This is a genomic window from Novosphingobium sp. PY1, from assembly GCF_017312445.1.
In the GTDB taxonomy this organism is placed as follows: Bacteria; Pseudomonadota; Alphaproteobacteria; order Sphingomonadales; family Sphingomonadaceae; genus Novosphingobium.
Genome location: NZ_BLTI01000017.1, coordinates 114,415 through 170,876, shown reverse-complemented (window position 1 = coordinate 170,876; position 56,462 = coordinate 114,415). Strand labels below are relative to the sequence as shown.

The following is a 56,462-nucleotide window of genomic DNA, read 5'->3' as shown; positions in this document are numbered from 1 at the left end:
TCTGGACGATGTCGATGTACGCGAAACGGCGCTGGCGATCTTCGGCAACGCCTTCCTCAATTGCGGCCAGGTGTGCCTCGCAATCAAGCGCACCTATGTGCACGAAGCCATCTACGATGCCATGTGCGACGAACTTGCCCGGCTCGCCGAGGAAGCCGTTGTCGATGACGGCCTCAAGCAAGGAACGCGGATCGGCCCGATCCAGAACCGCCAGCAGTTCGAGAAGGTCAAGGATTTCCTGGAGACCGCGCGGAAGGAAGGCCGAATCGTCGCGGGGGGCAAGGTGCTCGAGCGGGAAGGCTACTTCATCGAGCCCACGATCGTACGCGACGTGCGCGATGGGGACCGGATCGTCGACGAGGAACAGTTCGGCCCGATCCTGCCTGTCATAGCCTTCAGCGACATCGACGATGTCGTGGCGCGTGCCAATGCCAGCGAGTACGGCCTCGGCGGATCGGTATGGTCGCAGGACGTTTCCAAGGCGGCCGATATCGCCGGGCGGATCGAGAGCGGTCAGGTCTGGGTCAATCAGCACATTGCCATCGGCCCGCACATTCCCATGGCCGGATTTCGCAGTTCCGGGCTCGGTGTCGAGCAATCGGCCGAAGGTCTTGCCGAATATACCCAGCTCAAGGTTGTGAACATTGCACGATGAACGGGATGAGTTACGCCAGAGGGCCGGTCGACACACCGCTGCTTGAAACGACCATCGGCGAAGCCCTGCGCAATGCCGCCATGCGTTGGGGGGCGGGGCTCGCCCTCGTCTCGTGCCATCAGGGGCTTCGCTATACCTGGCAGGAACTCGACGAGGAAGTCGACCGCATCGCCACCGGGCTGCTGCGCCGCGGCGTGCGCAAGGGCGATCGCGTGGGGATATGGGCACCCAATTGCGCCGAATGGACCGTGATCCAGTTCGCTACGGCGCGGATCGGGGCGATTCTGGTGAACATCAATCCGGCCTATCGTCTTTCCGAAGTCGAATATGCCCTAAACAAGGTCGGCTGCTCCATTCTGGTGACTGCTGCCAGGTTCAAGTCGAGCGACTACATCGCCATGCTGCGCGAGCTTGGCGACGCACGCCTGCCGACATTACGCCACCTCGTTTCGCTGGGCGAGGAACGTTTCGATGGCTTCGAACCATGGCCGGACCTGCGCGAAGATCCCGAGGCGGGGCTCCTTGCGCTGGCCGATGCTGCGCTTGACCGCAACGATGCGATCAATATCCAGTTTACCAGCGGCACCACGGGATTTCCCAAGGGGGCTACCCTCACCCACCGCAACATCCTCAACAACGGCTACTTCGCCGGCCGAACGATCCACCTTTCGCCAGAAGACCGGATCTGCGTTCCGGTGCCGCTCTACCATTGCTTCGGCATGGTGCTCGGCAACCTCGCTGCCCTTACCAGCGGCGCGGCGATGGTCTATCCCGACGAGGCCTTCGATCCCGGCAAGGTTCTGGCAGCAGCCACAAGGGAAGGCTGCACGGCGCTTTACGGCGTGCCGACGATGTTCATCGCCATGCTGAACCATCCCGGGTTCGACGCTTTCGACGTCTCGAGCCTGCGCACAGGGATCATGGCCGGGGCGACCTGCCCTGTCAGTCTCATGCGCAGCGTCATGGGCCGGCTCAACATGCGCGAGGTCACGATCGGCTACGGCATGACGGAGACCAGCCCCCTCACAACGCAGACGGCCACCGACGACCCGGTCGAGGAACGCGTCGCATCGGTCGGGCGAGTCCATCCCCATGCCGAAGCGCGGATAATTGGACTGGACGGCCAGACCCTGCCGATCGGCGAGCAGGGAGAATACTGTTCGCGCGGCTACGCCGTCATGCTCGGCTACTGGGAGGACCCTGAGCGCACGGCCGAGGCGATCGACGCCGAGGGATGGATGCATTCTGGCGACCTCGCAGTGATGGATGCGGACGGCTACGTGCGCATCACCGGGCGGATAAAGGACATGATCATCCGCGGCGGCGAGAACATCTATCCGCGCGAAATCGAGGAATTCCTGCTCACCCACCCCCAGATCCTCGATGCGCAGGTCTTCGGCGTCGACGACGAAAAGTTCGGCGAAGAAGTCTGCGCCTGGATCATCGCCAGACCGGATGCCGATCTGAGCACGCAATGCGTGCTGGACCACTGCAGGGGCCGCATCGCTCACTTCAAGGTTCCTCGCTACATACGATTCGTCGAACGTTTCGAGATGACCGTCACCGGCAAGGCGCAGAAATTCGCCATGCGCAAGATCATGGAAGATGAATTGAAGCGGGAGGCATATCGTCCTGGCAAGGCTCAGAGCGGCTGAACAGGACCTCCTGACGCACCGGAAGCACGGCAGGCGCCCACTCTCGATTGCATACCCGCACGCACCCTGCAAATATCGGCATTAGTCAAATTATCCTGTTAGAATTGCGGGACAAAAAGGGCTTCTCGAACGCAGCGCTCGAGGGCCTCCAACAGCAGCCACTTCGCGATCCTCGCGATAAATGAAGATGCCGATTAACTTATGACAGCTTACGAAATGGCCCACGCAACTTACTGCGCCTCAGGACATGAACGAAGACTCAATTTTTTCCTATATTAATAGTGATGCGCTTTAATTGTTGCATCGCACCGAAAAGAACTCATAATGCCAACGATTGCGGTCTTGCTCGCAAATTGGGGGGAGCAAGTCCGTCTGGCGGGGGCCAGCAGTCACAGTTTTGACGAGGTGACCCTCCTCGGGGCATGTCTGCCGGTGGGCGGGCGTATTTCGAGGAACGTGGAGCGGGTTCGTGAAGGGGTCCCTTCTTCTCGAACCCGCTTCATTTCCGGCAATTGCCGGGTTCCCAAGTCTATCGGACGTTCAAGCCCAGTTCGCCGAGTAACTGGCCTGCCTGTTCGCGCGAGATCGTTGCACCGCGAAACAGGCTGGCATCGACGAGACGCACGCCGCCCAGATCGGCCCCGCGCAGATCGGCTCCCTCGAAGCGCGCGCCCTCCATGCTGGCTTCACGCAGGCTGCACTCGGTAAAGTGTGCTTGCCGAAAATCGCATTTGCGCAGATCCGCCTGGGAGAAATCGGTCCGCGTCAGGTTGGCCCTGCGAAAGGAATGCCCGGCAAGGATGGCATTCACGAGCAACGTTTCCTCGAAAGCGATATCGATACCGCGCAATTCGCTCAGTTCGGCACCGGTCAGCTTGCAACGCTCGAAGCGCGCGGACTGCAGGTTCGCGCGCTTGAAGGTTGCGTTGTTAAAGTCGCAGGCGACGAACCGCGCATCGCCAAGGTCGCTGGCAAGAAAATTGGCAAAGGCGCCGCGGCACGACTGCCAGACGGTACCTTCAAGATTTGCGCGCGTCACGTCGGCGTGGCGCAGGGCGCAGCGCTCGAAAGTCCATCGTGCAAGATCGAGCCCGGAGAGATCGGTTTCCTCGAGCTCGCAGTCGATGAGCACTTGTTTGGTCCCCTGCATCGCCTCGAGATCGGTGCGCGAGAGGGTCTGGTCGCGCACGGCGCGATCGGAAAACAGATCATCCATCAGCTGACGCTAGCGCCTGTGCCCGTCTCGAACCAGCAGGCTCTATCGTCCTTGACCAAATTTTGCGGTTCTCCGTCCTGATCGGGAGGGCCAGCATACTGAGCGAGAGGCGAGCCCTGCTTAAATTTCTGGGCGCAGGGCCCTATCTTGAGGGCATGGGCCGCATTCGCAGATCGATCGCCGGACAAGTCCATGCCCTTATCGGTTCAGGTTCGGGCGCGATCGACATTGAGCGCGCGGCCGGAGACGACGGGCTCTTCGGTCCGTCCTCCGTGACATGGCGGGTCCACAGCGATTTCACGACGATGATGATCGGCGGCCTTTCCGCACTGCTGCTCCAGATGCTCCACCCCAGGGTGCTTGCAGGCGTCTGGGATCATTCCAACTTCCGGGACGATCCATTGGGGCGGCTGCGTCGGACGGCGCAGTTCGTGTCGGGAACGACATACGGCTCGACCACAAGGGCCCTCGCGCTGATCGAACAGATCAATGCCATCCACGATCGCGTCCTCGGACATCTTCCCGACGGCTCACCGTACAGCGCGCGCGATCCCGAATTGCTGACATGGGTCCATGTCTCCTCCGTTACCGGCTTCCTGCGCGCTTATGTGCGTTATCGCGATCCGTTCCTGTCCTTCGCAGATCAGGACAGATACCTTCAGGAGATGTCGGAGATCGCCCGCAGGTTGGGGGCGATCTCCATTCCGGTTAGTCTCACCCAGTGCGAGCTCTACTTCGAGGCGATACGCCCCCAATTGCGTGTCGACATGCGAACGCGCGAAGTGGCCCGGGCACTGCTGTCACCCCGCCCGTCCCGGCTTGGCCCCCGGCTGTTCCGCGCTGTCAGCAGCAAGGCAGCCATCGACCTGCTTCCCGGCTGGGCTGCCCGCATGCACCAGCTGACGCTTCCAGGGCCGGAGCGGCTGCTGGTGCGAACCGGCGCCCAAGGCGCACAAGCCCTGCTGCGCTGGGCCCTGCAGGATCGCACCGTCCGCCGCGCGAGGGAGACATCGACCGCAAGCTAGCATCATGCGCCCATCGAATGCACGACAGGCTTACGCAATTTCTTCATCGGCGAATGCACCGATATCACCGGGCTTGCGCAGCATCTTGTCCACTTCGCTCGCGTGGACCTCCTCGGCGTAGATCATCTTGCGCGCATATTCCTCCAGCGTGACGGACTTGCCGTCCACCGCCTCGAGCAATTGGCGATAGAGCTGCAGCGCTTCGCCTTCCGCCTCGAGGGATTCACGCAGGATCGCGCCGATGTCGTGCTCGTGGCTCTCCAGCAGAGGCCCGATCCGCAGCGAGGGATGGCTTCCCAGAAGAGTCACCATTTCGCCTGCTTCCTGCGCGTGCAGCAGGGACTCGTCGGCCTGACTGCGCAACCACGAAACGATCGGGATGCGACCGAAGCCGAAGACGAGGAACGAGTAATGCGTGTAGCGCACGACGCCTGCCAGTTCCTGCTCGAGAATGTTGTTGAGGAGGCCAATGACGCGCTCCTTGTCGATCTGTGACATGGGAGTCTCCTTTTCGGTCAGATCCCCCGCAGGCCTTTGCCGGACCCAAGCGGCCTCTAAGGCAAAAGCGCGGAGCCGACCGTACCATGAATTCGCTCCCGGCGCAGCACGAAGCGCGCCTGCATATCGGCACGAAAAGTGCCCCCGGCCTCGCCAAACGCCCTCCTCTCTGCCAAGGGCTGATCAAACTGGAGACCAAGACATGTCGGGCGACTCAGAGGACTACATCTACGACGAGGACAGCGGCGAATGGCTTCCTGCCTCGGAACTGGCGGCGAGGCGCGCGGCGGAGGACGTCGTGGAAGTACGCGATGCCGTCGGTAACCTGCTGGCCGATGGCGACGCCGTAACGCTGATCAAGGACCTCGACGTAAAAGGCGCCGGCCAAACGCTCAAGCGCGGTACGCTGATCCCCTCGATCCGGCTCACCGGCGATGCGCAGGAGATCGACTGCAAGTATCCCGGGATCAAGGGCCTGGTGCTGCGGGCGGAGTTCGTGCGCAAGCGCTGATCACACCTCGCCGCTGCACGAGACATCATCTGCTGCAAGTGTCCTTGCCGAACCTCGTCCTCGGGCATGATCGGCAAGGATCCCCAGCGTAGCCAGCGTCCCGCCGGTCAAGCCCGCGACACTGAACGCGATGATGGCAGGCTCGGCGATATTCGCGAGCTGCCTGGCGCACATACCGATCGGTTCGAAGTACTTACTCATGGGGGCATCTCCAGTGGGTGCCAGCATCTATGCCGATGCCCGGACCTCAGGAGAATTCGGATAAATCCAGCTTATTCGTTCAGGTTTTTCGAACGCCCGCCTTGCGACGGGGCCGCGCAAGGCAACCGATCGCAAGCCTAGCCGATGGCCCTGCCTTCAGTTTCCTTCAGCGGGGCCATCGCGACCCGGTTGCGACCGTTTCGTTTGGCCTCGTACAAGGCCGCATCGGCGGCCTGAACCAACGCATCGCGGTTACAGTGAGCCGGCGCGCAGGCAACCCCGGCCGATACGTTGATTTGTCCCAGGATCCTGTCCGCGTGACGCAGGCGCAGTCCGGCGATCGAAGCCCTGATGGATTCGACCCGTCGCCCGGCCTCTTCGGGGCCGAGGCCGGGCATGAGGAGCAGGAACTCCTCACCGCCATAGCGAAAGACATGGTCGTCGGAACGCACAGCGTCCTTCAGGGCCTTCCCGACTGCGCGTAGAACCGCATCGCCCGCATCGTGTCCATGTTCATCGTTGAAGCGCTTGAAGTGATCAATGTCGATCATGGCGCAGCTGATCGAAAGGTCAGGCTGGGCGCCTGCCACATGGCTTTCGAGGGCGACCTCGAGCTTGCGCCGGTTCGAGAGGCTGGTCAGGGGATCCGCCATGGCCATGTCCTGCAAGGCGTCGCGCAGGCGCAAGTTATCGAGGGCCAGTCCGACATTTTCGGCCAGGATATTCAAATAAACATCGGAGACGGTTGCGGAAGCACCGCCGGCAGCGAACTCGAAATAGAGCAGGCCCAGCGTCCCGCGCCGCGCGACCAGCGGAAGACAGATCGTCTCGGTAACGCCCTGTCCGGTAGGCTCAAGGTGATCGCAGGGCACATCGATCACACTGCCTGCCGCCTTGTGCAGGCCGCCGCGCCGCAGGGCCCAGCACGCGCTGACCGGGAATCTCGACCGTGACTGCTTCGGTTCGATCCACGAGCAGAATTCGACCATCTCGTCCCGCTCGGAATCGAGCAGGAACAGGCTCCCCGCAGCCGATGGGACAATGCTGGGAATGAAGCGTTCCACGATGCCGTGAAGGTCGCCGATCGTGTCGCAGTTCTGCATGCGCTGCGTCATGCGCGAGAGCAGGTCACGCACGCTGCGGTCCGCATCGCGCTCCCGTTCGAGCCGTTGCCGTTCGATGCCGTTCTCGCGAAAGATCCGCAGGGCCTGTGCCATGTCGCCGATTTCGTCGATCTGGTCATAGACCGGGGGTTCGACCGCGTAGTCCTGCGCTGCCAGCCTCGTCACGACGTCGCTGAGCTTCACGACCGGATGAAGGACGCGGCGACGGAATATGAAATAGAGAACGCAGAGGAACAGCAAACCGGTTACGCCCAGCATGATCTCCGACGTGGTCCGCCAAAGCCGCGAGGTACGCACGGCTTCCTGCATCACCGCTTCGGTGCGCTGGTCGATCCGGCTCTGGAACTTGACGACCCCGACCTGGATGCGCTCCAGCTCGCGCTCATACTCGGGCGAGAACAGGACGGCGATGGCCTGGTCGCGTTTCCCTTCGCCGCGAACCTTGATGGCAGCATCCTGTTCGTCCAGCAGGGCGTCGGCCTGCCGGAACACCTGCCGCAGGTCGTACAGCTCCGCACTGCTCGCACCTGCATCGCGAATATGACGGGCGCGATCCTTAACTTTCGCGAGTTCCTTGAGCTCATGCCGATAGGCAGTGAGGTCGGCCAGGCTGCCACTGATCGCGTACTGACGCGCGAGGCCGCTCAGAACACCGATATCTTCCGCAACGAGCGATGTCGCATGATCGAGTTCGTAGCGTTGCTGTACGGCATCGCGCTCCTGTTTCTGGGCGGCCGACGCCATGAGCATGGTCGCACCCGATAAGAGCGTGAGCGCAACTGTCGCTCCATATGCCCAGTTGGTGATGGTCGATAAGCGCATGATGCAAGCCTATAGTCCACACCGGATACTCAAAGGTTAAAGGTCCGTTCGGATCTCCGGACCGGCAGGCATGCCCGCCACCGGGTCCGCTTCAGGCCGCGATCAGGACGCCCTTGTAAGTCGGATCTTCCAGCGCCAGCCCTGCACCATTCGCCACGCACAGCAGCGGATTGTCAGCAACGGTTACGGGAAGCCCGGTCCCGCGCGAGAGGATCACGTCGAGGTGATCGAGCAAAGCGCCTCCGCCCGTCATCACGATCCCTTGGTCTACAATGTCCGCGGCCAGCTCCGGCGCGGTGTTCTCCAGCGCGTTCAACACGGTCTCGACGATCTGGTTGACTGATTCAGAGATCGCCTCGGCAATCTCGGCCTGACTGATTTCGATTTCCTTGGGCACACCGTTCACCAGGTCCCGTCCCTTGGTGCGGATCACCTGCCCACAACCATCGTCGGGCATGCGCGCGGTGCCGATGGCCAGCTTGATGCGTTCTGCGGTCACTTCGCCGATCATCAGGTTGTGCTTGCGCCTTACGGCAAGAGCGATCGCCTCGTCGAGCTTGTCGCCGCCGATGCGAACAGAGGTGCTGTAGGCCGATCCGCGCAGGGAGAGGACCGCGACTTCTGTCGTCCCGCCGCCGATATCGACTACCATCGCGCCAACCGGCTCGGTGACAGGCATGCCCGCACCGATAGCCGCAGCCATCGATTCCTCGATGAACCAGACCTTCGATGCGCCGGCCTGGCTTGCCGCATGTTGAATGGCGCGACGCTCCACCGGCGTCGAACCGGAAGGTACGCAGATTGCGATTTCGGGCCGGCGCGGCAGGCGGCTTGGCCCATCGTGCGCCTTGTCGATGAAATGCTTGATCATCAGTTCGGCAACGTCGATGTCGGCGATCACACCCCCGCGAAGAGGCCGGATCGTCGAAACGTTGTCAGGCGTCTTGCCCATCATCAGCTTCGCATCGCTGCCGATCGCCCGCACGCGCGGAATTCCACCCAGCGTTTCTAGCGCCACGACCGAGGGTTCGTTCAGGACGATGCCCCGGCCCCGGACGTACACGAGCGTGTTCACGGTCCCCAGATCGATCGCCATGTCGTGAGATGAAAAATTGAATAAGCGCGATAATCGCATTCTGAAATCCGGACCCTAAAGGTGGCTTATTGCGCGTTGTCGATTCACGCTGCCTTGACCGGACGGCGCGTGTGAGGGCCCGGGCACGGCGTCAACCACCCGTGCGTCCGACTGCCAGTTGCATGCGATGGCTGGCCCGCAGCAGATACAGGCGCAGTGAAAAACGCGGCAGTTCGAGGCTCCCGTCCGCCCGGCCGGGGAATCGCCCGGGCTGCGCAATTGGACGAGGAAAGCCGCGACCTCGTGGATTTTAAAATGGCAGCCCGCGCAATTGCGTCACGCTGGGTTCGACAAACGATCGGGCAGTGACAGAACAGATCGACCTGAGGTGCGATTGAACCAGGCGCCCACTTGGCACCGACCGGTGGCTTTGCCGAGGGGCGAACCAGGCGGGCAATCGACCCTCACTTCTCCTTGGGTCCATAAGCCAGGAAGACATTGCCCGGCATCTTGCCCGCAAAGCCATAGCCCGAGGTAATGAAGAGCATTCCGTCATGCGGCATGGGTGCTGACCCACCGCTCATCGATCCGCCGTGGCCGATGACCCCGTTCAGGGCCTTGTAGTCGACCGTGGTATCGAGGTCCCACAAAACCGGGCCGTCGGCAGTCGCATAGGCGCGCATGTGCCCGTCGTTCGCCCCGGCGAAGACCAGGCCCGGTGTCGCGGTGATGGCTGCCGAATAGCCCGGGTAGCATAGCGCCTTGCCATTGCAGACGTCGGCCGCAGGTGCCTGCCAGACGTATTTGCCTGTCGCAATGTCGAGCGCGTAGAGGCCTGGCCTGGGCGGGATATCATATTCGTTGCCATCGGGGACGTCGGAAACCGGCACGAAGACCACGCCGTTGGCCGCGGCCATGCCGAAGTGGATGCCGCCTACGACGCCGCCGCGACCGACCCGGTTCTTCCACACCAGCTTGCCGCTGTCTGGATCGACGCCATAGGCGATGCCCGATTTCTGGCCGAGCAGGATCATTTCCCTGCCATCATGCGTCGCGGCCAGCACCGGAGGCGCCCCGAAGTCGAAGTCGGGTCCGTCCTCTTCGGGGCAGTTTGCCCGGTCGGACTCTTCACAGGCACCGTTCCAGACGTCGGCGCCCAAGGCCTGATAATGCCAGGCAACCGCGCCGCTATCGATCTCGAGTGCCACCAGCGCATCGCTGAGATCTGTGCCCGGGCCGGTGTAATTGTCGCCCGTCGCCACATAGATCCGGCCACGCCTGGCATCGATCGTCGGTGCCGACCAGACCGGGGCGCCGGAGGGGCCATACAGGGCCTTTCCGGTCACGCCGGGGGAGCCCACTTTCGGCTCCGGCACAAGATAAGTCCGCCACCTGGTCTTGCCGGTTGCCGCATCCACCGCCAGCAGCGAGCCGCGAAAGGTGCAGCACGGATACCCCGCGCTCGAAGCTGCCCCTTCTTCGAGCGAGGAAACCGGGATGTAGACCACACCTTCGTGGACTGCCGGCGTGCCGGTCAGGGTCGTCGAGGCATGGTCGTCGGCGGAGATCTTCCAGACCTGCTTTCCGGTGAACGCCTCGACGGCGTAGGCATTGCCTGTGACATCGCCGAAGAATGCAAGCGGATTGGCCTTTGCGTCATCCTTATCCCAGCTCTGAACTACAATGCCCGTGCGCACTTCGGCATCGCTTTCGAACGACCAGCGCAGGCAGCCCGTCTTCTCGTCGAAGGCACGCACGGCATTGTCCTGCCCGCCGAGAATCACGGCGCCACCGGCGAAGGCGGGCTGCGAGCGCACGCGCGTCGCATTTGGAATGGCAATGGCCCACTTCAATTCCAGATCGCCTACGTTTTCCGGCGAAATTCCGGCCTTGTCTTCGGGGATGAAATGCGTGTTGCCCCGGTCGACGCCCCAGTACGGGTAACTGGTTGGCGCAGAACGATCAAAGATCGCAGCTACTCCCTCGCACTTGGGCATGGCTGCGACATCGGTCGAACCGAAGGGACGACCGGCAATATATTCGGAAACAACCCGCTTCTCGCCGTCATCGAGCGAAGTGGTCATCGGCACCATGACGCCGCTGGTCAGGACCTTGAAGATCGCTTCGGGCGTCATCTGCTGTAGAATGATCCGGGCCGGCGCGCGGGCCATGCCGGTGTCGTGACAAGCGGCACATGTCCCGCTCCAGATCGCGCTGCCCTTCGCTTCGATCTCTGCCGGCAACGATGAGGTGTCGCGATAGCTGTCGGCAGCCACGGCCTGATCCTTTGTCGGCGCGGCAGCCTCAAGGCTGCCACCGAACATCAACGCAGCCCCCAGGGCCGTCGCGGCGAACGCCAACGCCCCCATGCGAAGACTGCGCGCCTCTCCCCCGAACTTCATCCACGCTCTCCCAAGGCCATGAATATCTTCGATTTCTCGACGTGCGATCACGACAAGATCTCTGCGGATCGCTGCCGCTAACACCGTCATGGCAGGCCCATTCGCAGGACCTGCCGGTCCCTTGCTACGGTCCGGCGCATCGCGCGAACAACTAGCTGAACGATGAGTACCGAAGCGCCGCGGCGCAAATGTGCGTCACCAGCGGTTGTCGCGCCACGCATCCCGGGTCGCGCGTGCTCTCATCGCTTCGATGAAGGCGCGCACGGCGGGCATTGCCGCACGGCTGGGATGGTAGAGCAGTTGCACAGCCAGGGGCGGGGGCGCCCGATCTTCAAGGAGGCTGACCAATCGGCCGACCCGCAGCGCCTCTGCCACCTGATAACTGAGCACATTGACGACACCGGCTCCCGCCTCGGCAGCCGCGATGCGCGCGGCAATGTCGTTGATCAACAATCGGGGTTGCACTTCGACCTTGAGCGACCTGTCCTCACCGAACCGCCAGACATTGTCCGGCCGGATAGAGGAACCGTCGATGCAATCATGCCCAGCCAGTTCGGCAGGCTCGGTAGGCGTTCCGCGCTGCTCAAGGTAACTGGGGCTGGCCACGATCACCTGCCGCACCGCGCCGAGCCGCACCCGCATCAGCGTGCTGTCAGATAGTTCTCCGATGCGTACGGCGACGTCGATGCCTTCCTCGACTATGCGCACATTGCGGTTGAGCAGCATCATCCTTGCCGACAGACCGGGATGGTCAGCCAACAGCCCAGCAACGACGGGCAGGACATGCATGCGCCCGAACAGCACAGGTGCGGTCACGCGCAGTTCCCCCTGCGGCGCGGCGCCGCGGCCCATCACCAGATGCTCGGCCTCGCGCAAGTCTGCGAGCAATCCCCTCGCGCGCTCGAGCAAGGCGGCCCCCTCGTGCGAAAGTGCCACGCTCCGGGTTGAACGGTGAAACAGGGTGACGCCAAGATGCGCCTCTAGCGCCGCGATGGTCCGCGTCATCTTTGCCGGTGACTGGCCAAGCGCCCGAGCCGCACCGGCAAAACTCCCGTGCTCGGCAATCTCGACGAAAGTGCTCAAGGCCTCGAAGCGATCCATCTATTATTCTATATTATGAAATAGTGACTGCCATATTTTGATCATTATCACAAAATTGGGCGAGTGGTAATTGTCCCGCCATGACGGCGAACTTTCTCACGACAATGCTCGGGAAGGCAGCACGGGCCATGCAGGCGCAGGCCGGATCGCGCGATTCCTATGCGGCAATGGAAGCACGATCGGACGTGCTTCCCGATCCCCTTGGGCAACGGGAGGCCGAATTCATCGCCGCACGGGACAGCTTATACATGGCCAGTGTCACCGCGGACGGCTGGCCCTACGTTCAGCATCGCGGAGGGCCGGCGGGCTTCCTGCGCCAACTTGGCGCCAATCGGATCGGATTTGCCGACTTTCGCGGGAACCGCCAGTACATGTCGGCCGGGAACGTCGCAGAGGAGGATCGCGTCGCTCTCATCCTTGTCGATTATCCGGCGCGGCGAAGGCTCAAACTGATCGGCCACGCCAGCCGCATCGCGGTTTCCGAGGATCCCGAAACGGTCCTTGCGCTGATGCCGGAAGGTTATTCGGCAATTCCGGAAGGCGCCTTCGTCATCAACGTCGTCGCCTTCGACTGGAATTGCCCGCAACATATCACGCCGCGCTGGACGGCGCAGGACATCGCCAACATGCAAAGGAGCGGAGAGTGGCCACAGATCTGAACCCCACGAAGCTTACAAAGGGCGCCCATCACGTAGGTCTTGCCGTGCGCGACCTGGAGGAAGCCTGCGGCTTCTTCCTCGATGCCCTCGGCTTCGAACGGGTCGGCGAAGTGCCGGACTATCCTGCAGCTTTCGTATCCGATGGCACCACCTTGCTGACCTTGTGGCAAGTGGCGGATCCGCGGTCGGCGCGAGACTTCGACCGACGCAGCAACATCGGCCTTCACCACCTTGCCCTGAGCGTACCGGACGAGGAACGCCTGGACATTGTATTCGAACGCGTCCGCAACCATCCCGGCACGCGTATCGAATTTGCCCCCGAACCGATCCGCGCGGGATCGCGAACAAGGCATTTCATCTGCGCGATGCCCGGCGGCATTCGCATCGAATTCGGGACACCTTTTGCATGACCGGAGACCGAACCGTGACCCGACCGCCCTTGCCTCCGTTTTCCGCCGCCAGCGCCGCCGAAAAGGTGCAGGCTGCCGAAGACGGCTGGAACAGCCGCGATCCCGCCAAGGTCGCCCTCGCTTATACGCCCGGCAGCATCTGGCGAAATCGCAGCGAGTTCCTGCAGGGTCGCGAGGCCATCACGGCGTTCCTGACACGCAAGTGGGAGAAGGAAAACGACTACCGTCTGATCAAGGAACTTTGGGCCCACGACGGCAACCGCATCGCCGTGCGCTTTGCTTACGAATGGCGCGACGATGCCGGGCAATGGTTCCGCAGCTATGGCAACGAGAACTGGCAGTTCGATGCGGAGGGGCTAATGGAACGCCGCATTGCCAGCATCAACGACCTGCCGATCGCAGAGGAGGATCGCCTGTTCCGCTGGCCCATCGGGCCTCGACCGGCCGATCATCCCGGCCTTTCCGATTTGGGCCTTTGAAAGCTTCTCATGCAGGGGGCTCGGGGGCGACAGAAGCCGCGAAAAGGGGCATAAGGCAGGGCTAATGGGCGATGCGCGTAAGGAGTCCTGCGCGATGGGCATGACCAACAAGGAAACCCACACCAACATTGGCGAGGTGGCAGAGGGGATCTGGCGCATCAATACGCCGGTGGCGATAGACGAAAATACGGCCTTCTCCTTCAACCAGTACCTTGTAGAGGCGGAACGCCCCCTCCTCTTCCATACCGGTCCGCGCCAGCTTTTCCCGGTCGTGCGCCAAGCTGTCGAGCAGGTCATGCCCTGCTCGCGGCTTCGCTATGTCGGCTTCTGCCACATGGAGGCGGACGAGTGCGGTTCGCTCAACGAATGGCTCGCCTGCGCGCCCGACGCCGTGCCGCTGTGCAGTGCGGTAGGCGCCATGACGTCGATCGGAGACATCGCCAGCCGCCCGCCGAAGGTCCTGTCCGAAGACGAGGTGCTCGATCTGGGCGGCCGGGACGTGCAGTGGTTCGATGCACCGCACGTGCCCCATGGCTGGGACAACGGCTTTCTGTTCGAAAGGAGCACGCGCACCCTGTTCTGCGGCGACCTGTTCACACAGCCCGGCGAAGGCCGTGAGGTCCTGACCGAAGGCGATATCCTCGGCCCCAGCGAGGCGTTCCGCCAGGTCATGGACTATTATGCCCACGCACCCGAGACCGGGCCGACACTGGCCCGTCTGGCTGCCAGCAGGCCGCAGGTCCTGGCCTGCATGCACGGCAGCGCCTGGCGCGGCGACGGCGAGCGGCTTCTGGGTGACCTTGCAAGGGCCCTGGCCGCCTGAGCCATGCGCGCAACGGCGACGGGCGATCAACCGCGGGCATATTCCGGGCCCGCCTGTTCCAATCTGAAGGCGTGCCCTTTCTGCGGCTCACGTGATGTGGGTTACTTCGAGCATGTCTATGCGCGGCATTTCTCGGTCATGTGCAAGACATGCGGCGCGGAAGGCCCGCCCCGGTCGGAGCACGAGGAAGCCGCGAAGCTGTGGAACGGGAGAGTGTAAGAGGGCACAGGCCCTGACTGGCTATCACATTGCCAGCACGAGGTCTCGCCAGCCGGTTGCGAACCTTGCCGACGATTGCTTTTCGAACAATAGCATGAGGGTAAGCATCGGCCGTTGCGGCCCGCAGGCGACTGGAATTGCACGGCGGATCAGGGCACCCTCTGCAAATGAACGGTGAATCGCATCCATCGCGTCCGGCCGCATGGCTGTGGCTCCTTGCAGGCCTGTGTTACCTGTCAGCCGAGACGATCTCCGCTGCCGCCTTCCCGGGCTATAGCTATGCGAGCAACTACGTCAGCGATCTGGGCGTGCCTTATGCCGATGTCATCGACGGCCGCATGCTGCGCTCCGGTCTTGCCTGGGTCATGAACTGGTGCGGGTTCATCCTCGACGGCGCGCTGTTCGCCGCGGCGAGCGTGGTCGCTGTCTGGCTCATGCCAAGAACGAAAGTCGGAGCGACGAGCAGCGTAAAACCATGGGCCGCAATCTTTCTGGCGCTGGCCCTCATTCACTCAGCCGGAACGGTACTGGTCGGGCTCGTTCACAGCGGCAGCCGCGAGCTGGTTTCAGGCATCGGTCAATACCATGTCCTTGGCGCAGCCCTGGCGATACTGGGCGGAAACTTCGCACTGATTGCCGCGGCCATGCTTGCACGGCGCCTGGGCCTGGCGCTGGCCTGGCAGAGGGCGAGTGCAGCGCTTGGCCTGTTCGGACTGGGCAGCCTTGCCCTGCTCGAATTCAATCGGATCGGGGGTGCGGCCGTCCTGCCCGACGGCGTACTGGAACGAGCCAGCATCTACCCGATCACCGCTTGGGAGATCGTGACAGGCCTGACGCTTCTAGTCGCCGGCTCAAAGTTCGAAACAGCCGCGCCGGCCGAAACCGGCGCGACCTGATCGCGTCAAACGATCGCGGCGATACCCGCCTTGGCGATCTGGGCGTCCTGGTCGGACTTGACGCCGGAGACGCCCACCGCGCCCACGAAATCGCCATCGACCACGATCGGCACGCCGCCCTCGAGCAGCGCGCCCATGGCCGGTGCCGACAGCATCGACACGCGGCCGTTGCGGATCATCTCCTCGTAGACATTGGATTCGCGCCGGCCCATGATCGAGGTCAGCGCCTTGGCCGGGGCCATGTGCGCAGTGCTCGGGGCGGCCCCGTCGAGGCGCAGCATACCAAGCAGGTGCCCCCCGTCATCGACGACGGCGATCGCCACGGCCCAGCCGTTCGTGACGGCTTCGGCTTCTGCGGCAGCAAGGATCGCCTTGACGTCGGCGGCTTCGAGACTGTGCTTGGTTTTCATGACTTTCCATTCCGCTTGAACGCTCCGACCAGGATAGTCGGAGCGGTTCTGGTGAGGTGCAGGGCAGAGCCCTTAGCAGCGCGGACGCCGCACGCCAGAACGAATGTGCCTCCGGTTTGGAGACCCATCGCGTGAAAGCATCGACGCGCTCGATCCCGCTGGCATCCCTGCAAAGATGCGCCTAGGGGGCCCGCATGTCGATTGCCCGTAATCTCGCCGAGCTTGGAAAGCTCGTATCCATCGACCATGGATGGCCCGCAGCCAAGGCATTCAAGGCCTACCGGATGTTGGACAGCGATCGCGCCGCGCTGTCGGCGCGCGCAGTCGACCTGCTCAAGGTATTTCCTCCGATCCCGGATGCATGTGCCCTGATGAGCGCCGCCCTCGCCGTGAGCCTTGAAAGGCGCCTGAGCGCGCCGGTCTATCTTGTCGCAGGCACGCTGACAGTGGAAGGTGTCCCGGCCTTCGGCAAGCGAGAACCCATTGACGGAGCGCAGGTCTTCGCGGCGTCCAATCCGGATTGGGACGGCCACGTCTGGGCAATGATCGGCCCCTACATCGTCGACATTTCGATTTTCCGCACGGCCTATTCAAGCACGGGGCCGGCCAGGCTCGCCCGGCATATCCTCTCTACGTTCGGTCCCAACAAGGGGCTATACGTCGATCTCTGGCGACACACCGGGCGGGTGGGCCTTGGCTACGAACCGCATCATGTCCTGAGCAACGACGAAGTCACCGCCCTGATGCAAGGCGCCTACAAGGTCATGACGCAGGCTGCCCCCGACAAAGACCAGGCGAACGACTAGGGCGCTGCCCGTTCGAGGGATGGGTAACGATCGAGCAGTGCGCTGGCGACGCCGTTGGTCCAGCCGAATCCGTCCTGCAACGGGTATTCTCCGCCGCCGCCGGGAAGGCTTTCCTCAACGTCGTACTTCTCCAGCATCTTGCCCGTCCCTTCATAAGTGCGTTCAACGGTCGCGGTCCAGCGCATGGCAATCGTTCGGGCAAGCCCTCCATGGCCATTGCGATCGAGGCCGCTCACCGCGATCCACTGCAGCGGCGCCCAGCCGTTCGGAGCATCCCATTGCTGCCCGGTACGTGTCAGCGTCGTCCTGAGTCCACCGGGCGCGAGGAGTTTTGCGCGGGTGAGCTCGGCAACGGCATCGGCCTGCTGCCTTGAAGCCATACCGACAAAGAGCGGATAGAGCGTTGCGGCCGATAGCGTGGCCGAAGGCTGCCCTTCGGCAAGCAGCCAGTCGGCATAGCGGCCTTCGCCTGCCTGCCACAGAAAGCGATCCATAGCCCGCTTGCGACGATCCGCGCGATGCGCGAAGTCCTGCGAGCAAGAGGCATCGCCTGCCTCACCGCAGCCCCGGGCAATGCGCCGCTCCATCGCCCAGAGCAACGCATTGAGATCGACGGGGACGACTTCGGTCGTGCGTATCGTGGGAAGCGTCCTGCCATCGGCCAGCCAGCGCGAGGAGAAATCCCAGCCGCTTTCCGCAGCGGCGCGCAAATCGCGATAGATCTGCCCGGAAGGTCGCCCCGAAGCCGCGTTTGCGCTCGCCCGGTCCTCGGCAAAGGATTCATCGCGCGGGCTGTCGCGGTTGTCCCAGTAACGGTTGAGGAGGCTGCCATCGGGCATGCGCACGACGCGCAAGCAAGCCCTCTGCCGCCCGGCGCACGCACTTCCTGCCATCCAGAACGCGTATTCGCTGCGCAGCGCCTGCAGCCGGCGTGCCTGCACTGCTGCATCGGGCTCCTTCGAAATGTCGAGCATCAGGGCGAAGAAAGGCGGCTGCGATCGACTGACGTAGTAGGTGCGCGTGCCGTTCGGGATATGGCCGAAGCGCTCGATCAAGCTGGTAAAATCGTCAAGCATCGATTCCACCAGCGCATGTTCGCCATCCGCGGCAAGACCCAGCATGGTGAAATAGCTGTCCCAGTAATAGATCTCGCGGAAGCGCCCGCCGGGCACGACATAGGGGCCCGGAAGCGCAATGCGCGATTCGCCCGGGATCACGGGTGCTGGCTGGCGAACCAGTTGCGGCCAGAGGTTGCGAATATGCGCGCGCAGGCCCGCTTTCCCGGAATCGTTGACACCGGGCACGGTAAAGCGTTCGAGGACGAAAGACCTGAGCGCCTTGTCGTCCACTGGGGGCGCAGCGCGGTAGTCGGTCATGATTTCGGCAGGCGGCTTTTGCGGGATGGCATCGGCAAAGGTCTTGTTGTCATCGAAGATACGGCGCTCCTGCACCGCTATGAAGAGGTTGCCGAAAAGCTCGGCCGGCGATGGCGGCGGCGCATTGCCCAGCGCAGCGCAAGCCAGCATGAGAGCGGCCAGTCTCGAAAAACGGCGCAAGGCCTGCCTCATCGCGTCATCTCCTCCATTGACCTTGTAAAGCAGTGGCATAACGCAAAGTGCAGGATCGGAGAAATCGTCCGCAGGGGCCTTCCTCCAGGTGCGAGGCAAGGCATAGCGGCGGGCGGCTTTGCCAACCACAGGATAACCCGCCGTACCGACTGGACGCGGCAATCGCGGCCCGGCTAACGGCCGGGCATGAGTATCATTGCCACGATCATGAATTCGACCACGGGTCTTGCGATCCAGAAGATGAAATTCGAACGGATGCCCAAGCCCTGGGTCACCTTTCACCTTGAAAATGGTGAACAGGTGACCGCCGACCGTGTCCATGTCGGCAAGCCTGCTCCCGGCAAGTTCATCACTCCCGTCGAAGTCTGGGTTACGCCCAAGAGCTGATCACCGCGCCCGAAAGCGGATACGAGACACTCCCATCCATCATGAGGCAGGGTGCGAGCCCTGCCTCTTGCGGGTCAAGCGCACCGGTCGCAGACCGTCCGCTTCAGGCAAACCTGCTCTTCGCGCCGTGAAAGTGAATCTCCATTTGTCTATTACATAGGTAGAGTTTAAACCGCGCAACAGGGATTCCGGGCGGACGAGCACCGATGCTCTTGCGCGCACCGGGATTTTTGGGGGTCTTGGAACATGCTTGATCAACTGGATCTGCTTCATGCCCTGGCGGGGCTTCTGGTCGGCCTGCTCGTTGGCATGACCGGCGTTGGCGGCGGTTCGCTGATGACACCGCTGCTGGTCCTGATGTTCGGGGTCAGCCCCCAGACGGCGGTAGGTACCGACCTGCTCTATGCCGCGATGACCAAGATTACCGGCACGGCAGTACACGGCTGGCGTGATACGGTCGACTGGAAGATCGTGCGCAGGCTGGCCTATGGCAGCGTTCCCGCCACGATCCTAACGCTTGCCATCATTGCCAATCTTGGCAAGGTCAGCGACCGCAGCCAGCATATCATCCTGTTCTCACTGGCCGTTCTGCTGGCGATCACCGCATGCACCGTGATCTTCCGCAGCCGTCTCGCCCGTTTTGCGAAAGACCGAGGACCGCTTGAGCCGACATCTCGGGTGACCGGCGCTACCGTCGTGCTCGGCGCGGCGATCGGCACCGCCGTCTCAATCTCTTCGGTGGGTGCAGGCGCGATCGGCGTAACGATCCTGCTGATGCTTTACCCGCGCCTGCCTATGGTCCGCATCGTCGGCTCGGACATCGCCCATGCCGTGCCGCTCGCCCTGATTGCAGGCTTCGGCCACTGGATCATCGGAGATGTCGACGGCACCTTGCTGACCAACCTCCTCGTCGGCTCCATTCCCGGAGTGATTGTCGGAAGCCTGCTGTCCACCCGCGCACCCGAAAGGATCCTGAGGCCCTTGCTCGCAATCGTCCTGGCGCTTTCGTCGTGGCAGCTTTTCGTCAAGGCGTCTTCGCCTGCCGAAGCGGGGGCAAAGTCATCCGCAAGTTCCGCCACCGGCACTCTTGCGGCGCCGGGGAGCTCGGGTCAGAAGTGACGCCGGTGACCCGATGGCCCGCCGGTTGAAGGCTTGAACACATGGACGTGCAACTCGTGGTCATCTGTCTGCTCACTGCAGGCATCAACCTGATCGGAACGCTGGCCTACGCAGCGCGCATCGCCGGGGTGCGCACGCGCAGGATCGCGATGAGCTTTGCCCTCTTCAACATCCTCGTCCTCGTCAGCCGCACCTCGAACAGTTTCCTTGGGCCCTTCCTTGCCAAGCGGATCGAAAGCCGGCTGGCGATCGGCGGCGGCGATGCACTGCTGGGCGACTTCCGCATGGTGCTGATGTCGGCAACACTCGCCGTTGCCCTCGGGATCGCACTGATCCCGACTAGCCAGCGCCTCTTCGTCAATGCCATCGGCTATTTCCAGCGCCACCGCTCGACCAGCCGCATGTTGCTGCGCGCCGCATCTCCAGCCGGCTTGCGCTCGATCCGCACATCGGTGCGCGCCCCGCGCCTTGAACATTTGCGCGAGCTGGCCAGGCCGCGGGGCGTTGGCTGGGGTGTCCTGTTGGCCAATTGCCTGGCGCAGGCACTGATCACGGTCGGTGTACTCGCCTCGCTCTATGCCGGTTACCTCAATCCGCAGTATCGCGTGACCGCCTCGCAGCTATCTGCCGTGATCAACGGCTTTGCGACGATCCTGCTCTTCGCGCTGATCGATCCGCAGCTCTCGGTGATGACCGACGACGTCGTCGAAGGCCGGGTCAGCGATCCGCTTTTTCGCCGCACGATCGTCTGGATCAGCTTCAGCCGCCTCGCCGGAACCGTGCTCGCGCAGGCCTTCTTCGTACCTGCCGCCCACCTCGTCGCCTGGATCGCCTTCGCAGTCTGATCGCAGCGGCCGCGAGCGCATTCTTGCCGCGGATCCTGTCCTTCCCCAGTGCCTGTTGCTGCAGCTCGCTGAAAGCATTGGGGAATGCAGGTCGCCGCGTCAGCTCATCGCAAAAGCTGACTCCGCGGGCAGTTTTACGCTATCCTGAATCTTGCGCGAGATCACCGATTCTCCCGCCGCAAGGGTTGCCAATATCCGTGTTGAAACCCGGCTCGCCATCACTTTGCGCGGGCCATGGCGAGGAGGGCATTATGGCATCCGTGATCGAAGCCTACAGAGACGAAAAGGGCAATCTCCACTACGAACCGTCGAGCGCCATCGTGGCCGACATCGCGGCCGCACTGGGGCGCGTGGGCGATGAAGGCGGCCTGACCGAAGGCGTCGCGCGCCTGATCCTGGAAAAGCGCGTCGCCATCGAAAAAGCCTTCAGCGATCTCGACCGGCTGGAAGGCAGTTCGCTGACGGTCATCGATGTAAGCGACCACTTGCGGGTCCAGTCGATTTCAGCCTGACCTGCACAAGGCAGGGCCGGATCACTCCTCCTCCTGCGGCCTCCTGACGGAGAGCTCCTGAGCCCATGCGCGCGATCGACTAGCCATTTGGCAGGTTGCGCGCTCTTCGGGCCTCCCCTCAACTGAACCCAGCAGCAAGGCCGCGCGAGCGGCGAGCGCTGCAGCGAGAGGAGAGGGATCATGCATCTGGTCGAGAACGCGCGTGCCAACCTGTCACACGTCCTGTCGCCTATCGCGATCGGGCCGGTCCGCGTTCCGAACCGTGTGGTGCGCACCGGGCATGGCACCGGAATCGGCAAGGGGACGATGAATCCGGCCCTGATCGCCTACCACGTCGAGCGCGCAAAAGGCGGCGTGGGGCTGACCATCATCGAAGCCCTTGCCGTGGGCTCCAGCGCTTACCCCTTCCTCGTTTCCGGCGCGCCGGGTCTCGTCGAAGGCTACCGGGATCTCGCCGCGCAATGCGCACCGCACGGCATGAAGATCTTCCAGCAGATCGGCCACCTCGGCAACGAGGTTCCCGAACTGGACGGCTCGCCCCCGTGGTCCTCGTCGGACAGTGTCGGGGCCATGGTCGGCATCCCGTCGCAGCCAATGACGCTTGCACAGATGGAGTTCCTCGTCGAATGCTACGTCAAGGCAGCGCGCGACTGTGCCGATGGCGGGCTCGACGGCGTCGAACTGCACATGGCGCATGGCTACCTCCTGCAGCAGTTCCTCTCACCTCTCTACAACCGGCGCGAGGATGCCTACGGCGGCAGCTTCGAGAACCGCATCCGCCTCCCGGTCAGGCTGCTCGAGGCGGTTCGTGCAGCAATCCCCGACACCATGGCGCTGGGCGTCCGCCTGAGCAGCGAGCCGTTCGAAGGCGGACTTTCGCCCGATGACGTCAGGCACATTGCCGGCCATTTTACGGAAAGAGGACTCATAGACTTCCTCAATCTCTCCTCAGGTACCGACTACAATCCGCACAAGATCATCGGGGCCATGCACGAGCCGGCGGGCTATGAACTGGAGGGCGACCGGCCCGCGGCCCACGCCAGCAAGGTCCCGGTCATTGTCACGGGTCGCTTCCGCACGCTTGAGGAAGCCGAGCAGGTGATCCGCGAAGGCGACGGCGATCTGGTCGGCATGACCCGCGCGCACATCGCCGACCCCGCACTCGTGCACAAGACCATGGAGGGACGGGCCGACGACGTGCGTCCGTGCATCGGCTGCAACCACGGCTGTATCGGCGGCCTGCTCACTCGCGGCCAGATCGGCTGCACCGTCAATGTCGCGGTCGGGATGGAAGCCTCGTTGTCGGAAGAGCTGATCCGGCCATCGGCCGACCCGAGGCGGGTGCTGGTCGTCGGCGGCGGACCTGCGGGACTGGAAGCTGCCCGGGTTGCCGCCATGCGCGGCCACAAGGTCGTGCTCGCGGAGGCCTCGCCCCATCTGGGCGGCGCCGTCAATATCGCCGCACTCGCACCCCGGCGCGCCGGGATCGCCGATATCGTGCACTGGCTGGAGCGCGAGGTGCGCCGCTGCAGCGTCGACATCCGCCTGTCGACCTACATCGATGCCGAGGACATCGCAGACTACGCGCCCGATGCCGTCATCGTGGCGACCGGTTCACTGCCGCGCCTGGACGGCGCGCAGCACCGCTCGCCCGGCCTCGTAGCCACGGGCATGGATCATGGTTCAGTCGTCTCGAGCCATGAAGTGCTGACCGAGGGCAGCAACCGCCATTGGGGGAGCCGCGCCGTCGTGTTCGACGATACCGGGCACTACGAAGCAGTCGCCGCTGCCGAATACCTCGTCGCCAAAGGCCTCGCGGTAACCTTCGTGACGCCCCACAAGTCCTTCGCCCCCGGCCTCGAACCCGCGCTCAGCGATGAAGCCGCGCTCGAACGGCTGGCCGCGAACGGGAATCTGCGCCTCGTCACCTATGGCGAATTGCTCGGGGTCGGCGACGGCGGCGTGGAGGTCAGGCAACGCTTCGGCGGCGGGGCCTTCCACATCGATGCCGATACGGTTGTGTTCGTCTCGCACAATGCGCCCAATCGGGACCTGCTCGACGAACTGGGCGATGCCCCCTTCCCCGTGATCGCGGTGGGCGACGTGCGCAGCCCGCGCTATCTGCAGACCGCAATCCGCGAAGGACACATGGCCGCGCGCAGCCTGTAATTCGCCCTCAACCCAAGGTGATGTAGCCCAACTGCGAGGCCTTGAAGAGCGTCTGGCAACGATTCACCGCGTTGAGCTTGAGCGAGGCATTGTGGATGTGAAAGCGCACCGTCGCGCGCGAGCGCGAGATGATCATGCCGATTTCCAGATCGGTCTTGCCCAGCGCGGCCCAGCGCAGGCACTCGACTTCTCGCTTGGACAGCAGCACGCCCGCAGGCAGAGCCTGCGCCCCGCCCATCAACTTGACGTATGTCGTCACGAAAAGCCGCGAATAGATCGCCAGCATGTCACCATGGGCGGCGAAGATGTCCGACAGGTCCGTGCGCGACTGGTCCTGCGGCGTCAGGCAGACAACGCCGATCTGGCCGAACGCCATGTGCACCGGCACAACGATTGCGGCGCTGGTCAAGGCCCGGGCCTCGAAGTCGACAAGGTCGATCGCATCGAGATAATGGTTCACCGCATGCGCATGGAAACCCTCGGCGTTGACCCAGAAAGGTTCGGTTTCGAACCGGCAGGCCATGGTTATCGGCGATTGCAGGGCGATGCGCGAATTGCGCCACCAGACTTCCTCGTCAGCCTCCCAGCCGAAAACATCGCGGGCCAGCACGTTGCCCGCCGCATCGACGGGCGTTCGCTTGTCTGTCAGGTCATGTGTACAAGCGACGCGCAGTCCCTTGGCTGCCGCCAGGTCACGCAGGAACTCGGCTGCGGGGCGAATGTCGCTCTCGCCGGAAATCCGCACGGCATCCAGTTCGGCCAGGGTCAGCTCGCAGACGGGTCGACGCACACGCCTGAATTCGACCTCGATCACCGATGACGGCCGTTGCCTCGCGGGCAGCCTGCTCATTGAGATCATCTTGCCTTCTCCTCCTCCTCGGCACGCGTTCAGGCCCTGTCGCCAGGCTCTCCCGTCACGTACTTCGTCATGGTGTCCTGGAACTGCCGGATGCGTATTTCCTGGTAATTGGCGTAGTTCACTTTGCCGCTTTTGGAGGCCTTCAACCCGGCCTGGACGTAAGGCAGATTCTCCATGTCCTGTTCGAAGACTTCCGCCAGCATTCCCAGTTCGGGTGCCTCGGTCCATTTCTGGTCGAGCGTGAGATACCTGGGCGGAGCGCCGTGCGGCACGGGCTGGCCCTTCTTCACGCGCGCGAGTATGCGCACTTCCATCACACAGGTATCGGGCGTCTCTCCCGGGAACCAGCGATAGACGATGTTCGGCATGAACCCGCCCCACGGTGCGAAGTTCGGGAAGACGTTGTAAACCAGTCCATCCAGCAATTCGCAGTCGCTGGCGTCCGCATGATCGTAGCCGGTCTGTTCGGTATAGACGGCACGCATCGCCTCGCCCAAGGCCTCGCGCGCGGTTTGCCCCTCGGGGACGGTGATCGCCATCGGGTCCGCTTCGGGATCGTAATTGTCCGAGGAGCGCCCGTTATACTTGGCGAATTCGTCGACGATCCACTGCTCGCCCTGCCCTTCGGCAATATGCGGGCTCATGATCCCGAAGGGCACCAGATTGACGTTCACGTTGTCACCGTACGTGCGATAGCCCGCGTTGCAGTCCCCGGTGAATGGCAACAGCTGCGGGTGAGTGACGATCGTGTGCCAGGCCTCCATGAAGGCCTCCATCACGACCTTCCAGTTCGCCGGTACTTCCTTGGCCACGCGCATGACGGTCGCGCATTCTTCGTGCCGCCAGCGCTTGAAGTGCTCGGGCAGCGGCGCGAGGTATTCCTCAAGGCTCGGCCCGCCCTTTTCCTCGCGAATGAAGACGTAGCCCGCCCAGCGGCCCACTTCGGCTTCGGGAAGCCCCATCTCCTTTTCCTTGAGGTGCGGGAAGTCCCACTGGCAGGGCATCGAATTGAACGAGCCGTCCTTGTTCCAGGCAAAGCCATGGAAGGGGCAGACGAACTTGTCGGCGCTGCCGTCTTCGGTGCGCAGCTTGCGACCACGGTGGAGGCAGACGTTGTGCATCGCACGGATCGAACCGTCCTCCTGCCGCACGACGAGGTACGTGCGCCCGGCGTTCTCATAGACCACGAAGTCGCCCGGCTCGGGCAAGTCCTCTTCACGTGCGGCAAATTGCCACACGTACGGCCACATTTTCTCGCGCTCCAGCTTCGCGAATTCCTCGCTGGTGTAGCGTTCGGCCGGGACCGGCTCGGAGCCGCGATAGGTGTAGCTTTCCGTTGTCAGAAAATCCGGAACCGCGCGGGAATCGAGAGCCATCAACCCGTTCCAGTCGATGCCCTTGCTGCGCGCGCTACCGTCAGTCAATTCGGGATCCCTCTCCGCCATGGTCAGTCGTTTCCTTGCATCAGGCGATCTTCACGAGCTTGCGGCCTTTTACCCCGCCATGGAAACCGGCGAGTGCGGCATCGGGTACGGTCTCGAAGCCTTCCGAGATATCGAGCCATTCGCGAATGCGCCCTTCGACCAGCCAGCGGGCGAGACGCTGGCGCCCCTCCTCCCACAGGTCGACGTGGTCGAAGTAGAAGAAGCCGCGCATCGTCAGCGAACTCATCGCCATGTAGATGTGGTTGTAGATCGGCTCCGGCTTGGCCCCGTAATGCGCAGTGCCGCCGCAGATCAGCACTTGTCCGTAGTGCCGCATGTTGACGAGCGCAGCATCGAGCAGCGGTCCGCCGACATTGTCGAAAAACAGGTCGACACCTCCGGGGCAGGCCCTGGCGATCTGGCCGGGCAAGTCGTCAGCCTTGTAGTCGACCATGGCATCGAAGCCGCTTTCGAGCGCGGCCGCACATTTCTCCGGCCCGCCGGCAATGCCCACGGGCCGCGCTCCGAAGAGGGGGACCAATTGTCCGGCAATCGATCCGATTCCGCCCGAAGCACCCGAGACCAACACGGTATCGCCGGGCCGTGGCCGGGTGAAATGGGCCAGCCCCAGCCAGGCGCAAACCCCGCTCATCCCCAATGTGACAAGGCCGCTGGCCGTGGCTACACCCTCGGGAATGCGCTGGAGCGGCACACCCATGTGGTCGGTACCGTCGCTGAGCGAATAGTCCGCCCAGTCGAGGAAGCCGGTCACACGCGTACCCTCTGTCCAGTCGGCATTGCGGCTCTCGACGATCGTCCCGGCAATGCCCCCGCGCATCGTCGCGCCGGGAGCGAGCGGGTCGAACTTGCCCGGCATGCCGCGCACCCAGGCATGGTTCATGGCGTCGGGCGAGAAGTACTCCGCCCTTACCAGCACCTGCCCTTCGCCGACTTCGGGCACTGGGCCCTCGCCGCGCTCGAAATGACCGCGCACCAGCGCCATGCCGCCAGCGGTATCGTCGTTGGGCTTGCCCACCTGCCAAAGGCGGTTAGGGACATTGCGCATCGCTGCCTCCTTGCGATCAGGGCAGCGTATGCATGCCGCCTTCGAGCATGACGGTCTGGCCGGTGATGTAGTCCGACCCCGGGCTCGCAAGGAACACGGCAAGCGGTCCGGCATCGCGCTCGGGATCGCCCAGGCGACGCATCGGGATCTTCTCCTTCAGGGCCTCGACGAATTCCGGGCGAGCCTGCTTCCACTTGTCGAAGGCGCGCGTCTCCAGCGCGGGATTGATGATATTGACGTTGATCCCGTACTGCCCCCACTCGCGCGCGGCGGTGCGTGAAAGTGCGCGGATCGCCTCCTTGGTAGCGTTGTAACAGGTATTGCCCTCGAACCCGATCTGCCCCGAACTCGACGCGAAGTTGATGATCTTGCCCCAGCCGGCCTTCTTCATGTGGGGAAAGCAGGCCTTCATGAACCACAGGCTGGCCGTCGCGCCGGTCCGGAAGGTATATTCCCACTCGTCCTCGTCGGTTTCCTCACAGGCAACGAAGACGGTCGAGGGCTGGGGATCGGCCTCGGTGCCGAAACCTTGCGCATTGTTGACGAGAATATGCACCGTGCCGAAGGACTCGACCGCCTTGTCGACGCATGCCATGACTTCGGCCCGATGGCCGACATCGCAGGCGACCCCAATCGCAGTCCCGCCGGCATCGACGATTTCCCGGGCCACCCGCTCGACCGTATCGGGCGTGCGTGAGGCTACCACCACTTTCGCACCGGCCGCGCCATAGGCGAGTGCAATCGCCCGCCCTATTCCGCGACCCGCGCCGGTGACGATCGCAACCTTGCCCTGAAGAACCTTGCCTTCCATCGCTTCCCTTCCCATTGCCGCGCGGCATCGATGGGCCACGCTTGCTTTCAGTACTGGTTTCGCGAGCAGATTGCTCCCGCCCTGTACTCTTCGATACTATCCTATATTATAGTTTAGCAATCGACGCTATTGGCCCCGACGGCCAGGCAAGGCATATAGACGAGACATAACGATCTTCACGAAAAACAAGGAAATTTTGAGTGCCTGAGGTAGCTCTAGCCGATCGGATCGGCGAATATGCGACAGATCGCAGAGGCCGGAAACTAAGCAAAAATCGTCTATTGCGGCGCGCGATGATCATGCGTCAGACGCTCCATCTCGTCGCGGCGCGCGGGTACGATGCCGTCACCGTCGACGAGCTGGCCGCAGCCAGCGGCGTCACCAAGAAGACGCTTTACGACATCTACGGCAGCAAGCAGGCCCTGGTGGCGCAGGCGGTTGCCCTGCGCCTCGACACGCTGATCGCGGATTTCGAGGAAATGCTGTCGGGCAATGGGCTTGCCCGCCTGATCACGATTGTCGAACAGACCTGCCGCGCCGTGCTCGACACCCCCGAGCTGTCGCGTGCGCTGGCGCCGCGGCTCGTCAGCTCCGCCGACGAATTCCATCTGACGGCCTTCTTCGAACGCCTCCACTGTCAGGCGATCGCACAAATGAAGGCAGAGAAGCTCGTCCAGCCCTGGGTCAACGTAGACTTTACCGCGCGCTCGATGATGTTCGACCAGGTCGCAGTGCAGAACATGTGGGCCGGCGGCAACATCAGGGACGAGGACTATACCGGTTTCGCCCTCCTGGGCGCGCTGCGCATCGTCACCCCGTTGGCGCGTGCTTCGCTTCGCAAGGATCTGGTCGAAAATGTCCGCAAGCTCCAGTCCGAGCTGAGCTACGGACAGGAGCTTGCGGCAGAGGGCTGACGGCGGCGGGCCCCAAGGGAGGAGTAGCCGCGCCGGGCTCCGTCAGAATTCGATGCCGAAAGACGCGCCGAAGACGCGCGGCTCGCGCGGTACGGCATAGTGCCAAAGGTTCGGATAGGCTGCGACCGCGAAGGAGAATGAAGGCCCGCGATCGTCAAGCACGTTGCGCACGAAGCCCGTCACGCGCGCCTTGGCGCCTGCGTCGTTCATCGGGAAGACCGCCGAGATGCTCAGATCGACGAGGTTCTGCGGATCGGAACGCACGCGCGGGTCGTTGCGTGGCACAATGAACGGCACGTCGCTCGGCCCGTCCGCCAGGAGCTGGCCATAGAGCGCCGGATCGGGCGCGATCTGCTGGTCATAAGGCGCAAGGTAGCGATAGCCCGCCGACAGGGTGACGTCGACCTGGCCGACCGGAATCGTGTAGTCACCATTGACCGAGACAGTCCACTTGGGCGCGAAAATCGGATCGACCCCCGAATAGTCGAGCGGACGCAGGAACACAGAGCCGTCCGCCTGGGTTATCGGCTGGCCGATGATGAAGCCCTTGAACTTGCTGTCCGTATAGCCAAGCGCGGCACGCAGATTTAGCCGATCTATCGGCTCGACCGCCAGGTCGGCCTCGACGCCCTTGATCTTGGCGCCGGCGGCATTGACCACGATCGTCTCGTTGCCTTGTGCGTTGGCTGCCGTGATGACGCTGCTTTGCTGGATGTCCTTGTAGTCGGTGTAGAAGGCGGCGACGTTGAAGGTCATCCGGCCGTCCCACCACTTGGTCTTGGCACCCACTTCGAAGCTGTCGACCGTTTCGGGATCGTAGGGCGTGCTGGCCGAGAACGCAGTGCCGGCACGACCGCTGAAACCACCGGAGCGATAGCCGCGCGACCACGTACCATAGAGCATGACCGCATCGTTGGGGCGCCAATCGAGCGTCACCTTGGGGGTGAACTTGCTCCAGCTTTCGCTCACCGGATCGGTCAGGATCAGGGGGAAGCGGTAGCGCTTCTTGTCATGCGTATAGCGCCCGCCGCCCGAAAGGCGGACGGTGTCGAGCAGCTGCCAGTTGAAATCGACGAAGCCGGCGTAGCTTTCCGAATGGCCGATGACGTTGATGCCGCCGGCAGGCGCACCGAACACGGTCGTCGTCTGATCAAGCTCGTAATCGCTTTCGAAGTAGTAGAGCCCCGCGACATAGTCGAAACCGTCGAACAGGTCGCCGGCAAAGCGCAGCTCCTGGCTGAACTGCTTGTAGGTCTGGGGACGGTCGGCGATGAACAGGCCGTTCGTGCCGATGTCGAAAACCACATGCTCGCGGCTCTTGCGGTAGGACGTAACCGAAGTGATATCGACCGGCCCGGTATTCCAGTCCACGTTCAGTGTGGCAGCCTTGGCCTTGTAGAAGCCCGGGGAATCGATGCCCTTATAGACTGTGTAGAGGTCATCGGTCAGATTGCCGCCGCAGGCGCCCGCGGGCACGAAATTGCAGAAGGCATCGCCCGGGATCATCGTCGAGCCCATGTAGGATTCGAAATTCTGGTCCTGCTTTTCGAGCGTCAGGATCATGTCCAGCGAACTGTTCGGCTTGAAGCGGATCGCGGCGCCGTAGTTCTCGGTATTGCTCGCACCCAGGAGCTGACCGGTGAGGTAGTGCTTCTGGTACCCGTCGGTTTGCTGGTGGAACTCGAAGAGCTTCACGCCCAGCTTGTCTTCGATCAGCGGCACGTTGAGCACGCCCTTGAAGCCGAAGGTGCCGTAGCTGGATACGCTTGCCTCGCCCTTGCCGCTGAAGGTCATCGTCGGCTTGGTGCGCTGGATGGTAATGACGCCCGCAATCGTGTTGCGACCGAAAAGGGTGCCCTGCGGGCCGCGCAGGACTTCGATGGAATCGATGTCGAAGAAGTCAAGGTACTGCCCGGTCGAAGTGCCGATATAGACGTCGTCGACATAAATGCCGACGGCCGGGTCGAAGCTCTTCTCGACGTCTGCGAAAGCGATGCCGCGGATCGAGATATTGGCGGCCGATGAACCCGTCGGCTGCTGCGTGATGAGCAGGTTGGGCGCGGTTCCCTGGAGGTCGCCGATATCGAGCGTGCCCTTGGCCTCGAGCTGGGCGGGCTGGATCGCGGTGATTGCGACCGGCGTGTTCTGCAGCGTTTCGCTGCGACGGCGCGCGGTCACGATTATCGCGCCCAGCTCCCCGCCCGCATCGGCTTGCGAAGCCTTCGACTGATCGTCGCCTTGCTCCTGCGCGGCGGCAGGTGCAGCCCATGCGATGGCAGCAAGCGCTGCGGCTCCCGACAGGGCTGCCCGGCTTGCACGGCGAGATTTCGAGATTGTGCCAATCATCGTCCCACTCCTCTTCCCATTGATTTTGTATGTTCTTCGCCCGATCGTTGGCGCCGGGCGATGTAACTTTAACGCAGTTTATTTTCGATTGCGATTGTGCAAGTCATGCCAGTCACCGGAAACTTGCTCATCTATTCATTTCGATAGTGGAGTCGAATGGCATGATGAGGTTCCATCACCCCTCGTGCGCGAATTATAAAACATAATGCGTTCTTATACTTAAGGTTGCCCGCAAGCAGCGCCGGATCAAGGCAAGAGGAGAGATTGATGTCTGGCAGCATTTATGACGAAGTCGAAAAGGTCATCGATTTCGAATCTGCACGCGTCGGACCGAGGCCTGATTTTCCTCCTCTTCCCGAGATTCCGGGCGGCCGCTACACCAGCCCGGACTTCCACGAACTGGAACGCAAGCACGTGCTTTCGAAAAGCTGGGTCTGCGCCGGTCGTGACGAGGACTTGCGCAAGCCTGGTGACTATCGCCTCTGGGACCGCCTGGACGTGCCGCTTCTCCTGATCCGCGGGCAGGACGAAAAGCTGCGTGCCTTCTACAACACCTGCCGCCACCGCGGCGCCCCGGTGGTGCGCGACGACAGCGGCAACACCAGGCTCCTGCGCTGCCAGTACCACAGTTGGTCCTACGGTCTCGACGGCAGGCTCAAGGGCGTACCCGACGAGCGCGACTTTGCTTGCCTCAACAAGGCCGAACGCGGCCTCATTGAAGCCTCTTGCGACACTTGGGGGGGCTGGGTCTTCGTCAATCTCGATCGCGACGCGCAGCCCCTGCTGGAGTACCTTGCCCCGGTCGTTTCCGAACTCGATTGCGTGGGCATGGAGAAGCTGCGCACCGTCCACGTGCAGGACTATCCGATCGCCTGCAACTGGAAGGTGGCGATGGACGCCTTCCTCGAGGTCTATCACATCAACACCATCCACCCGACCAATGCCGGCATCATGCTCGACAGCAAGGCGGCCGCGATGGGGCTGATGGAAGGCGGCCACTCGCGCATGGCGACACGCAAAAGAATGAACGAGGGCCTGAACTTCGTGGAATTCGAAGGTGCACCCGACATCCCTTCGATGCCGGACTTCTACCGCCTCAACAACGTCGCCTACATGATGTTCCCCAACCTGATCACGCCGGTCGAGCCAACCGGCTTCCCGGTTCTCCTGTTCTGGCCGGACGGGGTCGGTCACTGCACGATGCAGGCCATATACGTCGCGCCGGACTGGGGCGAAGGCGAGCGTCCCGCCTTCTGGGACCGGTTCCTGCCAATCTTCCACGACGTCCTGCAGGAAGACATGATGAACCTGGGCCCTATCCAGCGCAGCCTGGAATCCGGAGGTTTCACCGGCATGATGATCAATTACCAGGAGCGCCGTATCTACTGGTTCCACGAAGAAGTGGACCGGTGCATCGGCGCAGACCACATACCGGAAGGGCTGGCGGTCGAACAACTCCTGGAACCCTTCGCCGAGCAACCGATCAGCGAAGCCGCGGAGTAAGAGGGATGAGCATGAAGCGCGCGTTTTTCCAGCAAGCCTACTTCGTCCGCAGCATCGACGAGGCGGCCCGCAAGTGGTCCGATGCCTTCGGAGCCGGCCCTTTTTGCATGGTGCGCCATCACCATTGCGACGAGTTCACCTATCGCGGCACAGCCGAAGAGGCGGACGTCTCCTATGCCTTCGGCTACCTCGGCGACCAGATGATACAGTTCATCGAGCAGCACGATGACCATAAATCGATCTATCGCGACATGTTCGCCAAGGGTGAGGAAGGCTTCCACCACGTCGCCTATCTCGTCTCCGACTTTGCTGCAGAGCGCCAGCGCTGGCTCGACATGGGTTTCGAGCTGGCCACCGAACTCTACGCCGACGAGGTGAACGCGGCATACTTCGATACGCGCGCGCTCAATGGCGTTTTCACCGAAATACACGGAGACCCGCCCCATATCATGGGCCTCTTCGCCCACTGGAAGCGGCTCCATGACGCGCGAGAGGCCGACACGCCAGCGACGTACGAAATGGAAGACCTCTCGTTCTTCGAGCGCGCGCCGCTCCTGCCCAAGCGCGAGCCCGCCAAGGCCTGATACCAGCTACATTGCACTTGCGGCGCCTTGCGCCCTGCTCTTCGCAGTTCGGCGCCCGGCGACACAGGCCAGACTGGCAATGTTGCGCCTTGTGCTTTCCCATTCTCGCGTCTATTGTATCACAGGCATACACAATGGCGCCAACCGGACTCATGGCTGGCGACCGGTGCAAGACAACAAGTACAAGGAGCCTGCCTGATGTCAGAAACCGAAAACGAAGCCGATACCGTCACCTTCACGATCGACAACGGCATTGCGTGGGTCTACTTCTCGCGCCCCGCCAAGCGCAATGCGATGAGCCCCAAGCTCAACCGACGCATGATGGCAGTGCTGGACGAACTGGAATTCCGCGAGGACGTGGGCGTCGTCGTGCTTGGCGGCGAAGGATCGGCTTGGTCGGCCGGCATGGATCTCAAGGAATACTTCCGTGAAACCGAGGCAAACGGGCTTCGCGGCGTACGCAAGTCGCAAAGCGAAAGCTACGGATGGTTCCGTCGCCTGCGCTGGTTCCAGAAGCCGACGATCGCGATGGTCAACGGCTGGTGCTTCGGCGGCGGCTTCGGCCCGCTGTTCGGCTGCGACCTGGCAATCACTGCCGATGAGGCGAAATTCGGCCTTTCCGAAATCAACTGGGGGATCCTGCCCGGTGGCGGCGTGACAAAGGTCGTGGTCGATCTTCTACCCATGCGCGATGCCATGTGGCTGACCCTGACCGGCGATCTGATCGATGGCAAACAGGCCGCAGCAATGCGCCTCGTGAATGAAAGCGTGCCACTGGACCGCCTGAAAGCGCGCACCGAGGAAGTCGCGCGCATGTTGCTCGAGAAGAACCCGGTCACGCTCAAGTTCGCGAAGGATGCCGTGCGCCGCGTCGGGTTGATGACCTATGACGAAGCCGAAGACTATCTCGTGCGCATGCAGGAAGCCTGCAACTTCCATGACAAGACCGAAGGCCGCAAGGAAGGCATTCGCCAGTTCATCGACGAAAAGAGCTACAAGCCGGGCCTGGGCGCTTACGACAAGTCCCGGGCAGCCGTTACCAACGAGGGCTGATCCAACTTTCTCCGGTTCGGGCCTGGTGAACCACCCTCTCTCCTATCGGCCGCCAGGCCCACTGGACATGCGCTCCGGGCAGGACTTCGGTCCTTGATCGAAACTCTCCCGGCACAACCTGCAAGGCCCTGCCCGTCAATTCGGGCAGGGCCTCTTCATGCAGCGGACCGAGGGAAAATCGCGGACCGGAGGATCACCCCGAGATCAGGGCATCCAGCGCAACAACGCCATCACCTTCGGGCAGGACCAATACGGGATTGAGGTCGACTTCGCACAGCTCGGGCGTCCCGCGCACGATTGCCGAAAGCGCCTCCACGGTCTGCGCCAAGGCATCGATATCGGCGCGCGGCGCTCCCCGGAAGCCGGTCAGCAGCGGCGCAAGGCGCAGGGAGAGAATGCGTGCCTTGATATCCTCCACGCCCAGATCCGGCGGGAGTAGCACGGCATCGTGAAGCAACTCGGCAGTGACACCGCCGAATCCGACGAGAATGACGGCACCCCAATCCCGATCGCGGCGCGCACCTACGATCATTTCCACGCCGCGCGGGGCCATGGCCTCGACCAGCAAGCCGTCAAGGACGAGGCCCGGTCTCGCCTTTGCAACATCTGCCTGCATGCGCTCCCATGCCGAGGCAAGGGCGGCCGCATCCGGAATGTTGACGATGACGCCGCCTGCATCGCTTTTGTGGCTGAGTGCCGCGGCCTGAGCCTTGAGGACGACCGGATAGCCGATCCGTTCGGCAATTGCCTGCGCTTCTTGTGCAGTAGTCGCCAGTTCGCCCTCGGAGAAGCACACGCCGTGCGCAGCGAGCATCTGCTTGGCGCGGTATTCGGGCACGATTTCACCGGGGGCAATCGCGGCAAGGCTGATGGCGGGTTTCGGTGAAACCGTCTGCGGACGGCCGGCGTATGAAACGAGCCGGGCGACAGCGGCCAATGCACGCTCAGGCGTCGGAAAGTACGGGGCCCCAACTTCACGCAGCGCGGCAATGTCTTCGGCAAGTACGCCGCCGCCCTCGTCGACCCCGGCCACGATCACCGGCTTGGCTCCGTTCAAAGCGGCGATGGCCTTGGCGACCGCAGAGAACTTCACATGAGCGGTATGGGTGTCGGTCTGGATCAGGGGAATGAGGATCGCATCGATCCGGTCATCGGCGCCCAGCGCCGCGATCGTGCGATTGTACAGGGTCGAATCGACCAGCCCCTGCGCGGTGATGTCGAGCGGATTGCTGACCGGCACGAAAGGCGGCAGCGCCTCGCGCAGGGCCGGGCTGTCCGCGTCGGTCAGCCTGGGCAGGGCCAGACCGATGCGCTCGGCACCGTCCAGCATCATCGCCTTGAGCGCACCCGATTCCGAAACCACGCCGATCCCGCCCTGGGGCAACCGGGGACAGCGCAGCGCGATCTCGCTGACATCGCCCAGTTCCTCGAGCCCATCGACGATGATGACCCCGGCGCGTTCGACCAACGTGCGCATGACCGCGTGATCGCCAGCCATCGCGCCAGTATGGGTCGCAGCGCTCTCCCGTCCAGCCTCGCTGCTGCCGGGATGGAGCAGCACAACCTGCTTGCCCTTCTCACGCGCAAGGCGTGCCGCGCGCAGGAACGCGTCGGGCTTGCGGAAGTGCTCGACGATCATCGCGATCACGCCCGTGGCCGGGTCATCGGCGAGATAGGCTACGTAATCCTCGACGCCGCTTGCGGCCTCGTTGCCGGTGGAGATATAACAGGACAGCGGCACCGCGCGGGCGATCATCGTGGTCGCAAGCACAGCGGCCATGGCGCCCGACTGCGAGACTACGCCGACGCGCGGTTTGCCCTTGGCGCGGGCCTCGGGCAATTCGACGAATGTCAGCGCAACATTGCCTGAGAAATTGACGAGGCCCAGGCAATTGGGGCCCTCTATAACCATGCCGGCTTCACGGGCGATACGGCCGAGCTCTTCCTGCTGGGCGAGGCCCTCTTCCCCGCCTTCGGCAAAGCCAGCGGAAAAGATGACAGCCGCCCCGCATTTGCGATTGGCCAGTTCCCGAACCGTATCCAGAACCGCGGGCTGCGGAATCGCCAGAACCGCCGCATCGATCCCTTCCGGAAGAGTCGAAACGTTGGGCACGCAGGGCCGTCCGTTGATCTCGTCGCGCTTCGGATTGACGAGGTAGATCTCTCCGGAAAAGCCGCGTCGTTCGAGGTTGGTCAGTACCGATGCCCCCAGCGATCCCGGCCGGTCGGACGCGCCGACGATCGCCACGCTACGCGGGTTCAAGAGCCGGTCTATTCCGGCCCGGTCGAGCGTAGGGGACGATAGTTCTAGGGTTGTGGACATCTGCTTCTCCCGGCTGGGCAATAGTCTTCACCCGCTCTGTGGCGGACCGCGCGTCTTGTATCCCTATGATACATAATGCGCAAGACTGGCCCGCACTCTACGCTGTCGATACGCTTGTCATCCGAAGACAGTCAGCTACCATTTTGGCGGAACCACGCTATCGCAGCGCTTGCGTTATATGTATCATCGACATACATATAACGGCGCCGCACGGCCACAAACTCGATGCCTTACGCTGACGGAGCGAAACTCTCTGTCCGTCAGGACGCTAATCAAGGAGAGCGATCGTGAAAACAGATTTCAAGCTGCTGGTGAACGGAAACCTGATCGACGGAGCCTCAACCTTCGACGTCATCAATCCCGCGACCGAGGAAGCCTTCGCCCAGTGCCCGCGTGCCGACGAGGCAATTCTCAATCAGGCCGTCGCTGCTGCCAAGGCGGCGCTCCCCGCCTGGTCGGCCCTCACCGCGGACGAACGCGGCGGCTATATCAACCGCCTTGCCGATGCGATCGAAGCCCGCATCGAGGAGTTCGCCCGCCTGCTCACAGCCGAACAGGGCAAGCCGCTCGATCAGGCCACTTACGAGATCGGCGGCAGCATCTACACGCTGCGCGCTTTCGCAGCGATGCGCCTGCCCGACCAGACCCTGCGCGACGAGAATGGCAATACGGTGATCGAACACCGCACGCCGCTTGGCGTCTGCGCTTCGATCACGCCCTGGAACTTTCCCGTGATCCTGCTGGCCAACAAGATCGGGCCGTGCCTGATTGCCGGCAACACGATGGTCTCCAAGCCCGCGCCCACCACGCCGCTCACCACCCTCTTGCTGGGCGAAGTCGCCGCCGAAATCCTGCCGGCAGGGGTCTTCAACGTCGTGTGCGACCAGAACGAGCTCGGTCCGCTGATCACCGGCCATCCGGACATTGCCAAGGTCGCCTTCACCGGCTCCACCGCGACGGGCAAGAAGGTAATGGCTTCGGCCGCCGAAGGCGTGAAGCGCGTGACGCTGGAACTCGGCGGCAACGACGCTGCGATCGTGCTCGACGACGTGCCGGCCAAGTTGGCAGCGCAGAAGGTCTATGCCGGGGCGATGGCCAATGCGGGACAGATCTGCGTCGCGATCAAGCGTGCCTACGTTCCCGAAGCGATGTACGACGAATTCTGCGCGGAAATCGCCAGTCTGGCCGAAGCCGCCGTTGTCGATGACGGATCGAAGCAGGGCGCAACGATCGGTCCGGTCCAGAACCGCATGCAATACGAAAAGGTCCGGGACCTGATCGAGGATGCCAAGACCCGCGGGCGCGTCCTGGCTGGCGGCGAGATGCCCGATCGCAAGGGCTTTTTCATCCCGCCTACCGTCGTCGCGGATCTCGACGAAGACGCACCGCTTGTGCGCGAGGAACAGTTCGGCCCCGTCCTGCCCGTCCTCAAGTATGCCAAAATCGACGATGTTATCGCCCGCGCCAACGATTCCCCATATGGCCTCGGCGGCACTGTCTGGGGGATGGACCAGCTGCGGGCGATGGATGTCGCGCGTCGTATCGATGCCGGTACTGTCTGGGTGAACCAGCACCTTGCGATCGATCCGAACATTCCGTTCCGCGGCTCGAAGCAATCCGGCCTCGGCACTGAGCACGGCCTTGCCGGGCTTATGGAGTACACCCAGGCGCACGTCATCAATGCCGTGCCCCTCGCCGCTGAACCGGCCTGAGCGGGAACTTCAGCCCACCGAGACTGACGCAAGGGACCGGATAAGTCCGGCCCCTTCGCGTTCTCAGTGCCTTGCGGCACATTGCCATGACAAAATTCATGATTTCGCAAATGCGAATCTATACACACTTGTGAATTCATGGCAGGCAGGACTCGAAAGAGGAGCTGCCTGATGACCATTGCCACCACCCACGTCGGAAGCCTTCCGCGCGGAGACGAACTGACCCCGCTGCTGCTCGCGCGTGACAAGGGCGAGCCTTACGATGCCGCCGAATTCGACCGCCTGGTGCAGGCGGCAGTCGATGAGGCCGTGCGCCAGCAGGTAGCGAGCGGTGTAACCTGGGTCAGCGACGGCGAACTCGGCAAGGTCGGCTATTCGACCTACATGATCGAGCGCCTCGAAGGGTTCGGTGGTCATATCGACCGCAAGCCCGCCGCCGATCTGGCCGAACACCCGGACCTGTCCCGCAAGCTGTCGGCAATCATGGGCAGCCAGGAGTTCACCCGCGCCTCCTGCATCGGCCCCGTACGGCTGCGGACACTCGACCCGCTCCACGAAGACACCCGCAGGTTCCGCCATGCGCTCGACAAGCACGGCCAGGGCGTGCGCGGCTTCCTCAATGCCGCTTCGCCCGGCCTGATCACCGCTTTCCAGGTCAACCGCCACTACCCGAGCCACGAAGCCTATCTCGCCGATCTCGTCGATGCCATGCGCCCGGAGTACGAGGCCATCGTCGCAGCCGGTTTCGACCTGCAGGTCGATTGCCCCGACCTCGCAATGTCGCGCCATACCGGCTACCAGGACCAGGACGAAGACACGTTCCTGCGCACAGCTGCCGCCAATGTGGAGGCGCTCAATGCCGCAACCGCCAACATCGATCCCGATCGCTTGCGCATGCATATCTGCTGGGGCAACTACGAGGGCCCGCACGACCACGACATTCCGCTCGAGAAAGTCGTCGATACCGTGATCGCCGCCCGCCCCGCGACGGTCCTGTTCGAAGCTGCCAACCCTCGCCACGAGCACGAATGGACAGTGTGGCGCGATGCCAGGCTGCCCGATTGGAAGGTGCTGGCCCCCGGCCTGATCGACACCTGTTCCAACTATGTCGAGCATCCCGAACTAATCGCCCAGCGGATCGAACGGTTCGCTTCCTTCGTCGGCAAGGACCGGGTCGTGGCGAGCACGGATTGCGGATTCGGTACCTTCGCGGGCTACGGCAAGATCGATCCCGGCGTGACCTGGAAGAAGCTGCGCGCCCTGCGCGAAGGGGCCGACATCGCGGACGCCCGCCTGTGAGCGGCGCGCTTTCCCCCGATACTATCCGCGCGATCGAGCACGACTGCGCGAAGCTGGTCGCCCGCTACGCCAACCGCAACGATGCCGCGGACTGGGTGGCGGTTGCAGCGCTCTATGCGCCCGACGGCCGCATGGCGCGCCCAACGGCGCCCGACGACTGGATCGCCGGGCGCGAGGCCATTCTGGCGGCCTTCAAGGCTCGCCCGCCGCGCGTTACCCGCCACATCTGTTCCAACGTCGAGATCACCGTTGTTGACGCGGACACCGCGCTGGGCGAGAACGCAATGCTGCTCTTCACCGGTGAAGGTGCACCAAAGGTCGGATCTTTCCACGACCGGTTCGTGCGCCTGCCCGATGGCTGGCATTTTGCCGAAAGGCGCGGGTTGTTGACGTTCTGAGGGGACAATGGCGATAGCGGGGGCACCGGGAAGCACTTCACCGACGGTCAAGTCGGCGATGCGTACGCTCGACATCATCGAGTATGTCGTCGCCAATCCCGACGGCGTCGTGGCTCAGGAAATTGCGCAAGCCCTCGCCATTCCCGTGAGCAGCCTGTCCTATCTGCTTGCGACGCTGGTGGAGCGCGACTACCTCGCGCGCACCGGACGCCACTACCAACCCGGCGCCGGGCTCGAACGCCTTCGGTCAAGCCCGCGCAAGCTGCCGCTGGTCGAACGGGTTCGACCTCTGGTGCGGACACTGCGGGTACGCTCCAATGAAACAGCCAGCTTCTTCCTGCAGCGTGACTGGTTTCTCGAAGCGGCGATCACCGAAACAGCCGAGCATACGCTGCGCTATTCGATCGGGGTCGGCACGCGCACGCCGCTGCATTGCCTCGCCGCGGGCAAGGCCCTGCTTGCCGCGCTCGATCCGGAAACTCTGGAACATTACTTCCGGGAATCCTCGCGGGAGCGCTATACAGCGGCGACGATCACCGAGGAAGCCGCCCTGCGCCGGGAAATCGACGAGGCACGCGAACTCGGCTTCGCAGTGACCCGTGAGGAAATGACCCCTGGCATCTGCGGCGTGGGCACGGTCCTGCGCGAGGATGGCCAGCCGGTGGGATCGCTGGCCATTGCCATCCCGACCGTGCGCTGGACGCCGGAAATCGAGGAGGCCACCAGCAAGGTGCTCATCTCCGTGGCCGAGAGCTTCTCCCGCTAGATTTCACGAAGACGAAGAAGCCTGCGTCTGCGTCTGCGTGCGAGGGTTCCGCCTGCGTAATGCACTGGACAGGCGGAGCTGTCATGCAGATACGCGAACAGGGCCGGGACAACGCCCGGCCCTGCTGCCTGTTCTGTCTATCCCGACCCCCAGCGTGCCAATCATGAACACGCAGGAGGTCCATCTTCGGATAGCTGAAGAAGTACTGCCTCAGTCAGCCGACTTCGTGCGCCAGCCTTCTGCGTAGGAGTCGCGAGCGACTTCCGAGTAGGGAACCGGCGCAACGGTGGCGCGGATCTCGGTCTGGACATGGCGCTCGACGGTCGGCTTGCGGGTGCCGCCATTCGGCTCACCCCACAGCAGCGAAACCTGCGTGCCCGGCTCCGCAACCGATTCATCGACCATGGCGAGGGCCAGGAAACGGCCTTCGTTCTGGGTGTAGCCAATCCATGTCGACAGACCGACTTGCTTGCCCTCCACCAGCACGCTGTCATAGGGGTGCATCGCGTAGACCGCGCTCGGGAAGTCCATGTACTTGGCCCGATCGCCCTTGGTCAGCATCGAACTGATCACGCGCATCACGTCCTCGTTGTCGAGCGCGAGGGTGACCTTGCGACGCTTGGGCTGGTCCTTCATTTTCTCCAGCGCTTCGCGGCCGATGAAGTCATGGTCGAACTTGACCATGATGCCGTAACCCAGCTCCCAGGGGTTCAGGTAGTAGTCTTCGATGTTGTCGGAGACGAAGCTGCCCCCGATCGAAGTCATGCCACCGTACGACTTGGCCGAAAGCCATTCGCGGTATTCGCGCATGGATTCGCCAGTGTAGATCGCCGGCAGCGGCGAGGGAATCCAGCCCGATTCAAGAGTGTTCGAGCTGTAGGTACGACCGCCCGAGGGGAGCAGGCCGAAGTCCTTGCCGGCGTCGAGCAGCGCATTGCGCACGGTGTCGTAGTCCTTCCAGGGTCCGAACAGCTCGTAGCCCGGCTGGCCGGCCATGCCGTGACGCAGGGCGCGCACTTCGACGCCGGCGATCTGGATCGGTGCCATGTGGAAGAACTTGAGATCCGGCGGCGTCTCGCCCATCGCCTTTTCCAGCACCTTCATGGCGTTCGGGCCCTGCAGCTGGAAGCGGTAGTTACGACGGTAGCCCTGCTGGTCGAGAGGACGTGCGGCGGTGCGCTCGTCGCGCTCGACCTTGACGTCCCACTTACCCGAGGCCGCGTGGAATTCGACCCATTCGATCGTCGGCGCGCGGCCGACCAGCTCGAACTTTTCTTCTTCGAGATAGAACAGGATGACGTCGCCGATGACGTAGCCTTCCGGGGTCACCGGGGCGAACTGCTTCGCGCGGTTGGGCACGAAGCCCTTGAAGCTGTTCGGCGCAAGGTAGGACAGCATCTTGAATGCGTCCGGGCCGGTCACCAGCAGGTCCACCATGTGGAAGCTCTGGTTGAAGAGAACCGCGGTCTCCGCCCAGGCACGCTGTTCGTCGCGCCAGTTCGAATATTCACCCGGAACGCCCGGATAGACGTTGGGGCCGGTCTGCTGATTGCGCAGGAAGTCGACCATGTCGCCCTTCTCTTCGATCAGCTTCTGGAGGCTCTTCTCAGTCATTATATTCTGCCTTTCAGTACTTTGGTCAGGTTCTTCTCAGGTTGTGATTCATTTGATGCGAGCCATTCGCGAATGGCTGCATTGAAAGCGACGGGCCTTTCGGAAGGAGCCATGTGGCCGGCGTCCGGCACGATGGAGAGCGGGCAGCCGCCAATGGCTGCAGCAATCTCCCGGTGCTGTTCGACCGGCGACCAGGCATCGTCAGCTCCAACAATCAACGAGACCGGACAGGTGAGCTCAGAAAGCACACCGGAGACGTCCGGCCGATTCAGCAGCGCCTCGATCTGCGCCTCGAACACGGTCTGCCCCGCGTCCAGGCACATCGCGCGCAATTGGCCGACGAGATCCGCGTCATCGCGCATTGCCGGGCCGATCATCGGCGGCAACCAGGCATCGACAAGCGCGGCGAAGCCCTGCTCCCGCCCTATATCGCGCAAGGCATAGCGCTTCTCGCGCTCACCGGGGCGCGGCAGGTGAATACCGGTATCGGCAAGCGCTAGTCGAGTCACGCGGTCGGGCGCCTTGCGCACGATCTCCAACGCCACGCGTGCTCCCATCGAGTGCCCGAGTACGGCGCAGCGCGAAGGCATGCGTTCCAGCGCATAATCGGCCATCGCAGCAATGCGATCTGCGCCGCCGTAAAAGCCGTCGATGCTCCGGCTTCCGGCGAATTCCGCAAGCTGGCCAGCGAACATACGTCCGTCGCACAGCAGCCCCGGGAGGATCACGAGGATTTCAGATTCGGCATCTATATTCGCATTCATGAATTTTCACCTATACGAATCTTCTTTGACGCGCTAGAGAGAAATCCGCAATCAGTTCTCGAAAAGCCCATCCCCAATTCCGGTTCGCAGGAATGCGGGCAAGAAGGGCGCGGGGGGAGAAGGAAGTGACTATGACCACCCCAATCATCCATCCGAACTGGGCGCGCCCGGCTCTCAACATGGTCGACGGCTATTCGCTGGAAATAACGGCCAAGGACGTCGATAGCCTGCGCGCGGCCGCCCCAGGGATCCTGCCAGAGACCCCGATCGCCCTGACTTTCCTGCCGGGAGAGGAATTCGACGCCCGCGTCGCCGCGGCGCGCACGGTGCGGGAACTCGGTTTCGAGCCGATGCCCCACTTCTCCGCGCGTCGCATCACTTCACGCGATGAATTCGAGCGCTACCTCGCGGCCGTGACGCGGGAGGCCGGCGTGAAGCGCAGCTTCATCATCGCCGGCGACCCGGCAGAGCCGGAAGGCCCCTTTGCCGACAGTATGGCCCTGATTGCCACGGGCGATTTCGAACGCAATGGCATCACGGCCATCGGCATCGGCGGCCATCCCGAAGGACATCCCAACATGTCAGACGAACAGTGCTGGCAGGTCCTCGAAGACAAATGCAATGCCATTGTGGCGCGCGGCATGGCTCCACTGATCGTCACCCAGTTCGCCTTCGACGCCGATGCGGTGCTTGCCTGGCTCAAGAAACTGCGCGAGCGCGGCATCGAGGCACCGGTGCGCCTGGGCGTACCCGGCCCGGCCGGCATCAAGACCCTGATGCGGTTTGCGGCGCGCTGCGGCGTCGGCGCTTCAGCTACCGTCATGGCCAAATACGGCATTTCCATCACCAGGCTCATCGGCTCGGCCGGTCCCGACAAACTCGTGAAATCTCTCGAACAGGGACTGGGCGAGGAACACGGCCCCGTTCGCCTGCACTTCTACCCCTTCGGCGGCCTCGAGAAGACCGTCGCATGGATCAACGAGTTCGCGCGCAAGAACTGACGCGGCACTCCAGAAAGAGAGGAACCTTCAAAGGTGTCTGAGATCTACACCCTGCGCCTGCAATGCGATGATGCGCCCGGTCTTGTCGCCAAGGTCGCAACTTATCTTGCCGAGTGCGGCTGCAACATCGTCGACGCGCAGGAATTCCACGACCGCCCTGCCGGTCGGTTCTTCATGCGCGTCGAATTCCAACCCGGAAAGCCCGGCTCGGTCGATGTGCTGCGCGCCGGCTTCGCGCCCATCGCCGAGGCTGCAGGCATGGAATGGAGCCTGCGTAACAAGGCCCGCCCCAAGAAGGTCATGCTGCTGGTCTCCAAGTGGGACCACTGCCTGGGCGACCTGCTCTATCGCCAGCGGATCGGGGAACTGCCGATGGAAGTCGTCGGCATCGTCTCCAACCATCCGCGCGAAGTGCTGCATACCTCGCTGATCAACGGCCTGCCCTACATGCACCTGCCGGTCACCAAGGTCACCAAACCGCAGCAGGAGGCGCAGATCCGCGCTTTGGTCGAAGAAAGCGGTGCCGAACTCGTCGTCCTGGCACGCTACATGCAGATCCTGTCCGACGAGATGGCAGGCTTCCTCTCCGGCCGCTGCATCAACATCCACCATTCGTTCCTGCCTGGGTTCAAGGGCGCCAAGCCCTATCACCAGGCATTCGATCGCGGCGTAAAGATGATCGGCGCGACCGCCCATTACGTAACCGCCGACCTCGACGAAGGTCCGATCATCCATCAGGACGTCGAGCGCATCAGCCACGCCGACATGCCCGAAGAACTCGTGCGCCGCGGCCGCGATATCGAACGGCGAGTGCTCGCCGAAGCGGTTCGTCTGCACCTCGATGACCGGGTCTTTGCCAATGGCGCCCGCACCGTCGTGTTCCGCGACTAGGCCGCACCGGCACCGAAAGGACAGTCTCCATGCGCGAAGCGACAGACATCGCCAGTTACCTGGCGGACCTTGAAGATATTCCAGGCACGCAAGTATTCACGGCGCAGAGAGCCCGGCAGGGCTATCATCTCAACCAGTGCGCCATGAGCCTGATGAAGCCGGAAAACCGCGAGCGGTTCAAGGCCGACGAACGGGCCTATATCGACGAATGGCCGATGAGCGAGCAGCAGAAGCAGGCGCTTCTTGCCCGCGATTACAACCGGCTGCTCAATCTGGGCGGCAACATCTACTTTCTCGCCAAGGTCTTCTCCACCGATGGCATCAGCGTGGTCCAGGGCGTTTCGACGATGACCGGCATGAGCGTCGAGGAATACCAGGCGATGATGATGGCGGGCGGGCGCTCCCCTGTGGGGCAGCGTTCGATCCGGGAGAACAACTGATGGCACGCATTACTCACGGCATCGGCTGCAGCCACATTCCCGTGCTGGGCTATGCCCACGATCACGGCAAGGACGGCGACGATTATTTCAAGCCCGCCTTTGCCGGGTTCGACTGGACCCGCGAATGGATCATGGCGCCTGAAAGCCGTCCGGACGTCGTCATCCTGGTCTACAACGACCACGCCAGCGCCTTCGACATGAAAGTCATCCCGACTTTCGCCATCGGTTGCGGCGAACGTTACACTCCGGCCGACGAGGGCTTCGGCCCGCGCCCCGTACCGCTGGTCGAAGGCCACCCCGATCTTGCCTGGCACATCGCGCAGAGCCTTGTCCTCGATGAATTCGACACCACCATCATCAACGAGATGGAAGTGGACCACGGCCTGACAGTGCCGCTCACGATGATGTTCGGCGATGTCGACAAATGGCCGGTGAAGGTAATCCCGCTGGCGGTCAACGTCGTCACTTATCCGCCGCCATCGGGCAATCGCTGCTGGGCGCTGGGCGAAGCGATCTCCCGCGCGGTTTCAAGCTTTCCCGAGGACCTCAAGGTCCAGATCTGGGGCACTGGCGGCATGAGCCACCAGTTGCAGGGGCCGCGCGCGGGCCTGATCAACAAGGAATGGGACAACCGCTTCCTCGACGGCCTGACCGGAGAGGGACAGGATCTGCGCCACGTCCCCCATATCGAGTACCTGCGCGAGACCGGCTCGGAAGGTATCGAGATGGTCATGTGGCTGATCATGCGCGGCGCCCTGGGCAAGAGCACCCGCGCCTTGCATCGCCACTACCATGTGCCGGTCAGCAACACGGCGCTCGGCCACATTGTGCTCGAACCCGTCGATCCCACCGTACCGCCCAGCCGCACGCTGGAAGGCAGCAGCGCCATTCCACAGGACATGGTCGCCTGATCCACCGAATTCCCCGCCTGTCCTGCCATGAGCAGCACGGGCGGGGAAGCAGCCTTCCAGGCCTTGAACGCGCCTTGTCCGGGAGATCCCCGGCGCAAGGCACGGTCGTCTAACGTCATGCGAAATCAGAAAGAGTTCTTGGAGTCCGCATTCCACAGGACAGTACCGTCCGGCAACTTGATCGAGATGACGCTGCCCACCTGAGAACCGTCCCGCATCGGGTGCATCGTCACGCTGATGCGATCGCCCTGTTTCAAGGTCTGGCGGTTCCACCCCTTGCGTGCGATGATATTGGGCGCATGACATTCGCCCGACCACTTGATCACCTTGCCGCCCAACTGCACCAAGCGCGGTGATGATGTTATACCAAGGAGCGCTGAGGCTGACTCACGCCAGGGATTCCCAAGAAGGTGAAAATCTGATTCGATGTTGCAAGCACATGGAGGCTTGCGATGGCGGCAGCGATTGGGGTTCGATCTGACTACACATCGGCGGATTTGCGTGGGTTTGCGCGACGAAGTGGTGATGCCGATCAGGTCCGGCGTCTGTTGGCTGTTGCACTGATCCTGGACGGGGGCAGCCGCAGCGAAGCGGCGAAGATTGCCGGCGTGACTCTGCAAATTGTGCGCGACTGGGTTCTGCGCTTCAACGAGGGCGGTCCTGACGGTCTGGCAACGCGCAAGGCACCGGGGCGAGCTTCGATCCTGAACGACGAGCAGCGTGCCCGGCTTGCCGAGATCGTCGAGGCAGGACCGATCCCCGCAGCGCATGGCGTAGTGCGCTGGCGACTTGCCGACCTGGCGCTGTGGGTGTGGGACGAGTTCGAGCTGTCGGTCACACGCCACACCCTTGGGCGCGAGCTTCGCGCCATGGGCTATCGCAAGCTCTCGGCCCGGCCGCGCCATCGTGGCCAGAAGCGCGATGACATTGCCGATTTTAAAAAAGCTTCGGCGCCCGTCTGGCGCAAATCAAGCGGCGGCTCCCGAGAGGAACGCCGATAGAGCTGTGGTGGGCAGACGAAGCAAGGGTAGGGCAGCAGACCAAGCTCACTCGCCGCTGGGCCAAGCGAGGCACCCGTCCTTCAGCGCCGAAGGATCAGCGCAGGTCTTCGGTATGGATTTTCGGGGCGATCTGTCCGGCCCAGGGCAAGGCCGCCGGCATCGTCATGCCCCGCTGCAACAGTGAGGCGATGAGCATGCACCTCGAGGAAATCGCCTTCCACGTCGCGCCGGGCGCGCATGCGGTCCTTCTGCTTGATCAGGCCGGATGGCACGGCTCGGCCGAGCTGGTCGTGCCTCCCAACATTACCCTGATGCCGCTGCCGCCGAGATGCCCTGAACTTAACCCGGTCGAGAACGTCTGGCAGTTCATGCGTGACAACTGGCTGTCGAACCGCATCTTCAAATCCTACGACGACATCGTCGATCACTGCTGCTTCGCTTGGAACAAGCTCGTCGATCAGCCCTGGCGCATCATGTCCATCGGAATGCGCCAATGGGCACATGGGTACTGATCAATGCACCTTGGTATTACTGGAAATACAAGCATATTTGAAAGCATGAGCACGAACGAGCTCGCGGTTGGCGATTTCGTCCTCAATGAGCGACAGGGCGGAACCTCCAGCTCCCTGCGTCGACGCTTCCGCGCACCTCGCCTGCAAAGCGCGCCTTCGCGAGGCACTCCTCCCATTCGAGGGCTGGCACGCTATCGGCAACAATGCCGCAACCGACATCCAGGCGTCCTGTATAAGCCTCGCCGGCGGGTGTCACGTCCATCGTCCTGATCGCGACGTTGAACATCGTCCGGTCCTTGCCGAGAACACCGATGACCCCTGTATAGAGACCGCGTGCAAAGGTTTCGACGCGCGCGATAACTTCGCTGGCCCTGATCTTCGGGGCCCCGACGATTGAACCGCAAGGGAAGAGGGCCCTGAGGATGTCGACAGGTCCGACGCCGGCCCTTACGCAGCTGCTCACTGTCGATGTCATCTGCCAAACCGATGGATACCCCTCGATATCGAAAATCGCCGGACAACGCACGCTGCCCGCCTCGCTTACACGCGATATGTCGTTGCGCAGCAGGTCGAGGATCATCAGGTTCTCGGCACGATCCTTCCCGCTACCAAGCAGCTCGTCATGCAATTGACGATCCCGCGTCGGATCGAGATGACGCGGCCGCGTGCCTTTCATGGGCCGCGCTTGCAGGCGATTTCCTTCAAGTCGGAAGAACAACTCGGGCGAGAAGGACAGCACGTGACGCTCGTCAGTGGCGATCATGGCGCCCAGCGGCGCCTTTGCGCGCGAACGAACGCGGCGATAGTATGCCAGCGGATCGCGCAATATCGTTCGCGTCGGAAATGTCAGGTTGGCCTGATAGATCTCGCCAGATTCAATACTGTCGAGAACGGAGCGAACCCCGGTCTCGAAATCACGCTGCGAGACCAGGGATGTCAGCGGTGTCTCAGATGCGCAAAGACTATCGCTCAGGGATGCACACAGCGGCGACGGGCCGGAAGTCTGCCGGGCGAACACACCGAACCAGAGCAAAGGAGCCGGCCTGCCGCGAGGTTCGACACTGTCGGCGCGGACTGTGAAGCGATCAAAGGCAGGCGCTGCTGCGAAAGAGAGAAATCCGGTGAGCGTCTTGCCCCGGGCAATCAATGCGTCGATCCGCGAAAGCGCCCCTTCGACCTGATCGAGCCGATCGCAGCGCACTTCTTCCTCGAGGCCAGTGAAGATCGTCGCCATGTCCCGGGCCTGATCGTCGAGCAGTACAAAAGGACGGCCTAACGCGTATTCGGTCTGGACATTGCGCTGAAGTATTGCGGCGGTTCCCGAGCCGATGAACCAGCCTTCGGGACAGTTTCGCCCGCTCAGGTCCACCGCACCACCCGCGTGGAGGCCAATCCGTTGAGGAGGGCCGCCGGCTTCTGAACGCAGACCTCGACCCGCAAGACGAGATCGCTTTCGAGACATCGGTCAGCCAATTTCGCCGCGAACGTCTCGATCAGCGAGATACGCTCGCGGGCCAGATCCTGCGCATGTTCGACTATGCGGTTGTAGTCGATAGTCTCTGTGAGGATGTCTTCACGCGGAGTGACGATATCGGCGACCACGCCAATGATCAACGTCTGCTTGCGGCCGATCTCATGCGAGTGCACGCCGATGTCGGCAGCCACGCGCAAGTCGTTGACAGCCACTTGTGAAACGCATTTGAGGGCTCCGATCTCCTCGATGCTTTCAAGATCCACTGGCAGGTTCATTTTCACCCCTTTCTCCGGCAACCTTGGCCCTCAGCCTGCGCGGCTTTGCCGCGCTTCGTCGAGGCTCAATTCGGCCGCCTTCGCCGTATTGGCCAACAGGCAGGCAATCGTCATCGGCCCGACACCGCCGGGAACCGGCGTGACCGCCCGGGCGTGCTGCACTTCGTCGAATGCGACATCGCCCTTGAGCGCGGTCGTGCCATCCGCCTGGATCACGCGGGTAATACCGACATCGATGATCACCGCCCCTTCCTTGACCCAAAAGCCTCTGACAAGGCCGGGCGCACCGGCGGCCGCGACGATGATGTCCGCCTTGCGCACGATTTCGGACAGGCCCCGCGTTTCGATGTGCGTGACGGTAACGGTCGCCTCTCGCTCCAGCAGCAGCATGGCTACCGGCTTGCCGACAATATTGGACTTGCCGATCACCACCGCATCGAGCCCGCGATAATCCCTGATCACGGTATCGAGCAGCATCATGATGCCAAGCGGCGTGCAGGGAACGAGACCCCCGGTACCGGTCGAAAGACGCCCGACATTAACCGGATGGAATCCGTCAACATCCTTGGCCGGCGAAATCGCGTCCAGGACGAGACCGGCATCGATATGCGCAGGCAACGGCAACTGCACGAGGATCCCGTGGATGCCGGGATCGGCATTGAGGTCCGCGATCAGGGCGAGCAGTTCAGCTTCACCGGTGGAAGCTGCCAGCCGGTGCTCGATTGAACGCATGCCCACCTTGCGGCATTCACGAATCTTGCGGCCGACATAGACCTCGCTCGCCGGATCGTTACCGACCAGCACCACGGCCAGTCCCGGCGCCTGGCCAAGCCTGCCCGCCAAGGTTCGGACCGTCTCCGCAGTCTGTTCCGAAACGCGCCGGGCCAGCACCTTTCCGTCGATCAGTGCGCTCACAGAACCCCCGCCGGAATGGTCAAGCGACGGATCATTCGAAGGGGATTGCAAGCGCGCGAAACGCCAGCCCGACAGATCTTCATTGCTTCCTCTCGCCAATCGCGAAGCCGAGGCACAGCGCCTCGGGACAACTCAGTTTTTCCAATATACGAATTTTCACGTCTATGAAATAGAGATCTCAATATTTATCAGCGATGGCTTCATTTCGAGATCACGGGACCTCAATCCGCTCGTCTTGACGCCGCGACGGGGAATGGCCATCGTTCGCCGCAATCGACGCCAAGCGTCGCAGGGTGGGGCTAGAGACTCGTTGCAAGTGGAAGACAATAACCGGCCGGACGATACGGACCTCGACAATTCGTTTGGTTATCAGCTCAAGATGCTCCAGTTCGACGTCGACGGCCGGGCACGTGAAGCGCTGGCCGAGTTCGACATATCGCCGGCACGCGTTACGGCAATGATCGTAATCAGCAGGAACGCGGGCTGCACGCAGACCGCTCTCGGCGAAGCGCTGTCGATCAACCGGGCCAGTGCGATGAAGCTGGTCAATATCCTCGAGGCACGCGGGTTCGTGACGCGCGCGGCAGCGGCCGACTCCCGAGCGAACGCCCTGTACCTGACCCGATTGGGTGACACCACCTTGCGCAGGATGACCGCTGCCCTTGAAGAAGCGGACCGCGACGTGCTCTCGCCGCTGAGCGATGCGGAGCAGGAAACCTTCCGTCACTATATCCAACGCATCCGCAACGGCCTCGCGAAAGGTCGGAACCAGTCGGCCGATCAGTCGGAGTGAGAGGCTTCGGAGGCCAGATCTTCCAACAAACGCTTCATGCCGGTTTCCCCCGCGAAGATCAGCCTGCTTTCGCGTCCCTCTGCCCGCCACGACCCAAAACTTCGCGCATTGCGGGAAGCCTTCATCGAACGGTGAGGCAACAGGCCGCCGGACATGCCGGCGGCCTGCGCTCTCCTCACTTCGTCTCGACCATCCGGCGCTCGGAAACGCCAAAGTGGTCGGCAAGGTCTTCACCGCTGAACCCACTGTTCGACGCCTCGAAATCGAGGGGCAGCATCGCCGCGTCCCATTTGCGGTAGTCGTCCACCAGCTTCGCGTAGATCTGCGGATACCTGTCCTTGAGGTTCGCCCGCTCCTGCGGGTCGTCGACAAGGTTGAACAGGAAGGTCCGGTCGAGGATCTTGAGGTATTTCCAGTCCCCGGAGCGACAGGCTTCCTGCGAGAGGTTAAGGTATCGCCAGCACAAGGTGCGCGGCACCGGCGCCGCACCATCGAGCAGCGTCGCGCTCAGGTCCATGCCGTCCATGGGATAGCGCGGGTCGGGAGATGCCTGGATGAGTGAAAGGAAGGTCGGCATCCAGTCCATCGACATGATGACCTGTTCACTCTCCTGCCCTGCGGCAATGCGGCGCAGCCAGCGCATAACTGCCGGAACGCGCAGGCCACCTTCGAGCAGTTCGGTCTTCAGGCCGTTGTAGGGCCAGGTCTTGGAGTAGCGTTCGCCGCCATTGTCGCTGGTGAAGACGATAATCGTGTCTTCCGCCAGGCCCAACCGATCCAGTCTCTCGAGAATGCGCCCGATCTCCATGTCCATGCGTGTGACCATCTCGGCATAGGTCTTGCGCGACCCGCCATCGGTGTCGAACATCGAAAATGGCTTGTCGCTGGCCGCAAGACGCTGCGATTCCGTCTGGTCGTCGGGACCTTCCCAGGGCCAGTGCGGCGCGGTGAAGTGCAGGCTCATGAAGAACGGCTGCTGCCGGGCAGCATAATCGTCGATAGCCGTCATCGCCCGCTCGGCCAGCAGGTCTGTCATGTAGCCTGGCTGCTCGATCTCGCGGTCGTCCTCCCACAAGTCCGGCACGCCGTTGAAGTCGTGAGAGAAGTAATCGATCCCGCCGCCGCGCAGGCCCCAGAAGTGATCGTATCCACTTTGGAGCGGACCGTATTTGGGGAGCTGGCCAAGGTGCCACTTGCCGATCAGCGTCGTTTCATAGCCCTGGCTGCGCAGTAGCGAGGGCATCGTCGGATGAGATGGCGGCAGCCCCCGAACGCGCCGGCCCAGCGGCTCTTCCAGTCCCACGGGCAGGCGGTTCTGGTACCGGCCGGTAATCAGCGCCGTGCGCGATGCCGAACAGACCGCCGAATTGGCATAGGCCTGTCGAAACAACATGCCCTCTCTCGCGATCCGATCGATCGCCGGCGTGGCGTAATCGGTCCGCCCATAGCAACCGAGATCGGCATAGCCCATGTCGTCTGCAAGAATGAACAGGATGTTCGGAAGCTTGCCACGGCTCCGCTCGGCATTGCGGGCAAAAGCCGTGCCGGCGAGGGCGGACATCCCGGCCGCAGCGGCGCTACCGGTGAGAAGCCCCCGGCGCGAAATCTGGCGAGCGTTCATATGGTCATTCTATCCCTTGTAGCAGCGCGTCCCTTCAGCAGCGCGCGACTGGACCGTTCCGCAGCTCCGGCCCGGAGCTGCGGATGGCGATCTTCACTGAGAAATGGTGTCAGAGGCTGGTGGGCGCTCCGTCGAGCAAGATGGTCTTGGTTTCGACGAAGGCGTTCAAACCTTCCGGCCCACCTTCGCGGCCGATACCGGACTGCTTGAAACCGCCGAATGGCAGGCCGAACTCCATCTTCATGCCATTCTGGCCGAAAGCCCCGCTGCGCATGCGCCGGGCAATGCGGTACGCCGCATCCACGTCGTGAGTCAGCACCGAACCGTTGAGGCCGTAATCGCTTTCGTTGGCAATCCGGATCGCGTCTTCCTCGTCGTCTGCCGGGATCAGGCACAGGACCGGCCCGAAGATTTCCTCTTGGGCGATGCGGCTGCGGTTGTCGACGTTGGCGAAGAGGGTCGGCTCCATGAAGAAGCCCTTGTTCATCGGCGCGGGACGGGTACCTCCCGTCACCAGGTCGGCCGTATCGCGACCCAGTTCGATGTAATGCTCGACGCGGTCGAGCTGGCGCTTCATTGCCAGCGGGCCAAGCTGGGTCTCCGGATCCTCGCTGTGGCCGATGCGGATCTCACGCATGACCTTGGCGATCGCGTCCGCCAGCTCATCGTGACGGCGGCGCGGGACGATGGCGCGGCTCAACATCGCGCAGACCTGCCCGCTCATGATCGTGATCGTGTTGCCCAGCAGCGCAGCGGCGACCTCGATCGGGAAGTCGTCGCGGATGATCGCCGCGGATTTGCCGCCCAGTTCCAGCGTGCAGCGCGCCACGCGGCCCGCGCAGACTTCGCCGATCCGCTTGCCCGCCAGCGTCGAGCCGGTAAAGGTCACCTTGTCGACCCCCGGATTGCGCACCAGGTGATCGGACGCCTCGCGACCGGCAGCGACGAGGTTGACGACTCCCGGCGGAAAGCCCGCTGCTTCGGCGGCCTCGGCCATGATGTAAGCTTCGAGCGGCGTTTCCGGAGACGGTTTCATGATCACCGTACAACCGGCCACCAGCGCATAGGCGACTTTCGAGGAGAGAATGCCGTAAGGCGCGTTCCAGGGCGCAATGGCGGCGCAAACGCCGGCCGGTTCGCGCACGATAACGGCCGTGTCGACTTGCTGGCCCTGGCGCTTCTCGACAAACTGGTACTCATCGCCGTAGCTGGCGATAGCCATGAAAGTGGCGGTCGCGCCGCCGGTCATGATGGGAGCGAAGCTGGCAAGCCCCCCCACCTGCGCGGTCCAGGCCGAAGCCAGTTCGGGTTCGCGCTTTTCCAGCTCGGCTCCCATCCTGCGCACGAGAGCGGAACGTTCTGCAGGCGGCATCGAGGACCACGGACCCTGATCAAAGGCCTTGCGCGCAGCCTCCACCGCGCGATCCATGTCCTGTTCGGTCCCCTCGACCACGCGCGCGATCACCGCCTCGCTGTCGGGTGAGACCAGTTCGAGCACGCGATCACCGCTAGATTCGACCCATTCGCCGCCAATGTAGAGTTTGTCGGGGTGTGCGATCCGAATGTTTTCAGGGACCATCACTTCGTCCTTTTCCTGTTCATATGCAGCATCGCCCGGGCTGGCCGGACGCTGCCAGTTCGCGCCGCCCGAAATCAGGCAGCCTTGTCCTGCTGACGGCTGCGCGCCTGCTCAAGCTTCGCGGCGGGAACCCAGGTGCCGTGGACCTGCGCCCGCATGGGCAGCGGCATCGGAACCCGTGCGACCGGCCCGGCATTGAGGTTGGCGGCGTCGACGACCCAGAGCTCGGATTCGAAGCGGTTCTCATCCACCCGCCGGTCGACAACCATGAGCAGCCAGCCTTCGTGATCGGGCCTTGTCGATTCGACATGGACCGGCTCGTTGATCGCCATTCCCGGTTCAAGCCCCATCATCTCGATCCGGCCATTGCCGGGTTCGATCCGGATCAGCGCGTTGAACGCAACCCCGACCGGCCCGCCAGGCAGCGGGGGACCGCCTTGCGGATTCATCGAGAGGTACCAGGCCGCCCGGTAGGGGCGCCCCTGATCGGCATCGCGCAATCGGGGCATGTCTCCCGGGGGTCCGACAACGCGTTCCTCGTAGCTGTCTGCATCCTTCGAAAGGTCAAAGGTCCAGCGCGTGAGGCCGCCGCCGATCTCGCGCTGGTCGCGCATGACCCCTCCTGCCTCACGCATGAAGCCGAAGGCATTGGTATCGGAAAGGCACAAGTCGAGGTGGAGCCGCCCCCCGTCCTCGAAGGCATTGACGAGGTGGAAAGCAGAGATGCCCCGCCCACCCTTGAACCAGCGCATTTCCTCTACCTTGCCGTAGCGCGGCATGATCCCGACCCAGCTTTCGAGTTCCTGCTGGTGGGCCCAATGGGCCCCGCCCTGCTTGAGTCGATCGAGGTCGGCAGTCGTCGGAAAGATCGGGAAGATCGCGTAGTTCTGGGTAATCGCAAAGTCGTGAATCGTCGAGCAATAGGGCTGATCGAACCACTGCTCCGAGACGAGATTGCCTTGCGCATCGGCAATGGCGTAGGCGATCTTCGTCGAACACAGGCCATCGGCCTCATACCCGAAGAAGAACATCTCACCTGTTTCGGGGTCGATGCGCGGATGTGCGGTGAATGTGCGAGAGCGAAGGGCGCCGAAATAATCCCAGCGGCCTATCGTCTCCAAGGTATCGGGATCGACTTCGTAGCCGAGGCCATCTTCCTTTGTCATGAACAGTCGCCCGGCATGCCAGACCGGCGTCGTATTGGCGACGGTGCGGTCCTTGCCGGCAACTGCGGGGTCATCGGTAAAGGGATTACGGTAACGCCCGAAGAGAGCGTGGCGCGCATCGCGCTCGAGCATGTAGCGTTCTGTTTCGACGTAGCGGATCGCGTAGTCGACCTTGCCGCCGCTGATCGTGAACTTCGCCACCATACCGTCTGCGGACAGGGCGATATCGTCGTCATACCTGGGCGGATGCGCGGGATCGGGAACCGCGCGAAAAAACGCGCCTTCGATCTCTGCCGGAATTTCGCCGATCACGTCCAGATTACGGGCGGACCATTCGACCCCGATCGGGGTATTGAGGCCCGTGAAATGGATCGTCGGCGGATAGCTGCGCGGCATGGCCTGGGCTCCTTCTCCGGTGAACACGTTACGCGTCACCAGTGCAGTTTCAAGAAAAAATGTATGCCTGGCATACTATTATTTGGTTCCGCACTTGCGGACCCTAATGGAAGATTGCCCCGAAGCCCCTGCAGGGGCCCCGAGCCACCACCTGGAAGCGCGGCACTCACGCCCGTGTGAGGCACGACAGCACATGATCAGCCCCCTTGTCGCCGATCATGATAGCCGTCGCATTCGTATTACCGGCCGGTACCGCTGGCATGACCGAGGCATCTGCGACCCACAGCCCCTCGACCCCGATCACTTTCAGGTCCGGATCGACGACGGCACACGGATCGTCCTTTCGGCCGATCCGGGCGGTTCCACAGGGGTGATACAGCGGCACCGAGGCGAGCTTGACGTATTCGCGCAAGGCCACGGCATCGCGCAGCGTCTCGCCCGGCCGGATCTCACAGCGCACGCTG

Annotated in this window: 56 protein-coding genes (2 of these 56 only partly in view); 31 read left to right on the top strand and 25 right to left on the bottom strand. The window is 62.9% G+C overall.

Annotation, left to right across the window (positions count from 1 at the left end):
- Together J3474_RS21660 and J3474_RS21655 are read left to right on the top strand one after the other, a co-directional pair.
- Window positions 1-655 carry the 3' end of an aldehyde dehydrogenase family protein gene (locus J3474_RS21660; protein ID WP_207095572.1) on the top strand. It extends 749 nt beyond the left edge of the window, so the window shows 655 of its 1,404 coding nt (coding positions 750-1,404); the start codon falls outside the window, past its left edge; the stop codon is at window positions 653-655.
- Window positions 652-2,310 (top strand): AMP-binding protein, encoded by a 1,659-nt coding sequence (locus J3474_RS21655; protein ID WP_207095571.1) that lies wholly within the window; start codon window positions 652-654, stop codon window positions 2,308-2,310. The genes J3474_RS21660 and J3474_RS21655 overlap by 4 nt, the downstream gene beginning before the upstream one ends.
- A 529-nt stretch (window positions 2,311-2,839) precedes the next feature.
- Here the strand turns inward: J3474_RS21655 and J3474_RS21650 are convergent.
- On the bottom strand, window positions 2,840-3,526 hold the full coding sequence (locus J3474_RS21650) for a pentapeptide repeat-containing protein (RefSeq protein WP_207095570.1): 687 nt from the start codon (window positions 3,524-3,526) through the stop codon (window positions 2,840-2,842).
- A gap of 155 nt (window positions 3,527-3,681) precedes the next feature.
- Between J3474_RS21650 and J3474_RS21645 the strand changes: the two genes are divergently transcribed.
- Entirely contained in the window at window positions 3,682-4,551 is an 870-nt protein-coding gene (locus tag J3474_RS21645; protein WP_207095569.1) for an oxygenase MpaB family protein, read from the top strand.
- Between the two features lie 30 nt (window positions 4,552-4,581).
- Here the strand turns inward: J3474_RS21645 and J3474_RS21640 are convergent, their stop codons facing one another.
- On the bottom strand, window positions 4,582-5,049 hold the full coding sequence (locus J3474_RS21640; protein WP_013836835.1) for a bacterioferritin: 468 nt from the start codon (window positions 5,047-5,049) through the stop codon (window positions 4,582-4,584).
- Window positions 5,050-5,251: 202 nt separating this feature from the next.
- On the opposite strand from J3474_RS21640, the gene J3474_RS21635 reads away from it, so the two are divergent.
- Window positions 5,252-5,560, top strand: coding sequence for an alkylphosphonate utilization protein (locus tag J3474_RS21635; protein ID WP_207095568.1), 309 nt, complete (start codon window positions 5,252-5,254; stop codon window positions 5,558-5,560).
- Here the strand turns inward: J3474_RS21635 and J3474_RS21630 are convergent, their stop codons facing one another.
- The 5 genes from J3474_RS21630 to J3474_RS21610 form a co-directional block, all read right to left on the bottom strand.
- Window positions 5,561-5,761: a hypothetical protein gene (locus J3474_RS21630; RefSeq protein ID WP_148274827.1), complete on the bottom strand. Its 201-nt coding sequence runs from the start codon at window positions 5,759-5,761 to the stop codon at window positions 5,561-5,563.
- Between the two features lie 137 nt (window positions 5,762-5,898).
- Window positions 5,899-7,707: a sensor domain-containing diguanylate cyclase gene (locus tag J3474_RS21625; protein ID WP_207095567.1), complete on the bottom strand. Its 1,809-nt coding sequence runs from the start codon at window positions 7,705-7,707 to the stop codon at window positions 5,899-5,901.
- Window positions 7,708-7,798: 91 nt separating this feature from the next.
- Window positions 7,799-8,842, bottom strand: a complete 1,044-nt coding sequence (locus tag J3474_RS21620; protein ID WP_207095566.1) for a rod shape-determining protein — start codon at window positions 8,840-8,842, stop codon at window positions 7,799-7,801.
- A gap of 404 nt (window positions 8,843-9,246) precedes the next feature.
- Window positions 9,247-11,184, bottom strand: a complete 1,938-nt coding sequence (locus J3474_RS21615) for a PQQ-binding-like beta-propeller repeat protein (protein WP_242528552.1) — start codon at window positions 11,182-11,184, stop codon at window positions 9,247-9,249.
- A gap of 195 nt (window positions 11,185-11,379) precedes the next feature.
- Window positions 11,380-12,285: a LysR family transcriptional regulator gene (locus tag J3474_RS21610; RefSeq protein ID WP_013836829.1), complete on the bottom strand. Its 906-nt coding sequence runs from the start codon at window positions 12,283-12,285 to the stop codon at window positions 11,380-11,382.
- Window positions 12,286-12,365: 80 nt separating this feature from the next.
- On the opposite strand from J3474_RS21610, the gene J3474_RS21605 reads away from it, so the two are divergent.
- From J3474_RS21605 to J3474_RS21580, 6 genes are all read left to right on the top strand, one after another.
- Window positions 12,366-12,944, top strand: coding sequence for a pyridoxamine 5'-phosphate oxidase family protein (locus J3474_RS21605; protein WP_207095565.1), 579 nt, complete (start codon window positions 12,366-12,368; stop codon window positions 12,942-12,944).
- Window positions 12,929-13,354, top strand: coding sequence for a VOC family protein (locus J3474_RS21600; RefSeq protein WP_207095564.1), 426 nt, complete (start codon window positions 12,929-12,931; stop codon window positions 13,352-13,354). Before J3474_RS21605 ends, J3474_RS21600 begins: the two co-directional genes overlap by 16 nt.
- Window positions 13,351-13,833, top strand: coding sequence for a nuclear transport factor 2 family protein (locus J3474_RS21595; RefSeq protein WP_207095563.1), 483 nt, complete (start codon window positions 13,351-13,353; stop codon window positions 13,831-13,833). The genes J3474_RS21600 and J3474_RS21595 overlap by 4 nt, the downstream gene beginning before the upstream one ends.
- A 94-nt stretch (window positions 13,834-13,927) precedes the next feature.
- Window positions 13,928-14,656, top strand: a complete 729-nt coding sequence (locus tag J3474_RS21590; protein ID WP_242528551.1) for an MBL fold metallo-hydrolase — start codon at window positions 13,928-13,930, stop codon at window positions 14,654-14,656.
- Between the two features lie 3 nt (window positions 14,657-14,659).
- A complete protein-coding gene (locus J3474_RS23050) occupies window positions 14,660-14,875 on the top strand; it encodes a Lar family restriction alleviation protein (RefSeq protein WP_376706550.1) in 216 nt (71 codons plus the stop codon).
- 167 nt (window positions 14,876-15,042) lie between these two features.
- Window positions 15,043-15,771, top strand: a complete 729-nt coding sequence (locus J3474_RS21580; RefSeq protein WP_207095561.1) for a DUF998 domain-containing protein — start codon at window positions 15,043-15,045, stop codon at window positions 15,769-15,771.
- Window positions 15,772-15,776: 5 nt separating this feature from the next.
- On the opposite strand, the gene J3474_RS21575 is transcribed toward J3474_RS21580, so the two are convergent.
- Window positions 15,777-16,181: a heme-binding protein gene (locus J3474_RS21575; RefSeq protein WP_013836823.1), complete on the bottom strand. Its 405-nt coding sequence runs from the start codon at window positions 16,179-16,181 to the stop codon at window positions 15,777-15,779.
- Window positions 16,182-16,375: 194 nt separating this feature from the next.
- Here J3474_RS21575 and J3474_RS21570 point away from each other — a divergent pair, with 194 nt between their 5' ends.
- On the top strand, window positions 16,376-16,987 hold the full coding sequence (locus J3474_RS21570) for a hypothetical protein (RefSeq protein ID WP_207095560.1): 612 nt from the start codon (window positions 16,376-16,378) through the stop codon (window positions 16,985-16,987).
- On the opposite strand, the gene treF is transcribed toward J3474_RS21570, so the two are convergent.
- Window positions 16,984-18,555 carry an alpha,alpha-trehalase TreF gene (treF, locus tag J3474_RS21565; RefSeq protein ID WP_242528550.1) on the bottom strand — a complete coding sequence of 524 codons (1,572 nt, stop codon included), beginning with the start codon at window positions 18,553-18,555 and terminating at the stop codon, window positions 16,984-16,986. The genes J3474_RS21570 and treF overlap by 4 nt on opposite strands.
- A gap of 186 nt (window positions 18,556-18,741) precedes the next feature.
- Between treF and J3474_RS21560 the strand changes: the two genes are divergently transcribed.
- From J3474_RS21560 to J3474_RS21540, 5 genes are all read left to right on the top strand, one after another.
- The gene (locus J3474_RS21560; RefSeq protein ID WP_007014665.1) at window positions 18,742-18,942 is read left to right on the top strand and encodes a hypothetical protein; all 201 of its coding nucleotides are present in this window, start codon (window positions 18,742-18,744) and stop codon (window positions 18,940-18,942) included.
- Between the two features lie 246 nt (window positions 18,943-19,188).
- Window positions 19,189-20,061 (top strand): sulfite exporter TauE/SafE family protein, encoded by an 873-nt coding sequence (locus J3474_RS21555; protein ID WP_207095559.1) that lies wholly within the window; start codon window positions 19,189-19,191, stop codon window positions 20,059-20,061.
- A 41-nt stretch (window positions 20,062-20,102) separates the two neighbouring features.
- Window positions 20,103-20,906: a lipid II flippase Amj family protein gene (locus J3474_RS21550; protein WP_013836819.1), complete on the top strand. Its 804-nt coding sequence runs from the start codon at window positions 20,103-20,105 to the stop codon at window positions 20,904-20,906.
- 251 nt (window positions 20,907-21,157) lie between these two features.
- A complete protein-coding gene (locus tag J3474_RS21545) occupies window positions 21,158-21,418 on the top strand; it encodes a hypothetical protein (protein ID WP_207095558.1) in 261 nt (86 codons plus the stop codon).
- A gap of 180 nt (window positions 21,419-21,598) precedes the next feature.
- A complete protein-coding gene (locus J3474_RS21540) occupies window positions 21,599-23,587 on the top strand; it encodes an FAD-dependent oxidoreductase (protein ID WP_207095557.1) in 1,989 nt (662 codons plus the stop codon).
- A gap of 7 nt (window positions 23,588-23,594) precedes the next feature.
- On the opposite strand, the gene J3474_RS21535 is transcribed toward J3474_RS21540, so the two are convergent.
- The 4 genes from J3474_RS21535 to J3474_RS21520 are packed head-to-tail and all read right to left on the bottom strand — an operon-like array spanning window position 23,595 to window position 27,762.
- Entirely contained in the window at window positions 23,595-24,437 is an 843-nt protein-coding gene (locus J3474_RS21535) for a helix-turn-helix domain-containing protein (RefSeq protein ID WP_242528556.1), read from the bottom strand.
- Between the two features lie 38 nt (window positions 24,438-24,475).
- Window positions 24,476-25,891, bottom strand: coding sequence for an SRPBCC family protein (locus J3474_RS21530; RefSeq protein WP_207095556.1), 1,416 nt, complete (start codon window positions 25,889-25,891; stop codon window positions 24,476-24,478).
- Between the two features lie 19 nt (window positions 25,892-25,910).
- On the bottom strand, window positions 25,911-26,936 hold the full coding sequence (locus tag J3474_RS21525) for an NADP-dependent oxidoreductase (RefSeq protein ID WP_242528549.1): 1,026 nt from the start codon (window positions 26,934-26,936) through the stop codon (window positions 25,911-25,913).
- Window positions 26,937-26,952: 16 nt separating this feature from the next.
- Window positions 26,953-27,762, bottom strand: a complete 810-nt coding sequence (locus tag J3474_RS21520; protein WP_207095555.1) for an SDR family NAD(P)-dependent oxidoreductase — start codon at window positions 27,760-27,762, stop codon at window positions 26,953-26,955.
- 284 nt (window positions 27,763-28,046) lie between these two features.
- Here J3474_RS21520 and J3474_RS21515 point away from each other — a divergent pair, with 284 nt between their 5' ends.
- On the top strand, window positions 28,047-28,661 hold the full coding sequence (locus J3474_RS21515) for a TetR/AcrR family transcriptional regulator (protein ID WP_158511830.1): 615 nt from the start codon (window positions 28,047-28,049) through the stop codon (window positions 28,659-28,661).
- Between the two features lie 42 nt (window positions 28,662-28,703).
- On the opposite strand, the gene J3474_RS21510 is transcribed toward J3474_RS21515, so the two are convergent.
- Window positions 28,704-31,007, bottom strand: coding sequence for a TonB-dependent receptor (locus J3474_RS21510; protein WP_013836811.1), 2,304 nt, complete (start codon window positions 31,005-31,007; stop codon window positions 28,704-28,706).
- A 267-nt stretch (window positions 31,008-31,274) separates the two neighbouring features.
- Between J3474_RS21510 and J3474_RS21505 the strand changes: the two genes are divergently transcribed.
- The 3 genes from J3474_RS21505 (at window position 31,275) to J3474_RS21495 (ending at window position 34,147) form a co-directional block, all read left to right on the top strand.
- Window positions 31,275-32,510 carry an aromatic ring-hydroxylating dioxygenase subunit alpha gene (locus tag J3474_RS21505; protein WP_207095554.1) on the top strand — a complete coding sequence of 412 codons (1,236 nt, stop codon included), beginning with the start codon at window positions 31,275-31,277 and terminating at the stop codon, window positions 32,508-32,510.
- Window positions 32,511-32,515: 5 nt separating this feature from the next.
- Window positions 32,516-33,094, top strand: coding sequence for a VOC family protein (locus J3474_RS21500; protein WP_148274825.1), 579 nt, complete (start codon window positions 32,516-32,518; stop codon window positions 33,092-33,094).
- Window positions 33,095-33,292: 198 nt separating this feature from the next.
- A complete protein-coding gene (locus tag J3474_RS21495; RefSeq protein WP_013836808.1) occupies window positions 33,293-34,147 on the top strand; it encodes a p-hydroxycinnamoyl CoA hydratase/lyase in 855 nt (284 codons plus the stop codon).
- 193 nt (window positions 34,148-34,340) lie between these two features.
- Here the strand turns inward: J3474_RS21495 and J3474_RS21490 are convergent, their stop codons facing one another.
- Window positions 34,341-36,470: an acetate--CoA ligase family protein gene (locus J3474_RS21490; RefSeq protein ID WP_207095553.1), complete on the bottom strand. Its 2,130-nt coding sequence runs from the start codon at window positions 36,468-36,470 to the stop codon at window positions 34,341-34,343.
- A gap of 287 nt (window positions 36,471-36,757) precedes the next feature.
- Here J3474_RS21490 and J3474_RS21485 point away from each other — a divergent pair, with 287 nt between their 5' ends.
- The 4 genes from J3474_RS21485 to J3474_RS21470 all read left to right on the top strand — a co-directional run bounded on the left by J3474_RS21485 (window position 36,758) and on the right by J3474_RS21470 (window position 40,645).
- A complete protein-coding gene (locus tag J3474_RS21485; protein WP_207095552.1) occupies window positions 36,758-38,182 on the top strand; it encodes an aldehyde dehydrogenase family protein in 1,425 nt (474 codons plus the stop codon).
- Between the two features lie 171 nt (window positions 38,183-38,353).
- Window positions 38,354-39,481, top strand: coding sequence for a cobalamin-independent methionine synthase II family protein (locus J3474_RS21480; protein WP_207095551.1), 1,128 nt, complete (start codon window positions 38,354-38,356; stop codon window positions 39,479-39,481).
- Entirely contained in the window at window positions 39,478-39,879 is a 402-nt protein-coding gene (locus J3474_RS21475) for a nuclear transport factor 2 family protein (protein WP_207095550.1), read from the top strand. Before J3474_RS21480 ends, J3474_RS21475 begins: the two co-directional genes overlap by 4 nt.
- Window positions 39,880-39,886: 7 nt before the next feature.
- Window positions 39,887-40,645 carry an IclR family transcriptional regulator gene (locus tag J3474_RS21470; protein ID WP_013836804.1) on the top strand — a complete coding sequence of 253 codons (759 nt, stop codon included), beginning with the start codon at window positions 39,887-39,889 and terminating at the stop codon, window positions 40,643-40,645.
- Window positions 40,646-40,855: 210 nt separating this feature from the next.
- Here J3474_RS21470 and J3474_RS21465 read toward each other — a convergent pair whose 3' ends face one another.
- Window positions 40,856-42,259 carry an aminomethyltransferase family protein gene (locus J3474_RS21465; RefSeq protein WP_207095549.1) on the bottom strand — a complete coding sequence of 468 codons (1,404 nt, stop codon included), beginning with the start codon at window positions 42,257-42,259 and terminating at the stop codon, window positions 40,856-40,858.
- A complete protein-coding gene (locus J3474_RS21460) occupies window positions 42,259-42,849 on the bottom strand; it encodes an alpha/beta fold hydrolase (protein ID WP_242528555.1) in 591 nt (196 codons plus the stop codon). Before J3474_RS21460 ends, J3474_RS21465 begins: the two co-directional genes overlap by 1 nt.
- Here J3474_RS21460 and J3474_RS22845 point away from each other — a divergent pair.
- The 5 genes from J3474_RS22845 to J3474_RS21440 are packed head-to-tail and all read left to right on the top strand — an operon-like array spanning window position 42,820 to window position 46,266.
- Window positions 42,820-43,152, top strand: coding sequence for a hypothetical protein (locus J3474_RS22845; RefSeq protein WP_242528557.1), 333 nt, complete (start codon window positions 42,820-42,822; stop codon window positions 43,150-43,152). The two genes, J3474_RS21460 and J3474_RS22845, sit on opposite strands and share 30 nt — an antisense overlap.
- A 2-nt stretch (window positions 43,153-43,154) precedes the next feature.
- Complete coding sequence (locus tag J3474_RS21455; RefSeq protein WP_207095547.1) at window positions 43,155-44,024, top strand: methylenetetrahydrofolate reductase; 870 nt, start codon at window positions 43,155-43,157, stop codon at window positions 44,022-44,024.
- A gap of 33 nt (window positions 44,025-44,057) precedes the next feature.
- Window positions 44,058-44,915 (top strand): formyltetrahydrofolate deformylase, encoded by an 858-nt coding sequence (purU, locus tag J3474_RS21450; RefSeq protein ID WP_207095546.1) that lies wholly within the window; start codon window positions 44,058-44,060, stop codon window positions 44,913-44,915.
- Window positions 44,916-44,944: 29 nt separating this feature from the next.
- Window positions 44,945-45,355 (top strand): protocatechuate 4,5-dioxygenase subunit alpha, encoded by a 411-nt coding sequence (ligA, locus tag J3474_RS21445; protein WP_207095545.1) that lies wholly within the window; start codon window positions 44,945-44,947, stop codon window positions 45,353-45,355.
- Window positions 45,355-46,266, top strand: a complete 912-nt coding sequence (locus J3474_RS21440; protein WP_207095544.1) for a class III extradiol dioxygenase subunit beta — start codon at window positions 45,355-45,357, stop codon at window positions 46,264-46,266. Before ligA ends, J3474_RS21440 begins: the two co-directional genes overlap by 1 nt.
- A gap of 125 nt (window positions 46,267-46,391) precedes the next feature.
- On the opposite strand, the gene J3474_RS21435 is transcribed toward J3474_RS21440, so the two are convergent.
- Window positions 46,392-46,604, bottom strand: a complete 213-nt coding sequence (locus tag J3474_RS21435) for a DUF6152 family protein (protein WP_242528548.1) — start codon at window positions 46,602-46,604, stop codon at window positions 46,392-46,394.
- Window positions 46,605-46,718: 114 nt separating this feature from the next.
- Here J3474_RS21435 and J3474_RS21430 point away from each other — a divergent pair.
- Window positions 46,719-47,779 (top strand): IS630 family transposase gene (locus tag J3474_RS21430; protein WP_242528547.1). Its coding sequence is split into 2 segments (ribosomal slippage): window positions 46,719-47,211 and window positions 47,211-47,779, totalling 1,062 coding nucleotides; the frame shifts between segments, so codons are not numbered across the junction.
- Between the two features lie 82 nt (window positions 47,780-47,861).
- Here the strand turns inward: J3474_RS21430 and J3474_RS21425 are convergent.
- The 3 genes from J3474_RS21425 to J3474_RS21415 are packed head-to-tail and all read right to left on the bottom strand — an operon-like array spanning window position 47,862 to window position 50,443.
- Entirely contained in the window at window positions 47,862-49,148 is a 1,287-nt protein-coding gene (locus J3474_RS21425; protein WP_242528546.1) for a chorismate-binding protein, read from the bottom strand.
- The gene (locus J3474_RS21420) at window positions 49,139-49,528 is read right to left on the bottom strand and encodes a dihydroneopterin aldolase (protein ID WP_013836777.1); all 390 of its coding nucleotides are present in this window, start codon (window positions 49,526-49,528) and stop codon (window positions 49,139-49,141) included. Before J3474_RS21420 ends, J3474_RS21425 begins: the two co-directional genes overlap by 10 nt.
- A gap of 30 nt (window positions 49,529-49,558) precedes the next feature.
- A complete protein-coding gene (locus J3474_RS21415) occupies window positions 49,559-50,443 on the bottom strand; it encodes a bifunctional 5,10-methylenetetrahydrofolate dehydrogenase/5,10-methenyltetrahydrofolate cyclohydrolase (RefSeq protein ID WP_207095542.1) in 885 nt (294 codons plus the stop codon).
- 82 nt (window positions 50,444-50,525) lie between these two features.
- Here J3474_RS21415 and J3474_RS22840 point away from each other — a divergent pair, with 82 nt between their 5' ends.
- On the top strand, window positions 50,526-51,236 hold the full coding sequence (locus tag J3474_RS22840) for a MarR family winged helix-turn-helix transcriptional regulator (protein WP_242528545.1): 711 nt from the start codon (window positions 50,526-50,528) through the stop codon (window positions 51,234-51,236).
- 175 nt (window positions 51,237-51,411) lie between these two features.
- Here J3474_RS22840 and J3474_RS21405 read toward each other — a convergent pair whose 3' ends face one another.
- From J3474_RS21405 to J3474_RS21390, 4 genes are all read right to left on the bottom strand, one after another.
- Window positions 51,412-52,857, bottom strand: a complete 1,446-nt coding sequence (locus J3474_RS21405) for a sulfatase (protein ID WP_242528544.1) — start codon at window positions 52,855-52,857, stop codon at window positions 51,412-51,414.
- 109 nt (window positions 52,858-52,966) lie between these two features.
- The gene (locus J3474_RS21400; RefSeq protein ID WP_207095541.1) at window positions 52,967-54,436 is read right to left on the bottom strand and encodes an aldehyde dehydrogenase; all 1,470 of its coding nucleotides are present in this window, start codon (window positions 54,434-54,436) and stop codon (window positions 52,967-52,969) included.
- A gap of 74 nt (window positions 54,437-54,510) precedes the next feature.
- Window positions 54,511-55,998 (bottom strand): carotenoid oxygenase family protein, encoded by a 1,488-nt coding sequence (locus J3474_RS21395; RefSeq protein ID WP_207095589.1) that lies wholly within the window; start codon window positions 55,996-55,998, stop codon window positions 54,511-54,513.
- 166 nt (window positions 55,999-56,164) lie between these two features.
- Window positions 56,165-56,462, bottom strand: partial view of a GMC family oxidoreductase gene (locus tag J3474_RS21390; RefSeq protein WP_207095540.1) — the 3' portion only. Its footprint extends 1,316 nt past the window's final position; only the last 298 of its 1,614 coding nucleotides appear in the window; its start codon lies beyond the right edge, outside the window; its stop codon occupies window positions 56,165-56,167.

Excerpts from the sequence above, each read along its gene's own strand:
- J3474_RS21655 (WP_207095571.1), top strand. The coding sequence starts at position 652 with ATGAACGGGATGAGTTACGCCAGAGGGCCGGTCGACACACCGCTGCTT.
- J3474_RS21650 (WP_207095570.1), bottom strand. The coding sequence starts at position 3,526 with ATGGATGATCTGTTTTCCGATCGCGCCGTGCGCGACCAGACCCTCTCG.
- J3474_RS21645 (WP_207095569.1), top strand. The coding sequence starts at position 3,682 with ATGGGCCGCATTCGCAGATCGATCGCCGGACAAGTCCATGCCCTTATC.
- J3474_RS21640 (WP_013836835.1), bottom strand. The coding sequence starts at position 5,049 with ATGTCACAGATCGACAAGGAGCGCGTCATTGGCCTCCTCAACAACATT.
- J3474_RS21635 (WP_207095568.1), top strand. The coding sequence starts at position 5,252 with ATGTCGGGCGACTCAGAGGACTACATCTACGACGAGGACAGCGGCGAA.
- J3474_RS21630 (WP_148274827.1), bottom strand. The coding sequence starts at position 5,761 with ATGAGTAAGTACTTCGAACCGATCGGTATGTGCGCCAGGCAGCTCGCG.
- J3474_RS21625 (WP_207095567.1), bottom strand. The coding sequence starts at position 7,707 with ATGCGCTTATCGACCATCACCAACTGGGCATATGGAGCGACAGTTGCG.
- J3474_RS21620 (WP_207095566.1), bottom strand. The coding sequence starts at position 8,842 with ATGCGATTATCGCGCTTATTCAATTTTTCATCTCACGACATGGCGATC.
- J3474_RS21615 (WP_242528552.1), bottom strand. The coding sequence starts at position 11,184 with ATGAAGTTCGGGGGAGAGGCGCGCAGTCTTCGCATGGGGGCGTTGGCG.
- J3474_RS21610 (WP_013836829.1), bottom strand. The coding sequence starts at position 12,285 with ATGGATCGCTTCGAGGCCTTGAGCACTTTCGTCGAGATTGCCGAGCAC.
- J3474_RS21605 (WP_207095565.1), top strand. The coding sequence starts at position 12,366 with ATGACGGCGAACTTTCTCACGACAATGCTCGGGAAGGCAGCACGGGCC.
- J3474_RS21595 (WP_207095563.1), top strand. The coding sequence starts at position 13,351 with ATGACCGGAGACCGAACCGTGACCCGACCGCCCTTGCCTCCGTTTTCC.
- J3474_RS21590 (WP_242528551.1), top strand. The coding sequence starts at position 13,928 with ATGGGCATGACCAACAAGGAAACCCACACCAACATTGGCGAGGTGGCA.
- J3474_RS23050 (WP_376706550.1), top strand. The coding sequence starts at position 14,660 with ATGCGCGCAACGGCGACGGGCGATCAACCGCGGGCATATTCCGGGCCC.
- J3474_RS21580 (WP_207095561.1), top strand. The coding sequence starts at position 15,043 with ATGAACGGTGAATCGCATCCATCGCGTCCGGCCGCATGGCTGTGGCTC.
- J3474_RS21575 (WP_013836823.1), bottom strand. The coding sequence starts at position 16,181 with ATGAAAACCAAGCACAGTCTCGAAGCCGCCGACGTCAAGGCGATCCTT.
- J3474_RS21570 (WP_207095560.1), top strand. The coding sequence starts at position 16,376 with ATGTCGATTGCCCGTAATCTCGCCGAGCTTGGAAAGCTCGTATCCATC.
- treF (WP_242528550.1), bottom strand. The coding sequence starts at position 18,555 with ATGAGGCAGGCCTTGCGCCGTTTTTCGAGACTGGCCGCTCTCATGCTG.
- J3474_RS21560 (WP_007014665.1), top strand. The coding sequence starts at position 18,742 with ATGAGTATCATTGCCACGATCATGAATTCGACCACGGGTCTTGCGATC.
- J3474_RS21555 (WP_207095559.1), top strand. The coding sequence starts at position 19,189 with ATGCTTGATCAACTGGATCTGCTTCATGCCCTGGCGGGGCTTCTGGTC.
- J3474_RS21550 (WP_013836819.1), top strand. The coding sequence starts at position 20,103 with ATGGACGTGCAACTCGTGGTCATCTGTCTGCTCACTGCAGGCATCAAC.
- J3474_RS21545 (WP_207095558.1), top strand. The coding sequence starts at position 21,158 with ATGGCATCCGTGATCGAAGCCTACAGAGACGAAAAGGGCAATCTCCAC.
- J3474_RS21540 (WP_207095557.1), top strand. The coding sequence starts at position 21,599 with ATGCATCTGGTCGAGAACGCGCGTGCCAACCTGTCACACGTCCTGTCG.
- J3474_RS21535 (WP_242528556.1), bottom strand. The coding sequence starts at position 24,437 with ATGAGCAGGCTGCCCGCGAGGCAACGGCCGTCATCGGTGATCGAGGTC.
- J3474_RS21530 (WP_207095556.1), bottom strand. The coding sequence starts at position 25,891 with ATGGCGGAGAGGGATCCCGAATTGACTGACGGTAGCGCGCGCAGCAAG.
- J3474_RS21525 (WP_242528549.1), bottom strand. The coding sequence starts at position 26,936 with ATGCGCAATGTCCCTAACCGCCTTTGGCAGGTGGGCAAGCCCAACGAC.
- J3474_RS21520 (WP_207095555.1), bottom strand. The coding sequence starts at position 27,762 with ATGGGAAGGGAAGCGATGGAAGGCAAGGTTCTTCAGGGCAAGGTTGCG.
- J3474_RS21515 (WP_158511830.1), top strand. The coding sequence starts at position 28,047 with ATGCGTCAGACGCTCCATCTCGTCGCGGCGCGCGGGTACGATGCCGTC.
- J3474_RS21510 (WP_013836811.1), bottom strand. The coding sequence starts at position 31,007 with ATGATTGGCACAATCTCGAAATCTCGCCGTGCAAGCCGGGCAGCCCTG.
- J3474_RS21505 (WP_207095554.1), top strand. The coding sequence starts at position 31,275 with ATGTCTGGCAGCATTTATGACGAAGTCGAAAAGGTCATCGATTTCGAA.
- J3474_RS21500 (WP_148274825.1), top strand. The coding sequence starts at position 32,516 with ATGAGCATGAAGCGCGCGTTTTTCCAGCAAGCCTACTTCGTCCGCAGC.
- J3474_RS21495 (WP_013836808.1), top strand. The coding sequence starts at position 33,293 with ATGTCAGAAACCGAAAACGAAGCCGATACCGTCACCTTCACGATCGAC.
- J3474_RS21490 (WP_207095553.1), bottom strand. The coding sequence starts at position 36,470 with ATGTCCACAACCCTAGAACTATCGTCCCCTACGCTCGACCGGGCCGGA.
- J3474_RS21480 (WP_207095551.1), top strand. The coding sequence starts at position 38,354 with ATGACCATTGCCACCACCCACGTCGGAAGCCTTCCGCGCGGAGACGAA.
- J3474_RS21470 (WP_013836804.1), top strand. The coding sequence starts at position 39,887 with ATGGCGATAGCGGGGGCACCGGGAAGCACTTCACCGACGGTCAAGTCG.
- J3474_RS21465 (WP_207095549.1), bottom strand. The coding sequence starts at position 42,259 with ATGACTGAGAAGAGCCTCCAGAAGCTGATCGAAGAGAAGGGCGACATG.
- J3474_RS21460 (WP_242528555.1), bottom strand. The coding sequence starts at position 42,849 with ATGCCTTCGCGCTGCGCCGTACTCGGGCACTCGATGGGAGCACGCGTG.
- J3474_RS21455 (WP_207095547.1), top strand. The coding sequence starts at position 43,155 with ATGACCACCCCAATCATCCATCCGAACTGGGCGCGCCCGGCTCTCAAC.
- ligA (WP_207095545.1), top strand. The coding sequence starts at position 44,945 with ATGCGCGAAGCGACAGACATCGCCAGTTACCTGGCGGACCTTGAAGAT.
- J3474_RS21440 (WP_207095544.1), top strand. The coding sequence starts at position 45,355 with ATGGCACGCATTACTCACGGCATCGGCTGCAGCCACATTCCCGTGCTG.
- J3474_RS21420 (WP_013836777.1), bottom strand. The coding sequence starts at position 49,528 with ATGAACCTGCCAGTGGATCTTGAAAGCATCGAGGAGATCGGAGCCCTC.
- J3474_RS21405 (WP_242528544.1), bottom strand. The coding sequence starts at position 52,857 with ATGAACGCTCGCCAGATTTCGCGCCGGGGGCTTCTCACCGGTAGCGCC.
- J3474_RS21400 (WP_207095541.1), bottom strand. The coding sequence starts at position 54,436 with ATGGTCCCTGAAAACATTCGGATCGCACACCCCGACAAACTCTACATT.
- J3474_RS21395 (WP_207095589.1), bottom strand. The coding sequence starts at position 55,998 with ATGCCGCGCAGCTATCCGCCGACGATCCATTTCACGGGCCTCAATACC.